At 48.4% G+C, this 57003-nt stretch carries 62 protein-coding genes (2 of these 62 cut by a window edge); 59 read left to right on the forward strand and 3 right to left on the reverse strand.

The genetic code is table 11. The annotated features are described in order from the left end of the window. From ACIFQM_RS15505 to coaD, 6 genes are all read left to right on the forward strand, one after another. On the forward strand, positions 1–214 hold the 3' portion of the coding sequence (locus ACIFQM_RS15505) for an acyltransferase family protein (protein ID WP_430040332.1). It extends 905 nt beyond the left edge of the window; the window shows 214 of its 1119 coding nt (coding positions 906–1119); its start codon lies beyond the left edge, outside the window; the stop codon is at positions 212–214. Positions 215–312: 98 nt separating this feature from the next. Next, positions 313–945, forward strand: a complete 633-nt coding sequence (locus ACIFQM_RS15510) for a hypothetical protein (protein ID WP_430040330.1) — start codon at positions 313–315, stop codon at positions 943–945. Further along, positions 938–1453: an accessory gene regulator ArgB-like protein gene (locus ACIFQM_RS15515; protein WP_430040328.1), complete on the forward strand. Its 516-nt coding sequence runs from the start codon at positions 938–940 to the stop codon at positions 1451–1453. The genes ACIFQM_RS15510 and ACIFQM_RS15515 overlap by 8 nt, the downstream gene beginning before the upstream one ends. Positions 1454–1458: 5 nt before the next feature. Beyond that, positions 1459–1581 carry a cyclic lactone autoinducer peptide gene (locus ACIFQM_RS15520; RefSeq protein ID WP_014281032.1) on the forward strand — a complete coding sequence of 41 codons (123 nt, stop codon included), beginning with the start codon at positions 1459–1461 and terminating at the stop codon, positions 1579–1581. A 310-nt stretch (positions 1582–1891) separates the two neighbouring features. Continuing rightward, positions 1892–2503, forward strand: coding sequence for a 16S rRNA (guanine(966)-N(2))-methyltransferase RsmD (gene rsmD / locus ACIFQM_RS15525; RefSeq protein ID WP_430040326.1), 612 nt, complete (start codon positions 1892–1894; stop codon positions 2501–2503). Positions 2504–2522: 19 nt separating this feature from the next. Beyond that, the gene (coaD, locus tag ACIFQM_RS15530; protein ID WP_430040324.1) at positions 2523–3044 is read left to right on the forward strand and encodes a pantetheine-phosphate adenylyltransferase; all 522 of its coding nucleotides are present in this window, start codon (positions 2523–2525) and stop codon (positions 3042–3044) included. Here coaD and ACIFQM_RS15535 read toward each other — a convergent pair. Further along, positions 3007–4302, reverse strand: coding sequence for a nucleoside recognition protein (locus tag ACIFQM_RS15535; protein ID WP_430040615.1), 1296 nt, complete (start codon positions 4300–4302; stop codon positions 3007–3009). The genes coaD and ACIFQM_RS15535 overlap by 38 nt on opposite strands. Before the next feature lie 211 nt (positions 4303–4513). On the opposite strand from ACIFQM_RS15535, the gene ACIFQM_RS15540 reads away from it, so the two are divergent. Beyond that, the gene (locus ACIFQM_RS15540) at positions 4514–5545 is read left to right on the forward strand and encodes a SepM family pheromone-processing serine protease (protein ID WP_430040322.1); all 1032 of its coding nucleotides are present in this window, start codon (positions 4514–4516) and stop codon (positions 5543–5545) included. Here the strand turns inward: ACIFQM_RS15540 and ACIFQM_RS15545 are convergent. Then, a complete protein-coding gene (locus tag ACIFQM_RS15545) occupies positions 5535–6770 on the reverse strand; it encodes a nucleotidyltransferase (protein WP_430040613.1) in 1236 nt (411 codons plus the stop codon). The genes ACIFQM_RS15540 and ACIFQM_RS15545 overlap by 11 nt on opposite strands. Positions 6771–7126: 356 nt before the next feature. Between ACIFQM_RS15545 and ACIFQM_RS15550 the strand changes: the two genes are divergently transcribed. From ACIFQM_RS15550 to ACIFQM_RS15685, 28 genes are all read left to right on the forward strand, one after another. Further along, positions 7127–7645, forward strand: coding sequence for a YceD family protein (locus ACIFQM_RS15550; protein WP_430040320.1), 519 nt, complete (start codon positions 7127–7129; stop codon positions 7643–7645). Positions 7646–7827: 182 nt separating this feature from the next. Then, positions 7828–8001, forward strand: a complete 174-nt coding sequence (gene rpmF / locus ACIFQM_RS15555) for a 50S ribosomal protein L32 (RefSeq protein WP_007429979.1) — start codon at positions 7828–7830, stop codon at positions 7999–8001. Positions 8002–8277: 276 nt separating this feature from the next. Next, complete coding sequence (gene fapR / locus ACIFQM_RS15560) at positions 8278–8874, forward strand: transcription factor FapR (RefSeq protein ID WP_025682284.1); 597 nt, start codon at positions 8278–8280, stop codon at positions 8872–8874. Beyond that, positions 8858–9850, forward strand: coding sequence for a phosphate acyltransferase PlsX (gene plsX / locus ACIFQM_RS15565; protein WP_430040318.1), 993 nt, complete (start codon positions 8858–8860; stop codon positions 9848–9850). Before fapR ends, plsX begins: the two co-directional genes overlap by 17 nt. A gap of 8 nt (positions 9851–9858) precedes the next feature. Then, positions 9859–10848 carry a beta-ketoacyl-ACP synthase III gene (locus ACIFQM_RS15570; protein WP_430040316.1) on the forward strand — a complete coding sequence of 330 codons (990 nt, stop codon included), beginning with the start codon at positions 9859–9861 and terminating at the stop codon, positions 10846–10848. Positions 10849–10929: 81 nt separating this feature from the next. After that, positions 10930–11871 (forward strand): ACP S-malonyltransferase, encoded by a 942-nt coding sequence (fabD, locus tag ACIFQM_RS15575; RefSeq protein ID WP_430040314.1) that lies wholly within the window; start codon positions 10930–10932, stop codon positions 11869–11871. 52 nt (positions 11872–11923) lie between these two features. Then, positions 11924–12673, forward strand: coding sequence for a 3-oxoacyl-[acyl-carrier-protein] reductase (gene fabG, locus ACIFQM_RS15580; RefSeq protein ID WP_025682288.1), 750 nt, complete (start codon positions 11924–11926; stop codon positions 12671–12673). 109 nt (positions 12674–12782) lie between these two features. Beyond that, the gene (locus ACIFQM_RS15585; RefSeq protein ID WP_007429985.1) at positions 12783–13016 is read left to right on the forward strand and encodes an acyl carrier protein; all 234 of its coding nucleotides are present in this window, start codon (positions 12783–12785) and stop codon (positions 13014–13016) included. Between the two features lie 225 nt (positions 13017–13241). Then, positions 13242–14480: a beta-ketoacyl-ACP synthase II gene (fabF, locus tag ACIFQM_RS15590; RefSeq protein ID WP_430040312.1), complete on the forward strand. Its 1239-nt coding sequence runs from the start codon at positions 13242–13244 to the stop codon at positions 14478–14480. Between the two features lie 12 nt (positions 14481–14492). Next, positions 14493–15191: a ribonuclease III gene (rnc, locus tag ACIFQM_RS15595; protein WP_430040310.1), complete on the forward strand. Its 699-nt coding sequence runs from the start codon at positions 14493–14495 to the stop codon at positions 15189–15191. 255 nt (positions 15192–15446) lie between these two features. Then, a complete protein-coding gene (gene smc / locus ACIFQM_RS15600; RefSeq protein ID WP_430040308.1) occupies positions 15447–19016 on the forward strand; it encodes a chromosome segregation protein SMC in 3570 nt (1189 codons plus the stop codon). Between the two features lie 38 nt (positions 19017–19054). Then, a complete protein-coding gene (ftsY, locus tag ACIFQM_RS15605; RefSeq protein ID WP_430040306.1) occupies positions 19055–20071 on the forward strand; it encodes a signal recognition particle-docking protein FtsY in 1017 nt (338 codons plus the stop codon). A gap of 129 nt (positions 20072–20200) precedes the next feature. Further along, positions 20201–20851 (forward strand): PAQR family membrane homeostasis protein TrhA, encoded by a 651-nt coding sequence (trhA, locus tag ACIFQM_RS15610; RefSeq protein WP_430040304.1) that lies wholly within the window; start codon positions 20201–20203, stop codon positions 20849–20851. 166 nt (positions 20852–21017) lie between these two features. Continuing rightward, positions 21018–21386 carry a putative DNA-binding protein gene (locus tag ACIFQM_RS15615; RefSeq protein ID WP_430040302.1) on the forward strand — a complete coding sequence of 123 codons (369 nt, stop codon included), beginning with the start codon at positions 21018–21020 and terminating at the stop codon, positions 21384–21386. 52 nt (positions 21387–21438) lie between these two features. Continuing rightward, positions 21439–22815, forward strand: coding sequence for a signal recognition particle protein (gene ffh, locus ACIFQM_RS15620; RefSeq protein ID WP_430040300.1), 1377 nt, complete (start codon positions 21439–21441; stop codon positions 22813–22815). Positions 22816–22882: 67 nt separating this feature from the next. Next, positions 22883–23155, forward strand: coding sequence for a 30S ribosomal protein S16 (gene rpsP, locus ACIFQM_RS15625; protein WP_014281051.1), 273 nt, complete (start codon positions 22883–22885; stop codon positions 23153–23155). A 23-nt stretch (positions 23156–23178) separates the two neighbouring features. Further along, entirely contained in the window at positions 23179–23409 is a 231-nt protein-coding gene (locus ACIFQM_RS15630; RefSeq protein ID WP_430040298.1) for a KH domain-containing protein, read from the forward strand. Positions 23410–23506: 97 nt separating this feature from the next. After that, positions 23507–24022, forward strand: coding sequence for a ribosome maturation factor RimM (rimM, locus tag ACIFQM_RS15635; RefSeq protein WP_430040296.1), 516 nt, complete (start codon positions 23507–23509; stop codon positions 24020–24022). Continuing rightward, the gene (gene trmD, locus ACIFQM_RS15640; RefSeq protein ID WP_430040294.1) at positions 24022–24825 is read left to right on the forward strand and encodes a tRNA (guanosine(37)-N1)-methyltransferase TrmD; all 804 of its coding nucleotides are present in this window, start codon (positions 24022–24024) and stop codon (positions 24823–24825) included. The genes rimM and trmD overlap by 1 nt, the downstream gene beginning before the upstream one ends. Before the next feature lie 246 nt (positions 24826–25071). Beyond that, on the forward strand, positions 25072–25416 hold the full coding sequence (gene rplS, locus ACIFQM_RS15645) for a 50S ribosomal protein L19 (RefSeq protein ID WP_010346403.1): 345 nt from the start codon (positions 25072–25074) through the stop codon (positions 25414–25416). A 101-nt stretch (positions 25417–25517) separates the two neighbouring features. Continuing rightward, entirely contained in the window at positions 25518–26144 is a 627-nt protein-coding gene (gene lepB, locus ACIFQM_RS15650; protein ID WP_044644889.1) for a signal peptidase I, read from the forward strand. 87 nt (positions 26145–26231) lie between these two features. Beyond that, on the forward strand, positions 26232–27092 hold the full coding sequence (ylqF, locus tag ACIFQM_RS15655; protein ID WP_430040292.1) for a ribosome biogenesis GTPase YlqF: 861 nt from the start codon (positions 26232–26234) through the stop codon (positions 27090–27092). A 201-nt stretch (positions 27093–27293) separates the two neighbouring features. After that, a complete protein-coding gene (locus ACIFQM_RS15660) occupies positions 27294–27935 on the forward strand; it encodes a ribonuclease HII (protein ID WP_430040290.1) in 642 nt (213 codons plus the stop codon). A 115-nt stretch (positions 27936–28050) separates the two neighbouring features. Continuing rightward, positions 28051–30117, forward strand: coding sequence for a DNA ligase (locus ACIFQM_RS15665; RefSeq protein WP_430040289.1), 2067 nt, complete (start codon positions 28051–28053; stop codon positions 30115–30117). Continuing rightward, the gene (locus tag ACIFQM_RS15670) at positions 30114–30413 is read left to right on the forward strand and encodes an EscU/YscU/HrcU family type III secretion system export apparatus switch protein (RefSeq protein ID WP_430040287.1); all 300 of its coding nucleotides are present in this window, start codon (positions 30114–30116) and stop codon (positions 30411–30413) included. Before ACIFQM_RS15665 ends, ACIFQM_RS15670 begins: the two co-directional genes overlap by 4 nt. Beyond that, positions 30413–30793: a YraN family protein gene (locus tag ACIFQM_RS15675; RefSeq protein WP_430040285.1), complete on the forward strand. Its 381-nt coding sequence runs from the start codon at positions 30413–30415 to the stop codon at positions 30791–30793. The genes ACIFQM_RS15670 and ACIFQM_RS15675 overlap by 1 nt, the downstream gene beginning before the upstream one ends. Positions 30794–30947: 154 nt before the next feature. Further along, on the forward strand, positions 30948–31499 hold the full coding sequence (locus ACIFQM_RS15680; protein ID WP_430040283.1) for a nitroreductase family protein: 552 nt from the start codon (positions 30948–30950) through the stop codon (positions 31497–31499). Positions 31500–31649: 150 nt separating this feature from the next. Continuing rightward, positions 31650–33413: a YifB family Mg chelatase-like AAA ATPase gene (locus tag ACIFQM_RS15685; protein WP_430048628.1), complete on the forward strand. Its 1764-nt coding sequence runs from the start codon at positions 31650–31652 to the stop codon at positions 33411–33413. Between the two features lie 246 nt (positions 33414–33659). Here ACIFQM_RS15685 and ACIFQM_RS15690 read toward each other — a convergent pair whose 3' ends face one another. Further along, positions 33660–34088, reverse strand: coding sequence for an organic hydroperoxide resistance protein (locus ACIFQM_RS15690; RefSeq protein WP_137062708.1), 429 nt, complete (start codon positions 34086–34088; stop codon positions 33660–33662). A 147-nt stretch (positions 34089–34235) separates the two neighbouring features. Here ACIFQM_RS15690 and ACIFQM_RS15695 point away from each other — a divergent pair, with 147 nt between their 5' ends. The 24 genes from ACIFQM_RS15695 to fliM form a co-directional block, all read left to right on the forward strand. Continuing rightward, complete coding sequence (locus ACIFQM_RS15695; protein WP_430040279.1) at positions 34236–34709, forward strand: MarR family winged helix-turn-helix transcriptional regulator; 474 nt, start codon at positions 34236–34238, stop codon at positions 34707–34709. Between the two features lie 328 nt (positions 34710–35037). After that, complete coding sequence (sucC, locus tag ACIFQM_RS15700; RefSeq protein ID WP_430040277.1) at positions 35038–36198, forward strand: ADP-forming succinate--CoA ligase subunit beta; 1161 nt, start codon at positions 35038–35040, stop codon at positions 36196–36198. Positions 36199–36247: 49 nt separating this feature from the next. After that, on the forward strand, positions 36248–37177 hold the full coding sequence (gene sucD / locus ACIFQM_RS15705; protein ID WP_430048626.1) for a succinate--CoA ligase subunit alpha: 930 nt from the start codon (positions 36248–36250) through the stop codon (positions 37175–37177). A 229-nt stretch (positions 37178–37406) separates the two neighbouring features. Further along, positions 37407–38525, forward strand: a complete 1119-nt coding sequence (dprA, locus tag ACIFQM_RS15710) for a DNA-processing protein DprA (RefSeq protein ID WP_430040273.1) — start codon at positions 37407–37409, stop codon at positions 38523–38525. A 216-nt stretch (positions 38526–38741) separates the two neighbouring features. After that, positions 38742–40844: a type I DNA topoisomerase gene (gene topA, locus ACIFQM_RS15715; protein ID WP_430040271.1), complete on the forward strand. Its 2103-nt coding sequence runs from the start codon at positions 38742–38744 to the stop codon at positions 40842–40844. Between the two features lie 27 nt (positions 40845–40871). Beyond that, complete coding sequence (gene trmFO / locus ACIFQM_RS15720) at positions 40872–42212, forward strand: FADH(2)-oxidizing methylenetetrahydrofolate--tRNA-(uracil(54)-C(5))-methyltransferase TrmFO (RefSeq protein ID WP_430040269.1); 1341 nt, start codon at positions 40872–40874, stop codon at positions 42210–42212. A gap of 26 nt (positions 42213–42238) precedes the next feature. Next, complete coding sequence (gene hslV / locus ACIFQM_RS15725; protein ID WP_014281071.1) at positions 42239–42781, forward strand: ATP-dependent protease subunit HslV; 543 nt, start codon at positions 42239–42241, stop codon at positions 42779–42781. A gap of 36 nt (positions 42782–42817) precedes the next feature. Then, positions 42818–44218: an ATP-dependent protease ATPase subunit HslU gene (gene hslU / locus ACIFQM_RS15730; RefSeq protein WP_430040267.1), complete on the forward strand. Its 1401-nt coding sequence runs from the start codon at positions 42818–42820 to the stop codon at positions 44216–44218. A 407-nt stretch (positions 44219–44625) separates the two neighbouring features. Further along, the gene (gene flgB, locus ACIFQM_RS15735) at positions 44626–45033 is read left to right on the forward strand and encodes a flagellar basal body rod protein FlgB (RefSeq protein ID WP_430040265.1); all 408 of its coding nucleotides are present in this window, start codon (positions 44626–44628) and stop codon (positions 45031–45033) included. Between the two features lie 6 nt (positions 45034–45039). Then, on the forward strand, positions 45040–45492 hold the full coding sequence (gene flgC / locus ACIFQM_RS15740; protein ID WP_430040263.1) for a flagellar basal body rod protein FlgC: 453 nt from the start codon (positions 45040–45042) through the stop codon (positions 45490–45492). A 39-nt stretch (positions 45493–45531) separates the two neighbouring features. Continuing rightward, on the forward strand, positions 45532–45846 hold the full coding sequence (fliE, locus tag ACIFQM_RS15745) for a flagellar hook-basal body complex protein FliE (protein WP_283655624.1): 315 nt from the start codon (positions 45532–45534) through the stop codon (positions 45844–45846). A gap of 35 nt (positions 45847–45881) precedes the next feature. Further along, complete coding sequence (gene fliF, locus ACIFQM_RS15750) at positions 45882–47468, forward strand: flagellar basal-body MS-ring/collar protein FliF (protein ID WP_430065757.1); 1587 nt, start codon at positions 45882–45884, stop codon at positions 47466–47468. A gap of 11 nt (positions 47469–47479) precedes the next feature. Beyond that, entirely contained in the window at positions 47480–48496 is a 1017-nt protein-coding gene (fliG, locus tag ACIFQM_RS15755; protein WP_283655626.1) for a flagellar motor switch protein FliG, read from the forward strand. Beyond that, positions 48489–49325: a FliH/SctL family protein gene (locus tag ACIFQM_RS15760; RefSeq protein ID WP_430040258.1), complete on the forward strand. Its 837-nt coding sequence runs from the start codon at positions 48489–48491 to the stop codon at positions 49323–49325. Before fliG ends, ACIFQM_RS15760 begins: the two co-directional genes overlap by 8 nt. Beyond that, entirely contained in the window at positions 49312–50631 is a 1320-nt protein-coding gene (fliI, locus tag ACIFQM_RS15765) for a flagellar protein export ATPase FliI (protein WP_044644870.1), read from the forward strand. Before ACIFQM_RS15760 ends, fliI begins: the two co-directional genes overlap by 14 nt. A gap of 10 nt (positions 50632–50641) precedes the next feature. Continuing rightward, positions 50642–51085, forward strand: coding sequence for a flagellar export protein FliJ (fliJ, locus tag ACIFQM_RS15770; RefSeq protein WP_044644869.1), 444 nt, complete (start codon positions 50642–50644; stop codon positions 51083–51085). Positions 51086–51132: 47 nt separating this feature from the next. After that, complete coding sequence (locus tag ACIFQM_RS15775; RefSeq protein ID WP_430040255.1) at positions 51133–52116, forward strand: magnesium transporter MgtE N-terminal domain-containing protein; 984 nt, start codon at positions 51133–51135, stop codon at positions 52114–52116. A gap of 27 nt (positions 52117–52143) precedes the next feature. Then, a complete protein-coding gene (locus ACIFQM_RS15780; RefSeq protein WP_430040253.1) occupies positions 52144–53607 on the forward strand; it encodes a flagellar hook-length control protein FliK in 1464 nt (487 codons plus the stop codon). Positions 53608–53625: 18 nt separating this feature from the next. Then, the gene (locus ACIFQM_RS15785; protein WP_430040251.1) at positions 53626–54162 is read left to right on the forward strand and encodes a flagellar hook capping FlgD N-terminal domain-containing protein; all 537 of its coding nucleotides are present in this window, start codon (positions 53626–53628) and stop codon (positions 54160–54162) included. Then, on the forward strand, positions 54155–54535 hold the full coding sequence (locus ACIFQM_RS15790; RefSeq protein ID WP_134910133.1) for a TIGR02530 family flagellar biosynthesis protein: 381 nt from the start codon (positions 54155–54157) through the stop codon (positions 54533–54535). The genes ACIFQM_RS15785 and ACIFQM_RS15790 overlap by 8 nt, the downstream gene beginning before the upstream one ends. Before the next feature lie 105 nt (positions 54536–54640). Next, positions 54641–55450 carry a flagellar basal-body rod protein FlgF gene (gene flgF / locus ACIFQM_RS15795; protein WP_430040248.1) on the forward strand — a complete coding sequence of 270 codons (810 nt, stop codon included), beginning with the start codon at positions 54641–54643 and terminating at the stop codon, positions 55448–55450. Positions 55451–55510: 60 nt separating this feature from the next. After that, positions 55511–55735, forward strand: coding sequence for a flagellar FlbD family protein (locus ACIFQM_RS15800; RefSeq protein WP_014281086.1), 225 nt, complete (start codon positions 55511–55513; stop codon positions 55733–55735). Then, a complete protein-coding gene (locus ACIFQM_RS15805) occupies positions 55732–56205 on the forward strand; it encodes a flagellar basal body-associated FliL family protein (protein ID WP_430040246.1) in 474 nt (157 codons plus the stop codon). Before ACIFQM_RS15800 ends, ACIFQM_RS15805 begins: the two co-directional genes overlap by 4 nt. Positions 56206–56247: 42 nt before the next feature. Next, positions 56248–57003, forward strand: the 5' portion of a protein-coding gene (fliM, locus tag ACIFQM_RS15810; protein ID WP_192510529.1) for a flagellar motor switch protein FliM. The gene runs 243 nt beyond the window's last position; the window shows 756 of its 999 coding nt (coding positions 1–756); it begins with the start codon at positions 56248–56250; its stop codon lies beyond the right edge, outside the window.

Raw genomic sequence — 57003 nt, forward strand, 5'->3', positions numbered from 1 at the left:
TGCTCTGGAGATTGTAAGCCAGATTGAGCTTGCATTTTCCCCCGTTGTTAATTTGATTCTTATGTTTGTTATGACACTGCTGTTGACCACAGGTTTATCCTGGATCACCTATTCATGGATCGAGCAACCCGGCATTCGTTGGGGGAAAAAGATCATATCACGTATGAAGTCTGTGCGCTCACAGGAAGATTCGGTCAAGGAAAGTGTTGCTTGAGCTATAGCTTCCTAAGCCACAGCCCTTTATATTCGATATACATCCAAGCTTTTTAATACACCGATGAGATTTGTTGGAATTGAAAAGGAGATGCACGTATGCTTGAGAAGCCTATCGGCTTTTTACTTTTTTCCACGCTTGAAGGAGTGGCGGTGTTTACCCTCATTCTTAGTATTTTTAAAGTTAAAATGACTCCTTATGTATGGCAAGCGATTTTTGGGAGCCTGATTATGAATCTGCAAAGTTATTTGCTGCGAGAGGAATTTTCCCTCGCTTATCTGGTGCCTGTTATTAACATGCTGCTTTTTATTTTTTTGCTCGCTACGGTGGTGAAAATTCCGATGGTGTGGTCAGGCATTATGACAGTTACCGGTTATTTTGCTTATGCGGTTATTCAGTCGGTGCTATTAAAAGCGATGTTCGGGAGCCTGCCAGTCTCTGAGCTACAGGGTGGTTCCTTGAAGGGCTATCTGCTGCAAACGATAAGTGCAGGGGTAGGACTGCTCATTTCATTTATTTTGTATCGAAAAGGCATCGGGTTTGCCGCTAATTTCAAAAAGCTTAAATTTAAAGCTGAATACGGCATTGTGATTACGCTCATTATTTTATCTCTCATATCCACCTCTATCGTGCTGTGCTACAACGAGGTATGGTTAAATATGATGTTTTTTGCACTGGTATCGGGATTCTTCATCTATTATGCGATTGGAAAGGAGTATCGGGATGATTGAAACGATGGCTTTCAAGCTTGCTAACCAGATCAAACGGACTGTGCCGGATCATCCGGCCTCCATCCCGGTGCTTAAATATGCGCTGGCTCTCATTATTAATGCTTCCATGATTATTGTGCTGACATTAGTCGCCTCGTTCGTTACCGGGCGGACGGCAGAAGCTGTGACGATTCTGGTGGCTTTTGCCTTGTTGCGTCAAATATCAGGAGGGATCCATCTAAAAACAGGGATGGCATGTGTTGTGGCGACTTCTGTAGCTTTTACAGCCATATCCTGTATCACTTTACATGCTTGGTGGACAAACCTTTTCACCGGATTATCTCTGCTTCTTGTCCTATGGTTTGCCCCGTCCAGAATTGAAAAGCAGTCTCGCATTCCATCCCGGTTTTATCCCCTCCTGCGACTGTTATCTTCCCTGCTTGTATGTACTAATTTTGTAATTGGTTCCTCTGTAGTGGCTGTTGCTTTCTTGGTCCAAAGCCTAACGTTGATTCGAGGAAGGAGGTGAAGAAAATGGTGAAAAAAATCGTATATGGTCTGGCGACCTCGTTGTCTATGTTTGCTGCATTTGCTGTATCGGTAGCGAGTTATGTGTATGTCTATCAGGGAGATACGCCCGAGGAGCTGCTTAAATAGTATAACTTTATTTCCTTATATACATAGGCTGCCAGTGAGCAGCTTCTTTTTTTGCAAAAAAAATCAGGCGCTCCAATAAGAGCGCCCGAATGGGAGAGGAGAAACCGGACGAAGAGCTTATGGGGAAACGTAAGTCTTCTCCGTGGTTGTCTACGACATTGGTTGAATGCCGATATCCTAAGGATGCCCACGATATGGTTTTTTATACCTCATCAAATCCTGCGTTTTTCAAACGGCGATCCATGTGGTACGATAACGTCATAATCTTTATATGGTTATGAACACATATAGAAAATAGGTGAGTTTCAGCGTGAGAGTGGTATCGGGTAGTGCCAAAGGAAGGCCGTTAAAGGCAGTTCCCGGCACAGGGACGCGGCCGACCACGGATAAGGTCAAGGAAGCGCTATTTAGCATGATAGGTCCTTATTTTGATGGGGGAGTCGCGCTTGATCTGTTTGCAGGCAGCGGCGGCCTGGGTATAGAGGCGCTTAGCCGGGGAATGGACAAGGCAGTCTTTATTGATATGGAATCGAAAAGTATTGATGTCATTAAAGAAAATTTGCGAAAAACCGGATTGGAAGGACAGGCTGAAGTGTTCCGCAATGATGCCGGACGAGCGCTCAAAGCGCTGGCAAAACGTGGAGCTCTTTTTGATGCTGTTTTTCTGGACCCGCCCTATCGTCTCAAGCATGGTGATGAATTGATGAGTCGTATGGCTGAACTGGACTTGCTTCGTTCTGAGGCAGTCATTGTGCTGGAGTATGAGTCGGGACATGAGTACTCGGAAAGCTTTGGACCGTTCGAACAGGTCAGAAAAGCGGTCTATGGCGAAACAACGTTATCTATCTACCGCTTTGCAGCAAAGCAACAGGACGATACAGAATATACTGAGGCCGGAACGAAAAAATCCGGCATAACCTAATCAGGCGGGGAGGACCATCATGACTGAGCACAAACCACGTATTGCGGTATATCCGGGGACCTTTGATCCCGTGACGATGGGGCATCAGGATATTATTCAAAGAGCGGCGAGGCAGTTTGATCTGCTGATTGTCGCGGTACTTAACAATATTAGTAAAAATCCACTGTTTTCTCTGGAGGAGCGAATGGAGCTGCTGCGGACGGTAACCCGCGATATTCCGAACATTGAGGTGGACAGCTTCCGTGACCTGACAGCCAATTATGTACGTGACAAAGGGGCTCAGGTTATCGTCAGAGGAATCCGGTCGGTGACAGATTTTGAATACGAACTGCAATTGGCTTCCACAAACCATAAGCTGAACCCGGATGCCGAAACGATCTTTATGATGACGAACCCGACTTATTCATATCTGAGTTCCAGTATGGTGAAGGAAATCGCCCATTTTGACGGCAAGGTCGTAGATCTGGTGGCTCCTGAGGTCGAGGATGCGCTGCGTGCCAAGGTCAACGCCAAACGCGGCGGCTCCACCATGAAGCTATAAAGGAAATGACAAGCAGTGTGAGTATAATCGCCCCCAGAAGCACAATAGACAACACGATCAGCTGCCAGGGATACCGCGACGGACTTTCCAACTGTGTCCACAGGTTGCTACTCTCTGCCATGACGAAATGCGCGGCGGGATCATAACCGCCTTCCGCGAAGGAAGAAACAGAGCTGCGGCTAACATAAGCGGGAAGTGTATTGCTTGTCATACGGCTAAGAGGCGTCCATGCGACGAGTGTAAGCACAAAGGCGATGATGGCATGAAGCACCCTGGATATGGTGAACGTGATGCCTTTGTCCGATGGTTTGGTGACGGCTGTGATTTGGAGCCAGCCGCATAGCCCTCCCCAGCCTAGTATGGCGCTGATCAGAGCCGCTTGTGTGCGGAGATCATACGGCAGGCGGCTGATTTCATAGGAGCCGAGATGGATTTCCATCCACGCGGGCCATATGAAAGAAAATGCTCCTTGGCCTGAGTACATGGATAGCAACCGAATCAGCACGGAAAAGAAAATAATGAATCCACCTGTCACCATAAGCGTCTGTACAGCATGGGATACGGTTTCGCCCAGCAGCTTTCCGAAGCTGCGGCCGTCCCGTTCTCTGGCAGAGCGTGTGGCGTCCCATGCGGACCGAATGAGAGTGGTAGAAGTACGGGAAACAGAGGTTCGCCGGAGGGCAACTGGCGTTTCCCGTTTTTGCGATTCTTTTGACGATGCAGTCAGTCTGACTGTAATCCATCCCGCCAATAGGCCGGAGATCCAGTGAACGGCGAGCAGCATGGCCCCTACAGCAGCATTATGCAGCAATCCTGTCCCGATAACGAGCAGAATGGTAATCGGATTGCAGAAATGAGCGATAGCGGTCAGTCGTCTAAGCTGGCGCTTGGTCATATCCTCCTGCTGTGCCCATTGGCGCACAGCTTCCGCAGTAGCCGGAAATCCGGCGGTCAGACCTAGGGCCAGCACCCAGCCGCTTCGCCCCGGAAGACGGAACCAGGAGCGCATGAACGGCTCCAGAAGGACGCCAAGCCCATGCACCAGACCGAAGGCTACAAGCATTTCGGACAGCATCAAAAAAGGGAGCATGGCCGGAAAAATAATGCTCCACCATAGCTTAAGCCCTTGGGCAGAGGCTTGGAACACCTCTTCCGGTGAGGCGACAACAGCCAGCACAAGCAGAATGGCCCCAAGGCCAAGCAACAGGGTTGTCCAATAGGGAGCGGAATGGGCTTCCTTTTGTAGCAAAGGTTTCACCTCTCTGGAAGTGATATGATCTAACATTTTAAAAAACGAACCTCATCGTGCATAAATATAGTAGAGTGCATCGTATGTTGTTTCTAGCGCTTGTTTGCGTTTGTAATCGCTGTCGGTAAACCATATGCTTTTTTGTGGGAATTGAGAACAGGCGGCGCAGAGCTGGTTTAGATGAGATAGGAGAAGTTAAGGCTGTGAGGGGGGAGAATCGATGAAGCGAATAAACCGGAATAGAGCTTTTTTTACAACCGGATATGTTCTGATCCTGGCCGCTATGGTCTATGTGCTCGTATATATGCCAACCCCATATCTGGTCTATGGACCAGGTGGGGCAAATGAAATCAAGCCCATGGTAACCATTCAGGAAGGCGACCGAAGCGAACGGGGGACCTTTATGATGACGACGGTATCGGCGCGTTACGCTAATGTCATTATGCTGGGTATATCGAAGCTGGATGCCAATTCGGAGATTCAGCGCAAGGAGGATCGACTGCACGGCAGGAGCGAAGACGAATATGCAGCAGAGCAGGTGTGGTATATGGGGGATTCCCAGTCTTCTGCGATGGAGGCGGCTTATACCCGGGCCGATATTCCTTATCGCATTGTGCCGGATTATGTGTACGTATTTAAGGTGCCCAGCTCAAACGGTGTGTTTCATCCCGGAGATGAAATTCTGGAGTTGAACGGGGTGAGGGTGACGGATAATCGATCCATCCGAAACGCCTTGGAAGATGAAAAGGCAGGAAGCATGGCCAAGGTGAAGCTACAACGTGATGGCAAGCTGCTGACGGTGCAAATTCCATTAATGACCATCACAGACAGCGAGACAGGCAAACCACGACCCGGTTTTGGAGTCAGCATTGCCACAGTTCAGAAAGTAGAGCCGGAGGATGAACGTAAAACGATTCATTTTACATCAACGGATGTAGGCGGACCCTCGGCTGGTTTGATGTTTACGATGGAAATCTATAATCAACTGACACCGGGTGATCTGAGCAAGGGATATCGTGTTGCCGGTACGGGTACGATTGATAAGAGCGGTAAGGTTGGAGCGATCGGCGGTGCAAAGTATAAAATTGTCGCCGCTGACCGCCAGGGTGCTGAATTGTTTTTCGTCCCAGCGGACAATTATAAGGAAGCCAAGGCCAAAGCCGAGCAAATCGGAACCAAGATGAAGCTCGTTCCGGTTCGCAAGCTAGACGATGCGTTAACTTATATGGAAAAGCTCCCGATCAAACCATGACGGGCGGCCGCAAGTAATCGGCATACATGTCACGGATGGCGGGACGTGGCATTCCGGCCGCGTGTATGGCAGCTGCGGCTGTATCCCAGTCCAGATGGGGATGCGATCCGGCTGACGGCTTGACCCATACCGGAAGGGTCGCTGTCTGCTTCATCCGGGCCAGCAGCTCGCGTCCAGCACTGTTAAAGCCGAGCACGCGGATATAGCCGGGGGCTTTCGCCAACTCGGAGGGAGTCATATCCGCCTTGGTATGATTCAGTAAAATATGAGTGAGCATACGTTGAAGCTTCGTACGCGTGTAGCGCTTTGTCTTGACGGCGGCTAGTAATGCCTCTACGGAGGGCTGGGGCAGCGTGTACAGCGATTGCCGCAGGCGATGCTCCAGCCCTTCGGTCACCTCGTGCAGCTCCGCCAGCTGCTGCGGGCTGCGCGTGATGAGGGCGTTCAGCAATGGCTGGCTGAACGCTTCCCATTGCAGCGGCGCGCGCCCGGCTTGCCATTCGCGCCGCAAAATCTCCAGCGTCGCCGCAGGCACGTACGGCGACGCGGCCTCCGGCCCGCCGTCCAGCAGCAGACGGCGGATGGCCGTGGCGCTGGCGATGACTCCGTCCGCGGGCGCCACGGCTTCGTGGTAGCCCGATCCCGTGCGGGCTACGGTGAAGGGCTTGATTGCGCTGTCCAGCCGCTCCAGCGCAATCAAGTAATGCAGCCCCAACGTATTGTTGGGCTGCTGCATGAGGGCGGCTAGCGCAGCGCCGTCCGTCCCTTCAGCCGCGAGCGCCGCTGCGGCCCCCGCGTAGGCGGCGGGATAGCTTGCGCCGCTGCTCAGGCGCTGCGCAATGCCGGCCTTGAGCTCGGCAGGCTCCGCCGCCAGCACGCGGGCCAGCGCTCGCAGCGGGGCGATGTCGCCGCTCTCGCTGCCGAAGCAGAGCGCGTCGACGACGCCAGTGGCGCGGAGCAGGGCGACCGCCCCGTGGGCGAACCATTCTGCGGGCTGGACGGCATAGGCCACAGGCAGCTCCAAAACCAGGTCCACACCCATGGCGAGTGCCATTTCGGTGCGGGACCATTTGTCCACAATCGCGGGTTCCCCCCGCTGAAGGAAGGGACCGCTCATCACAGCCACCGTACGCTGTGCGCCAGTGATGCGAAGAGACTCCTTCCAGTGATGAGTGTGACCGTTATGCAGCGGGTTGTATTCTACAATAATACCGAGGGTTTCCAAGGCTGTACGTCGGCTCCTTTCTTTTGTTACTAGTCTGGTGACTGTCCTGAAAATGATGGTTTCCATCAGCAAATGATTGTTCTTAGGGGCAGCGATGCTGCTTTTTCGCGATCGGAAATGAACAAGGCCATTGAGACCTGAAGAAAAAAGCTTTATACTCGCATTATTGTACACGAAGAGTAGCGGGGGTACGAATACGCTCAGGTACATGATCCATGCAACGTATTTTCGCTTTCGCATAAAACTTGCGGAACCATTGGAAAACCGATGGATTTGTGAGAGGTGTAAAGTGAAAGGTGTTGACAAACGACTCGATCAGTCGGTATAATAATTTTTGTTTGTTTGGAGTGATAGTGATGCAACTATTTTTTCGAAAAGTAGCAACAAGTGATGGTCCTTTTCCGATCCGTGAAGCTCTTAATGTGAGTGAATTGGTGGATGATCGTCCTGATGTTACGGCCGTTTCCCCGCTGGAGACCGATTTGGTCGCCGTTAGTCTGGGCCAAGGCTTGATGAGCGTGGAAGGCACGTTGACCGCAGGTCTGGACATGCTGTGCTCACGCTGTTTGAGTCCGATGCACGAGGATTTGAAGATTGAATTCCGTGAACGGTTTAAGCAAATCTCTTCGGTTGGCGAAGAGGAGGATGAAGTTGGCGAATTTATCGCAGTGACGGGGGATTCCTTCGACATTGCACCGTATTGTGAAGAGCTGTTTGTACTGCACGTGCCGTTTGTGCCTGTGTGCAGTGAGGATTGTCAGGGGATCGCTCCTGCGGTCGGACAAAATTGGAGCGTTGGCTCTGATGACAGTACCGATGATGATACGCAAAAGATTGATCCGCGTCTGGCAGGGCTTAAGGATTTTTTTAAATGAGAATTGAGTTCAATTCTGACAAATCATCATCCACTTGTGCGCAGGAGTTAATCGACGCATGGATGTTGCAGGCTTGATTCACCGGCTGTAAGTTAGCTGCTTCCGGCAGTTTCCTTCAGTCTTGAATGAGATAAGAAGTCACACCCGTTATACGGGGTGATCTGGTTAAGGAGGTGGGAATAATGGCAGTACCTCAACGGAGAACATCCAAAACTCGTCGCGACAAACGTCGTACTCACTTTAAACTGGCAGTACCAGGTATGGTGAAATGCTCCGAATGCGGCGAATTGAAACTTGCTCACCATGTGTGCAAAGTTTGCGGAACGTACAAAGCTAGAGAGATTATCTCTCAATAATGTCCGATAAGCGGATTCTTTGGAATTTTCGCAGGAAAAGTAGCGCTTCACTCTAGTGAGGCGCTACTTTTTTTGTCTTCGTACTTTCTTTTTGCGGCGGCATGCTATATACTGTTTTAGTACCAGGTTCTAAGAAAGAAGGGCCGAAGGGGTTCTTTATACATACAAGATGACAAATCGGCATAAAGCAATCGCCGCTAGCACGTGAAGTAACCCGAACCGTCGGTTGAGCGGTATTTTATTGCAGGGAAAGGAGGCGCCACAGATATCGAACGTTTGCCAAAGAGACAGAGACAGCAACGGCTGACTCAATTAATTGATGAGAATCCGTTCGTAACGGATCAGGAACTGACGAGACAACTTAAGGTGAGCATTCAGACGATTCGGCTGGATCGGATGGAATTGGGTATCCCGGAGCTGCGGGAGCGACTGAAGCTGATGGCTGAGCGTTCCTACGATCAGGTTCGCTCCCTGCCTTTACATGAAGTGATCGGGGATATCGTTGATCTCCAGTTGGACAGAAGCGGTATTTCCATTTTTGAAATTAAAGAAGAGCATATCTTTTCACGTACTGGCATTGCGCGGGGGCATTATGTGTTTGCCCAGGCCAATTCCTTGGCTGTTGCCGTGATTAATGATGAGATAGCGTTGACCGCTTCGGCGGATATCCGCTTTGTCCGCCCCGTTCATTTGGGAGAAAAGTGCATTGCCAAAGCATATGTACGTTCAAATCCCGAGCAAAAAGGGAAAGCCAAAGTGGAAGTGTTTGCTTACGTGGGAGAAGAAATGGTGTTCCAGGGGAACTTTGTCATTTATCGCTCCACAGAGGAAGAGTATAGCGAAGGAGGAAGTCAGCATGCGGATCGCCATTGATGCCATGGGGGGAGACAATGCCCCCATGGCGACAGTAGAGGGCGCGCTATCTGCGGCGGCGGAATGGAAGGATACAGACATTACGCTGGTTGGTGACCGGGAACGAATTGAATCGGTGCTGAACGGCAGAGTGCTGCCCGCGAATCTCAGCATTCGCCATACATCTGAAACGATAGATGCGCAGGACGAGCCTGTGAAGGCAGTACGACGTAAAAAGGATGCCTCGATGGTCGTAGCTGGCCGAATGGTCAAAGAAGGCGAAGCGGATGCCATGATATCGGCAGGTAATACAGGTGCGCTGATGACGACAGGGCTGCTGGTGGTCGGGAGAATGGAAGGCATCGAGCGTCCTGCTCTCGCACCGATGATTCCGACGATTGACGATCAGGGTGTGCTGGCGTTGGACTTGGGAGCTAATATGGACGCCAAGCCTGAACATCTTGCCCAATATGCCCTGATGGGTAGCTTGTACCGCCAAAAGGTTCATGGTGTGGCTTCCCCCAGAGTGGGTTTGCTGAATGTTGGGACGGAAGCAGGGAAGGGCAATGAATTGACGAAACTGGCTTTCCCTCTGATTGAGCAGTTGCCTGTTAATTTTGTAGGTAATGTAGAGTCCAGAGACGTACTGACCGGAAATTGCGATGTGCTGGTGTGTGACGGATTCGCCGGAAACATCATGCTGAAATCGCTGGAAGGTACGGCGGGTGCGATATTTTCTCTCTTAAAGGAGCAGTTTAGTAAATCTTTAAAGACCAAGCTGGCAGCGGCCCTGATTATGCGTGAGCTTCGCGGTTTGAAAGATAAGCTGGACTACAAAGAGCATGGCGGCGCTCCATTACTGGGGCTGAGCGGACTCGTCTTGAAGGGTCACGGTTCATCTGACGGCATTGCCGTCAAAAACGCGGTAAGACAGGCCCGTACGGCCTTGCAAAACCAGTTGGTGGAAAGTATATCCAAGGAAATCAGCAGGAAGTGAGTGACGATATGAATAATTTGCGGCCGGTTGGTGTTATCGGAACAGGGAAATACGTACCTGAGAAAATATTAACGAACAAAGATTTGGAAGCAATTGTGGAAACAAGTGACGAATGGATTGTCAGTCGTACAGGAATTCAGGAGCGCCACATTGCGGCTCCAGAGCAGGCCACATCCGATCTGGCTTATGAAGCAGCGATTAAGGCATTGGCATCCGCAGGTATGACCGCACAGGATTTGGATCTGATCATTGTGGCTACGGTTACGCCGGACATGGCGTTTCCTTCGACTGCCTGCATTCTTCAGGACAAGCTCGGAGCCAAAGGCGCAGCGGCTTTTGATTTGTCTGCGGCATGCTCAGGGTTTGTATATGGGCTGGCAACTGCGACGAGCTTTATTAAGACGGGCATTTATAATAATGCGTTAATCATTGGGGCAGACTGTCTTTCCCGGATCACGGATTATACAGACCGCAATACTTGTGTTCTTTTCGGAGACGGTGCAGGGGCGGTAGTAATTGGTGAAGTACCTGAGGGTAGAGGATTCCAATCCTTTGATCTCGGTGCCGAAGGAGCAGGAGGCGGATTGCTTAAGCTGGAAGCTGGCGGTTCACGTTTGCCTGCGAGTGCGGATACCGTAGAAAACAAGCAACACTATATTTACATGAACGGACGCGAAGTGTTCAAGTTCGCGGTACGTGTTATGGGGACAGCAACCGTCGATGTGCTGGCAAAAGCAGGGCTTTCCAAGGATGATATTGATGTGTTTGTTCCGCATCAAGCCAATATTCGTATTATTCAATCGGCGATGCAGCGTTTGGATCTACCGGAAGAAAAGGTTGTCATAAATGTTCATAAATATGCGAATACATCAGCTGCATCCATTCCTCTTGCGCTTGTAGAAGCAGCCGAGGAAGGCCGTATGAAGGAAGGCGACCGAGTATTAATGGTGGGCTTCGGTGGTGGTTTGACTTGGGGCGCGTCGGTTCTTGTCTGGTAAGAAAGCGGCGGGTTTGATACAATATTGAATTTGTCTGGTACTTTACAGGACAAGCATTGGATACAGAGAGGTGCATACACGATGGGCAAAACGGCATTTATATTTCCCGGTCAGGGTTCACAAGCTGTAGGTATGGCTAAAGATGCTTATGAAGCGGTTCCAGCAGCTAGAGAAGTGTTCCGCCAAGCGGACGAACGGTTGGGTTTCGCGCTAAGCTCACTGATTTTTGAAGGTCCAGATACAGCCTTGAAGCAAACATCCAATACGCAGCCTGCGCTGTTGACGGCGAGCATTGCATTGTATGAAGCGTTCAAGGAAAAGGGCATTCGCCCTGATTACGTGGCTGGACACAGTCTTGGAGAATACAGCGCGCTCGTTGCTTCCGGCGTACTTGCATTTGAAGATGCAGTTGAGATCGTTCGTACTCGTGGCGAGTTCATGGAGCAAGCCATTCCTTCTGGACAAGGCGGGATGGCTGCTGTACTGGGAGCCGACCGTGAAGCGTTGGCTACACTATGCCGTGATATTACGGAATCCGGTCAACTGGTCGAATTGGCGAACATCAACTGCCCGGGGCAGATTGTCGTATCCGGTGCGAAGGAGGGCGTAGCCGCTGTCGCTGAACGCGTGAAGGAAGCGGGTGGCAAGCGTGCTATTACTTTGGAGGTCAGTGGTCCTTTTCATTCTTCGCTAATGAAGGAAGCAGCGATTAAGTTGTCCGGCAAGCTGGAAGACGTAGCTTTTTCCAAAGCTCAGGTTCCGGTTGTAGCCAATGTCACAGCGAAACCTGTGTGTGAGGGTGGAGAAATTCGCCAGCTACTGGTCGAGCAGGTCTATTCCCCAGTATTGTGGGAAGACAGTGTAGCATGGCTGTTGGAGCAGGGAGTTGACACTTTTGTCGAGTTTGGACCGGGCAGTGTTTTGACAGGACTGGTTAAAAAGATCGACAAAACGGTTAAGCTGTATAATATAAGCAGCCTGGAATCGCTTGTTTCGGTAACGGAAGCCTTGGAGGCCCGTTAAAAGTAGCAATTATCGCCTTAACGGTTATATACTTGCAAGGGGAGGCTGGATGATGTCTAAGCCATTAAGTGGAAAAACGGCGCTCGTTACAGGGGCGTCACGGGGGATCGGCCGCAGTATCGCATTGGCGTTGGCTGAAGCAGGCGCTAATGTAGCGGTAAACTACGCTGGTAGTGAAGCGGCTGCGGCAGAGGTTGCGGAGCAAATTCGTGCCAAAGGCGTGGAAGCTATTACGGTTCAGGCTAATGTCGGTCGCGCCGATGAGGCAGATCGGTTAATCAAGGATGTGATCGGCGCTTGGGGCCAGATCGATATTCTGGTGAATAATGCCGGAATAACAAGAGATAATTTAATCATGCGTATGAAGGAAGAGGAGTTCGATCAGGTGATCGAGACGAATCTGAAAGGTGTGTTTAATTGTCTCAAGGCTGCGACGCGTCCGATGATGAAGCAGCGGTCCGGTCGGATTATCAATATTTCTTCCGTTGTCGGCGTACTCGGCAACGCAGGACAAGCCAACTATGTGGCTGCCAAAGCAGGAGTGATTGGTCTTACCAAATCGTCCGCGAGGGAGCTTGCTTCGAGAGGTATTACAGTCAACTGCGTAGCCCCGGGATTCATTGATACCGAAATGACACAGGTGCTTGCTGATGATTTGCGTGATAATATGCTCAGCGGTATTCCGCTGGCCCGTCTCGGACGGCCTGAGGAAATTGCGGATGTGGTGCTATTTTTGGCCTCTGATGCTTCCTCATACATGACGGGCCAGACTTTGCATGTGGATGGCGGCATGTACATGTAGCTACATGTTGCTAATCCGCATGCCCCGAAGAAGAGTAGTGATTGAAAACTCTCTTCTATGGCATTTTAATTGTAATTTTCGTATAATACCTAAGGAGGAGGTGAGCCGGATGTCCGACGTATTGGAGCGTGTAAAACGCATTGTCGTTGACCGTTTGGGAGCCGACGAAGCCGAAGTTACACTTGAAGCATCTTTCAAAGATGATTTAGGCGCTGATTCTCTCGATGTAGTTGAATTGGTTATGGAATTGGAAGATGAGTTTGATATGGAAATCTCTGATGAAGATGCAGAGAAAATTACAACCGTAGGTGAAGTTGTAAAGTACATACAATCTCATACCTAATTCAAGTCAACAAGAGTCCCGTTCTGTTACAGGCGGGACTTTCTCCTAATTATACAGATTGAACTAAAGACGGAATTGCCGCGTGTTCTTGAGCTTGGCTCGGCATGACTTAGTCAAGGCTGGAGTATGTGGCATTACTAACTTTAGTTGATTCTATATTATTTTTGCACACAAGAGCGTACGGTCTTGAAATACAATATGCAGTAGACATAGAGGTGATTATCTTTGAAACAACGTGTTGTCATAACAGGAATGGGTGTAATCACTTCGCTGGGACAGGATTTGAACACACTGTGGGATAATCTGATGGCTGGAAAATCTGGCGTCAGTGAAATCGAAGCTTTCGATACCAGTGAATATACAACGAAAATTGCCGCTTCTATTAAGGATTTTAATCCTGAGGATTATATGGAGCGCAAGGATGCCCGAAAAATGGATCGTTTTGTACAATTCGCCGTTGCCGCCAGTAAATTGGCACTCAAGGATAGCGGACTCGTAATCGGAGAGAACGCCGATGCCGAGCGTGTTGGTGTATCCGTTGGCTCCGGTATTGGCGGATTGGGTACCTGGGAGGATCAGCACAATGCGCTGATTGAAAAAGGACCTAAACGCGTAAGTCCTTTCTTTATCCCGATGATGATTGCTAATATGGGTTCGGGTCAAGTATCGATTTCGCTCGGCGCTAAAGGACCTAATACATCACCGGTTACGGCTTGTGCAACGGGTAGTCATGCGATCGGCGATTCGTTCCGCATGATTCAGCGTGGTGATGCTGACGCTATGATTTGCGGCGGAGCCGAGGCAACGATTCGTCCGATTGGAATGGCTGGCTTTTGTTCGATGCGGGCGATGTCCACTCGTAATGATGAGCCTGAGAAGGCAAGTCGTCCTTTTGATACAGAGAGAGACGGATTTGTTATGGGTGAAGGCTCCGGTGTTCTGATTTTGGAATCGTTGGAGCACGCATTGAAGCGTGGCGCACGTATTTACGGCGAAGTGATCGGCTACGGTCTGTCCGGCGATGCACATCATATGACAGAGCCAGATCCGGATGGTGCAGCACGCTGTATTAAAATGGCGATCCGCGACGCAGGGTTGAATCCTGAAGATATTGATTATATCAATGCGCATGGTACATCCACGCCAGTCGGTGACAAATCGGAAACAGAAGCGGTTAAGAAAACGCTCGGAGACCACGCCTATAAAGTCGCAATTAGCTCAACCAAGTCAATGACTGGACACTTGTTGGGTGCAGCTGGCGGTGTTGAAGCCGTGATTTGCGGATTGGCTCTCCAGCATCAGACCATTCCGCCGACGATTAATCTGGATAATCAGGACCCGGCTTGCGATCTGGATTATGTACCTAACGAGCCGAGAAAAGCGAAACTGAATGTAGTGATGTCCAATTCCTTCGGTTTTGGTGGTCACAATGCTACGGTTATTCTAAAAAAATATGAAGCGTAAGGGGTCAGTTCGTTGAGTGGAGACTTGAAGCAATTACAGCATAAACTTCATATTCAATTCAACAACCGGCAGCTTCTGAAGCAGGCCTTTACGCACGCTTCCTACGTAAATGAACATCGGTTCAGTCAGCATGCAGACAATGAGCGGCTTGAGTTTTTAGGCGACGCAGTTCTGGAGCTGACCGTATCCGAGCAATTGTACAATCAGTACCCTAACCGGCCAGAAGGTGAGCTGACCAAGCTGCGTGCAGCCATTGTCTGTGAGCCTTCTCTGGTGAAATTTGCTGTCGGACTTGAGTTCGGGCAATATGTACTGCTTGGCAAAGGTGAAGAGCTGACAGGCGGACGTACTCGTCCGGCTTTGTTGGCCGATGTATTCGAAGCGTTCGTAGGCGCGCTTTATTTGGATCAGGGTCTGGATGCCGTCCGGTCGTTTCTGGAACGTTATATTTTTCCTCAAATTGTATTAAACGGTAAGCTACAGATGAGTGATTTCAAAACAGAGCTTCAGGAACTGACGCAGCATCATAACATGGGGATGCTTGAATACAAGATCGTGGAGGAGCGCGGACCTGCCCATGAGCGCGAGTTTGTAGCTGAGGTATATATGGACAGCGAACGGCTGGGTACAGGTACAGGACGCTCCAAAAAGGAAGCTGAGCAGCAGGCGGCGGCAGTAGCCTTAAACCGTTTGAAGCTGGCAGAATCGTAATCGGTACCTGAGCGGCCCGGACGGGTTACACGAGCAGGGGACACAAAGTAAGAGCAAAGGGCAGTCCGCGGGGAGTCCCGGCCCGCAAAGGCGAATGGACTGCGTTTTGCTCTTTTTTCGTGGCTTTGCTGCTGTAGCATTGTATGTCTTGCCACGCTTTATCCGCGGTAGTCTTGTGCTACAATAGGGATAATTCTTGTTAACCAAGTATACGTGTTGTACAAGCATATTTAAATGTTAGAGGTGAGATTGAGTATGTTTTTAAAGCGCATTGAGCTGGCGGGCTTCAAATCGTTTGCAGATAAAACGGAGATGGAATTTGTCCGCGGCATTACAGCGGTCGTCGGACCTAACGGAAGCGGAAAGAGTAATATATCCGACGGTATTCGCTGGGTGCTGGGTGAACAGAGCGCCAAATCACTGCGCGGCGGTAAAATGGAGGACATTATTTTTGCGGGTAGTGATGCTCGTAAGGCTGTTAATTACGGCGAAGTGTCGCTTACGCTGGATAATGAGGATCAGGCGTTGCCTCTTGATTTTGGAGAAGTCACGGTCACGCGGCGTGTGCATCGCAGTGGGGATAGTGAATATTTCATTAACCGACAATCATGCAGACTCCGTGATATTACCGAGCTGTTTATGGATACAGGAATTGGTAAAGAAGCTTATTCCATTATCGGACAGGGGCGCATTGAAGAGATTTTGAGTACCCGTTCCGAGGACCGCCGGGGGATTTTTGAGGAAGCGTCCGGTATCGTGAAATATAAATCACGTAAAAAAGATGCAGTTCGTAAGTTGGATGACACGGAGCAAAATTTGCTTCGAATTCATGATTTGGTCAGTGAGCTGGAGGATCAGATCGGACCGCTCAAGGAGCAGTCGGAAAAGGCGATCCACTTTAAGGAGCTGCGGGGTGAACTGAAATCGAAAGAAATTTCGATGTATGTCCATCAGATTGAGCAGATTCATACCTCGTGGAGCGATGCGACTTCCAAGCTGGCTTTGTTGCAGCAGGAGCAGCTACAGCTGTCTACGGTGGTGTCCCGTCATGATGCGATGCTGGAGAGCGATCGTAACGAGCTGCGTCAGCTGGAGGAGCAAGTGGAACGGCTGCAAAGGGATCTGTTGCAATACAGTGAAGCTACGGAAAAGAGCGAAGGCTACGGCGAACTGTTAAAAGAGCGCACACGCAATCTGGAGGCAAACCGGGAGCAACTCATATTATCGCTCAGCACGAGCGAATCACGTCATTCCGAGCGCAAAAGTGAGCTGGATCTACTGAACGAAAAACTGTCTGCATTGACTGTCGAGCTTGACGAGCTACGTGAACGGCTATCCGACGAAGAGGCGAAGCTGATTGGTGTCACAGGTGGAATCAGCCAGGAGCAGGAGGAAAACCTAAAGGGCGGACTGCTGGAGCTGATGAATCAGATGGCACAGGCCCGTAACGAAATCCGTTATACCGACCAGCAGAAGGAAGCGTTGGAACGGCGGGTGACTCGTGTAAGTGATGAATCCGGCAAATGGGAAGCTCAGAAAGCTGAACTGGAACAGCGTAAAAAGGGTTTGGAAACGGCTGTTCAGAAGCTTGGTCAGGAAATCAGCAGTCTACGCAGCGGATATATTCAGGGAAGCGAAAAATACCAAGCGCTACAAAAGCTGCTGGAAGAAAGCCAGGGTACTGTCCGCAAATGGGAACAAAAACGCGAGGCCCAAATTTCACGCCGAGATACGATGAAGGAAATGCAGGATGACTTCGACGGCTTTATGCTGGGCGTTAAAGAAGTGCTGAAGGCGGCACGCAAAGAAACCCTGCATGGCGTGCATGGAGCTGTAGCAGAGCTGATCCGGGTACCTGAGCATTTAGAGCAGGCGATGGAAACGGCTTTGGGCGCTTCGATGCAGCATATCGTGATGGAAAATGAATCGGTGTCCAGACAGGCGATCAGTTTTTTGAAGCAGCGTCAGTTGGGCAGAGCGACGTTTTTGCCTATGGATGTAATCCGTCCGCGTCAAATTGGGGCGGGTGAACGCCAAATCGTGGAAGGCGCCGAGGGTTTTGTCGGAATCGGTGCGGATCTTGTTCAGTATGATGAACGGTATGCTGGCATTGTAGGCAGCCTTCTGGGAAATGTGGTTATTGCCCGTACGCTGGAAGATGCGAACCGTATTGCGGCTCGTTGTCAATATAGATATCGCGTCGTGACGCTGGAAGGTGATGTCGTCAATGCAGGTGGTTCCATGACAGGTGGTAGCCAATTCAAGAAAAATGCCAATTTGCTTGGACGTAAACGTCAGCTGGATCAGCTTGATCAGGATATTATCGATACAGAGCAACAAATTGCAAGGCTGCGTCAGAGCGCAGTAGATGCAAAACGTCAGTTGGAAGAGACACAGACCCGTTTGGACGAGCTGCGTCAGGGCGGCGATGTGAAGCGCGGCGAAGAGCAGCAGGCAGCAATGGAACTCAAACAACTGGAGCATGAGCTTCGTCATGTTCTGGAGCAGGTGGCTGCATCTGGTCAGGAGAAGAAGGGTTTTGATCAGGAGATCAAGGAACTGGAAGCTTCCCGTGAAGAGGCGTTGCTGAAATTAGCTGCGCTGGAGGAAGAAGAGAAGAAAACCCACCAGGCTATCCATGCCGCTGAATTTGCCCGTAAGGCCAACGAATCTGCGAAAGAACAGCTACAGGGAGAACTTACGAATCTCAAGGTAAGAGAAGGAAAGCTGGATCAGGAGCGTTTTTCACTGGAAGAACAGCTGCGTAGATTACGGGGGGATTATGATACCCTTGGCAAGGATTCGCGACAGAACAAGACCTTGCTTGCTTCCATCGAAGCTGATCTGCTGACCAATGAGCAGGAAAGCGTGAAGCAGATTGAAAATCTCAATCAGTATCGGCTTAAAAAGGAAGAGGCTTCGCAGCAATTGGAATTTAAGCGTGCTGCACGCAGCAGCTTGTCCAAAAAGCTGGAAGTGGCCGAAAACGAGACGAAAGAGCAGCGCGTTCAGCTCAAGTCGGTCGAAGAACAGCTTCGCCAGACAGAAATTGGAGTGAATCGGCTTGATGTAGAGCTGGAGAACGTGCTGAAAAAATTAAGTGATGACTATGAACTCAGCTATGAGCTGGCCAAGCAGCGTTATCCGATACCAGAAGATATAGAAGGTACGCAGGCCGAGGTGCAAAGGCTCAAACGAGGTATTTCTGCATTGGGCGAAGTAAACCTGGGTGCCATTGAGGAATACCAGCGTGTGCATGAGCGTTATACGTTTCTCGATGAGCAGAAGTCTGATCTGGTCGAGGCCAAGACAACGCTCTATCAGGTTATTCGAGAAATGGATGATGAAATGTCCAAACGCTTCAAAGCCACTTTCGATGCCATCCGGCGCGAATTTGGTACGGTGTTCTCCAAGCTGTTCGGAGGCGGACGTGCCGATCTGGTGCTCATTGACCCAGAACGCATGTTAGAGACGGGAATTGACATCGTAGCCCAGCCGCCAGGCAAAAAACTGCAAAACTTGCAGCTACTGTCAGGAGGCGAGCGGGCGTTAACGGCGATGGCGCTATTGTTTGCCATTTTACATGTCAAGCCTGTCCCATTCTGTGTGCTGGATGAAGTAGAGGCCGCACTGGACGAAGCCAACGTGGTGCGTTTTGCCCAATATTTGCGGGAATTCTCCGCGCAGACACAATTCATTGTAGTTACACATCGCAAGGGAACGATGGAAGAAGCCGATGTGTTGTATGGGGTTACGATGGAAGAAGGCGGGGTTTCCAAGCTCGTATCCGTCAAGCTGGACAATGATGAAGCTGAGATTGCCTGACATAAAATAACATATTTTCAGATCAACGGAGGGAACCTATGAGTTTCTTTAGGAAATTAAAGGAAAGCATTGCAAGCAAAACCGAATCCGTCACCAAACAGTTCAAGGACGGTTTAGAAAAAACACGCAAAGGTTTTGTTGAAAAAGTATCGGATCTGATGATTCGCCGCAAGAAGATTGATGAGGAGTTTTATGAGGAGCTTGAAGAAATTCTGATCGGTGCCGATGTTGGTGTCAACACCGTTATGAACCTCATTGAAGACCTGCGAGGAGAAGTGAAGAAACGCAAAATCGAGGACGCATCCGAGCTACAGCCTGTATTATCGGAAAAGCTGTCTGAGTTGCTGCGGGGCAATGACAACAGTCAGCTTCAAATGAGCCCTGACGGGATTACAGTCATTCTGTTCGTCGGTGTCAATGGTGTTGGCAAAACAACAACCATTGGCAAGCTGGCGCACCGTTTTAAACAAGAGGGTAAAAAAGTATTGCTGGCCGCCGGGGATACGTTCCGTGCGGGTGCGATTGAACAACTGGAGGTATGGGGCGAAAGGGCTGGTGTAGAGGTCATCAAACAGCAATCCGGTTCCGATCCAGCCGCGGTTATGTTTGATGCGGTACAGGCTGCCAAGCAGCGTCAGGTAGATGTGCTACTGTGTGATACCGCAGGACGTCTCCAGAATAAAAGCAATCTGATGGAGGAGCTGAATAAAATTTTCCGTGTGATCCAGCGCGAAATTCCAGACGCCCCTCATGAAGTATTGCTGGTACTTGATGCCACAACCGGACAAAACGCACTTAATCAAGCCAAAATGTTTGGGGAGAAAAGTGGCGTAACCGGGCTGGTGCTGACGAAGCTGGATGGTACAGCGAAGGGTGGTATTGTCGTGGCGATCCGCCAAGAGCTGAATTTGCCGGTGAAACTGGTAGGCTTGGGTGAAAAGGTGAATGATCTCCAGCCATTTGACTCCGAGCAATTCGTTCACGCGTTGTTCGCTGGTTTGATTCAGGAAGAAGGCGTTGATGAAAACGCTCCGGGTGAGGAAGAACAGGCTTAATCAGGTTTGTTGTAGGGTCCGGTTGCTGCGTGAGATCACAGGGATGTATAATGAAAGAAAGGGTCTGTCGGCGCCGGATATGATTTTTAGAATATAAAAATATTTCACAGGAAGCCGGGTGAAGAACCAATGGCGAATACCTATACTTATTCCCGCCGGGAAGAAATAGCCAATGCCATCACACACGGAATTGGAGCCGTTTTAAGTGTCGCGGCACTTGTGCTGCTCATTGTTTTTGCAAGCTTGAAAGGGACCACTTGGCATGTCGTCAGTTTCACGATTTACGGAATCACGATGTTGCTGTTGTACACCAATTCCACGTTGCTTCATAGTCTGCGCGAAGGAAAATTGAAGGATTTGTTCGAGATATTCGATCATTCTTGCATTTACCTGTTCATTGCAGGCAGCTACACTCCGTTTATGCTCGTTGCACTGCGCGGGACTTTAGGCTGGACGCTGTTTGGCGTTATTTGGGGAATCGCCCTGTTTGGTGTGCTGTTCAAGGCATTCTTCACCAAGCGCTTCCTGTTCATGTCTACCGTGTTCTACATTGTCATGGGCTGGCTTATCATCATTGCCTGGAACCCGCTGGTGGCAGCTGTTCCCGCCGGGGGCATGACGCTATTGTTCGTGGGCGGTCTAATGTACACATTGGGCACAATCTTCTATGTGTGGCGGGCGTTTCCGTATCATCATGCGATCTGGCATATGTTTGTTCTGGCAGGCAGCATACTTCATTTTCTGGCTGTTCTGTTGTACCTTACTCCGGTAAGAGTTTAAATCCTAGTAGACAAAAAGCCGATTCGTACTTCCGTTTAAGGGCAGTGGATTGGCTTTTTTTTGGTTGACAAGGGATAACGCTTGACATCTTCTTTTCTTTTATGTATGATAAGGATCGTTGAAAAGAACTGTAAAGTGTTTTTCCTTGACGATGGAGGTATACGCGATGAGTCAGGAGAATCGGCTGGAAAAGACAAACCGGATTAACCGACTGTTTGACTTCTATGAACCTTTACTTACGGAGAAGCAACAGATGTTTTTGAAATATTACTTCCATGACGATTTTTCTCTGGGAGAGATTGCCTCGGAATTTCAAATTAGCCGTCAGGCCGTGTATGAGCATATTAAACGTGCCGAGCAGGTGCTGGAAATGTATGAGGAAAAGCTCGGATTGCTTAGTAAACACGAGCGCAGAAGCCGAGATCTGGAAGAACTAAATACGGCGTTGTATGAAGCTTTCGGTAAAATCGGTGAACCCGATGAGGGCACTCTGCAACATGTTAATCAAATTGTAAATCGCCTGCAGGAATTGTAGGTCATATAGATTAGTAAACAAACAACCCTGGTAGACAAGGAGGTGCGAAAATATGGCATTTGAAGGATTATCGACCCGCTTGCAAAATGTATTCAGTAAACTGCGCGGCAAAGGAAAAGTGTCTGAGGATGATGTAGCTCAGGCGATGCGCGAAGTACGATTAGCTTTGCTGGAGGCGGACGTTAACTTCAAGGTTGTAAAGGACTTTATTGCCAAGGTGAAGGAGAAATCCATCGGCAAGGAAGTGATGGACAGCTTTACACCAGGTATGGTAATCATCGACATCGTGAACAAGGAACTGACCGAGTTGATGGGTGGCAGTCAAGCCAAGCTTGCCAAGGCAAACAAACCGCCTACGGTCATTATGATGGTGGGTCTCCAGGGCGCAGGTAAGACGACGACATCCGGTAAGCTGGCGAAGCTGCTGCAAAAGCAAAATCATCGCCCATTGCTTGTAGCTGGTGATATATATAGACCGGCTGCGATCAAGCAGCTACAGGTACTTGGTGAGCAGATTAATGCTCCTGTATTTACGCTTGGTGATCAGACAAGCCCGGTGGAGATTGCAAAACAGGGCTTACAGCATGCCAAGGATAACGGTAATGACTACGTTATTATAGATACTGCTGGTCGTCTTCATGTGGATGAAGAGCTTATGGAAGAGTTGCGTCAGATTCATGCGGACGTTAAGCCGGACGAAGTTCTGCTGGTTGTTGATAGCATGACTGGTCAGGATGCAGTAAACGTGGCAGAGCACTTTAACACCAGCTTGGAGTTAACAGGGGTTGTACTAACGAAGCTGGACGGTGATACCCGCGGTGGTGCGGCCTTGTCGGTTAAGGCTGTGACCGGATGCCCGATCAAGTTTGCTACATTGGGTGAAAAGCTGGATGCGATGGAGCCGTTTCATCCGGAACGGATGGCTTCACGGATTTTGGGTATGGGCGACATGTTGTCCCTGATTGAAAAAGCGCAATCCAATATCGACGCCGATAAGGCGAAGGAAATGGAACGGAAAATGCGCAATGCTGAATTTACCTTCGAAGATTTTCTGGAGCAGATGGATCAAGTTAAAAAGCTTGGCCCAATCGACCAGATTCTCGATATGATTCCCGGCATGGGCAATATGAAGCAAATGAAAGATGTCAAAGTGGATGATAAGCAGATGGGCCGGATTGAGGCTATCGTTCATTCCATGACCACACAAGAAAAGCAAAACCCGGACATGATTAATCATAGCCGCCGCAAGCGGATTGCTGTAGGCAGTGGAACATCACTGGCTGAGGTAAATCGCCTGATCAAGCAATTTGATGAAATGCGGCGCATGATGAAGCAGTTCTCAGATATGATGGGACCCAAGGGTGGCAAAAACAAAGCTCTGAAGCAGTTGAAGGGTATGGGTAAAGGTATGAAGTTTCCTTTCCGTTAAGGCTAATAGGCCGTTGGAATTATAGGATAACAATATACAGTCTACTTTTTGAAGGAGGTGAATTTTCGTGGCAGTTCGTATTCGTCTGAAACGTATGGGTGCACATAAAGCTCCTTTCTATCGCGTCGTGGTATCGGATTCCCGTTCCCCGCGTGACGGTCGTTTTATCGAAGAAATCGGTTATTACAACCCTATTACAGTACCAGCAGTTGTAAAAATTGATGAAGATAAAGCGTTGAAATGGTTGCAAGATGGCGCACAAGCATCCGATACAGTCCGCAACTTGCTTAGCAAAGCGGGCGTAATGAAAAAGTTTCATGAGCTTAAACAACAGAAATAAGGTGCTGATGCGGAGGGTCAACCATGGAAGAATTAGTGATAATCATTGCTAAGGCTTTAGTCGATCATCCGGAAGATGTAACCGTGAAGACCTTGGAGAAGGATCGGCTTGTCGTATATGAGCTTAGCGTGCATCCTGAGGATGTAGGCAAAATCATTGGCAAGCAGGGTCGTATCGCCAAGGCGCTTCGCACTGTGGTTACATCAGCAGCCGTTAAGATGGATAAACGGGTTACCGTAGACATCATATCTTAAAGATATACGAAAGTGGGTTAGGATGTATGTCCTAACCCTTTTTCGTACATGATGAAGATGATATGGAGCGGGACCGATTATATGCAGGAGGAACACGATGCAGCAATTCTTTAATGTCGGGAAAATTGTGAATACACACGGAATCCGCGGCGAGCTTAAAATATTAGCGACGACTGATTTCCCGGAGGATCGTTTTGACAAAGGCAGTGAGCTGTTGATCATTCCTGTGGATGGTAAAGCGCCGATCCCTGTAACTGTTGAAACAGCACGTTTTCAAAAAAATATGGTTGTAGCCAAATTCAAGGAATATCACAACATCAATGATGTTGAAAAGTATAAAGGCAGCTTATTGAAGGTATCCGCTGAACGGCTAGGCGAACTAGAGGAAAATGAGTTCTATTTTCATGAAGTTGTTGGCCTGGAAGTAGTGACAGAAGACGGAGAAAAGCTTGGTGTAGTGAAAGAGATTTTGACACCAGGAGCTAACGATGTATGGGTAGTCACAATGCCTGATGGTAAGGAACTGCTGTTGCCGTATATAGAAGATGTCATTTTGGATGTAAACGTGCCTGAAAAACGGGTTACGGTACGGTTGATGGAAGGACTACTGTAATGCGGGTGGATGTGCTGACCCTGTTTCCCGAAATGTTTGACGGTGTATTTAATGCAAGCATTCTGGGAAAAGCAAGGGATAAGGGAATCATATCACTGCAAGCGGTTAATTTTCGCCAATATGCCGGGAACAAGCATGGTCAAGTGGATGATACACCCTATGGCGGTGGGGGCGGGATGGTATTGAAGCCTGACCCGATTTTCACTGCGGTGGAGACGTTATTGGATGAAGCAGAGCATCCAACCATATTAGGGAACACAGACGAAGTTGTTCAAGGTGAAGAGGCCGGATTGAGTGCAGGTTTGAAAGCTCCGCGTATTATTTTGATGTGTCCGCAAGGTGAGACTTTTACGCAAAAGAAAGCGGAGGAGCTTGCTAAAGAGGACCATCTTATTTTTATATGCGGGCATTATGAGGGCTATGATGAGCGTATTCGCGAGTATTTGGTGACGGATGAGCTTTCTATCGGAGATTATGTGTTGACTGGTGGGGAACTGCCCGCCATGGTCGCTATAGATAGTGTGGCACGGTTGCTGCCTGGAGTGCTGGGCAATGAAACGAGTGCAGTAACGGACTCTTTCAGTACGGGTCTGCTGGAGTACCCGCATTATACGAGACCTGCTGAGTTTCGGGGCTGGAAGGTACCAGAGGTGCTGTTGTCAGGACATCACGTTAATATTGATGCCTGGAGACGACAGGAGGCGCTGTGTCGTACGATGGAACGTCGACCGGATCTGCTGGAGCAGGCTGAATTGACAAGCAAGGAACGGGTATGGATAGAGGAACAGCGCAAGATGGATTGATCATGGGAAGAGTGTATTGAAGAGCTTTAGCAATGAGTGGATTTGAAAGCAGGTGCTAACCTGTTTTATAATGTAATTAATTAAATATAATGTTTGGTCAAATCCCTTTTTCTTGTTGCAATGCGGTATCCTCCATGATACAATACATCTGTTGTGTGTAATACGGTGGTCCTCTGTGGATGATGAAGGAAACGGATGTGTTTCCAGAAGATGCATGAACACCTGTACGGAAGGAGGGAGTCATAGATGAATATCGTCCAAGCGATCACTGAAGAACAACTGCGTAAAGATTTGCCTAACTTTCGTCCCGGTGACACTTTGAAAGTGCACGTGAAAGTTATTGAGGGAACTCGTGAGCGTATCCAGTTGTTTGAAGGTGTTGTAATTAAACGCCGTGGTGGTGGAATCAGTGAGACTTTTACAGTTCGTAAAATTTCTTACGGTGTAGGTGTGGAAAGAACTTTCCCGCTTCATTCCCCGAAAATCGATAAAATCGACGTGGCTCGCCGTGGTAAAGTGCGTCGTGCGAAGCTTTATTATCTTCGTGAACTGCGCGGTAAAGCAGCGAGAATTAAAGAAATTCGTCGTTAATACAACGAATAACGAAAGGGGCTTGATTACAAGCTCCTTTCGTTTTTTCTACGTACATAGGGAACTGTGGATTATTGACCGTAAAGAGAGGACAGTGAGCTATGGAGCAAGAAGTAGGACAAGGAGCTATACAGCATCCGACTGAACAGGATGGCACACCCAAGCGTAAACCGAAAAATGAGATTTTCGAGTGGATCAAGGCCATCGTTATCGCGTTAGTGTTGGTCTTTTTAATCCGTTGGTTTCTTTTTAAGCCGTTTATTGTGGATGGTCCGTCGATGCAGCCAAACTTTCATACCGGAGAACGTGTCATTGTAAATGAAATTTTGTATGATTTCCGTTCCCCAAAACCGGGAGAGGTAATCGTGTTTCATGTGCCGGATGAAGGAAGAGACTTCATAAAGCGCGTCATTGCCGTTGAGGGCGACACGGTTAAGGTAGAAGGTGACACGATTACGGTGAATGGTAAACCTATTCAGGAGCCTTACTTGAAAGCTCCAGTGGAGGAAGCGCATCAAAATGGTGAGCTTTACAACAAGTTTACAAATTTCCCAAATGAAAATTTTAAGGATGGTAAAGTTCCGGCAGGACATATTTTTGTTATGGGAGATAACCGTTCCAACAGTACAGATAGTCGGATGATTGGATATATTGATTTGAAGGAAGTCGTCGGTCGTGCTGATGTTATTTTCTGGCCGGTGAAGGATATGAAGTGGATTAACCACTAGAACAACTAATATGCAGCATAGCTGCCGTAATCCTGACGCATAACCCTATGGGAAACGTTAGGAGTTACGATCAATGAGGTGATGACGGTGACGATACAATGGTTTCCTGGTCATATGACCAAAGCGCGCCGCCAAATTGAAGCAAAATTAAAGCTGATTGATTTGGTAATTGAGTTGATTGATGCTCGATTGCCGCTTTCCAGCCGAAATCCAATGATTGATGATATTTTGCAGGGCAAGCCGCGAATGATTATTTTAAATAAGGCAGATTTGGCGGACCCGGTTGTATCACAGCAGTGGATTGCCTATTTTAAGGAGCAAGGGCATATCGCCTTTCAGGTGGATGCTACAACAGGCACAGGGATGAAAGAAATTCCGGTTCAGGCCAAGTTGCTGCTTAAGGAAAAGATAGATCGACAGATATCAAAAGGTATGAATCCGCGCCCTATGCGTGCTTTGATTGTTGGTATTCCGAATGTTGGTAAATCGACTCTGATCAACCGTATGGCAGGACGTAGCATTGCGGCTACAGGCGATCGTCCTGGGGTGACGAAGGCACAGCAATGGATCAAGATTGGTGAAATTGAGCTGCTGGATACACCGGGTATTTTGTGGCCCAAATTCGAGGATCAGAATGTTGGTTATCGTCTGGCAGTTACAGGCGCGATCAAGGAAGAGATTTTGAATGTTGAGGATATCGCTTTTTTCGCGACAAAATATTTGGTTCAATATTACTGGGATGAGCTGGAAGCGCGCTTTGAGCTGACTGAACGTCCCGAGGATACGGAAAATGCCGATGAAATTGTCAGTGTCATGGAAGCGATTGGACGTAAACGCGGCTGTATTGTCAGCGGTGGACGTGTAGATCTCGAAAAGTCGTCAAAAATCATTTTACGTGAGCTGCGTGCAGGTAAGCTGGGACGTTTCAGTTTGGAAGCTCCTTACTGATTCGATTCTGCCTGATGTATCGGATACACCGCATAGCATAGTGTGGCAAGGAAGAACCTTCCCCATCTCTCCGGAGAGAGGAAGGTTTTTTGGTATGTGAAGGTAGGTTAACCAAAGGGGTTTTGGGATGGACAGGTCTGTGTTAAGCTGAATTAAATTGATGCAGAGCTTAAAATACATATAGATAGGCGGGTAGGGAGTATGGAAGAAAAAGCGGTAACGGACATGCTGCGCTATGAAAAAGAGTGCTGGGAGCAATCCTATGAGCGCATCGCTGGCATTGATGAGGTAGGCCGAGGATGTTTATTCGGGGATGTTGTGGCTGCGGCGGTCATTTTGCCGAACGGTGAGCTGCTGGAGGGCGTGGATGATTCCAAAAAGCTGACGGACAAAAAGAGGGAAACCTACTATGAGCTGATTATGGAGAAGGCCATCGCCGTAGGAGTCGGGTATGTGGACGCACGAACGATTGATGCCATCAATATTAAACAGGCAGCTCGTTTGGCTATGAAGCAGGCTGTTGAGGCTCTGCATGTATCTCCTGATTATTTACTTGTAGATGCAGAAAAGGTGGATTTGCCTATATCCCAGCTTTCTATTATTAAAGGAGATGCGAACAGCCAGTCTATTGCTGCGGCTTCTATTATTGCCAAGGTAACCCGTGATCGATTGTGCAAAGGTGAATGGGATGCAAAGTACCCGGAATATGGGATTGGCATACATAAAGGTTACGCTACGAAGCTGCATAGGGAACAAATTTTGACGCTGGGACCTACAGCAATGCATAGACGCAGCTTTCTTGGTAATTTGTTGATCGAGCAACCGACGTTGTTTGACCTGTAAATACTTATTATGAGTCGGGACTGTGCCGATATAATGTATACCTAAGGATTTTGCAAAATCCTGACCTAATAAAATAGGCCCCTTGAATATGGGGCATGAAGAGAGGAGGGACCCTATGAATATCGGATCTGTATTTCGAGGATTACTTGGTGATGTGAAGGCGGGAGAGGCTAAAAAGCTCGATATGCAGCCAGGTCAGGTCGTGCGAGGCGTCGTATTAAAGGTGTCTGAGGACGGCGGTGAGGCTGTGTTGCAAATTCAAGGTTCCCAGGTCAGAGCCAAGCTGGAAACCCCTCTTCAACCTGGGCAGTCCACATTACTCCAGGTCCAGCCAGCTTCTCCCAGCGGAATGACTGTACTTAAGCCTTTGAACGATGCAGCCAACACAGGGCAGCAGACTGTAGCGCTGGCAGATGTACTGGATTCGGTGGGACTACCGGATACAGCGCAGAACAGGGAGCTGATACAGGCGATGCAAAAGAATGGCGTACCGTTGACATCGGAAAATGCGGCTTCTTTACGAGACGCTTTGGCGAAGCAGCCGGGAAAAGTACAAATAGAGACTTTTGTGCAGGCAGCAGCGGTTGCCTTTCAACGTGGATTGCCGTTGACGGCGGAAAGTATAAACGGCCTGCGACAGGCGATGTTTGGCCCTCCTTTAAATGATCTTTTGTCTTCGCTGGAGCAGGAGCTTGAAGCAGTATTCAAGCAGCAAGGACAAGGAGCATCTGCTGACCGTACGGCGGGAGAAGCAACAGCGGTAAAGGGGGCTGACCGAATGTCCCCTGCTCCATCAGGCGCTTCTTCAGCTGTGATTGCAGATGCACCAGAAGGCCAAGCTCCTGTATTGTCCAAAGATGCCGCTGCTGTTGCTACAAAGCAGGCAGAAGTGGCACAGGCAGCAGGAGGCAAGGAGACGCTGAAAGGGACTCAGGCGGCAAATCTTGCTGCTATGGTGGGTGAAGCGGGCGCTTCGGCGACAGACACGGATGCTCCGACTGGAACTGCTGCATCTGTAGCTAAAGGTGCTGCCTCCGGGGAACCAGCACTAGCTAATGGGCGTGGAACCATAGCCACGGACGTGGTAGCGGACTCTGGTGTAAATGCACCTGAATCGGGCCCTGATGCATTGAGGGCTCCACGTGCCGGAGCGGAGCAGCCGCAAGCTGCTACAGCGGGTACACAGCAGCCTAAGAACGCCGACGCCGCTACAGCTGACCGTGCCGCCGCACCGCAGCCCGCTGCGGGCAACGCGGCCACGCCGGAGGCGCCTCTTCAGCGGCTGCGTACGCTGCTGCAAGAGCTGCGCGCGGCGGTGCCGCCCGCGCTGGGCACGGCTGCGCCGGAGCAGCCCGCAACAGAAGCACCGCAGCCTGCGGCTGGCGCTCTGCGGGCTACGGACGCTGCTGCTGTGCAGCCAGCGGCGTCCGTGCCGTCCAGCACGCAGCTCACCCCCACGGAGGACCCGTGGGTGGGCCGTGTGCTGAAGCTGCTCGGTGCAGAGCACGAGCAGCAGGTACACCGCGCGGCTGCACAGACCGCGCAGGGAACGGCGGCGGCCCGTATGGAGCCGCCGGAAGGAGCGCAGCCGCTGCCGGGATTAGCGGCTGCGGCGGGCGGTGCGGTGTCAGCGGACGCCGACACCGTGAAAGGGGCGCTGCTCCAGTTAATGAGCAGCGCTGACCTGCCGCCCGCTCTGAAAGAGACGGCGCAGCAGGTCGTGCAGCACCTGACGGGTCAGCAGCTGCTGCTGAATACGGATCGGACGGCCCCTTTTGCACAGGTACACATGTTTATTCCATTTGTCGGTCCGGATGGTCGTGAAACAGCTACGATCCAGATTCAGTCTCGACGTGGTAAACGCGGGGAGCTGGATGCATCCAACTGCCGGCTTTGGTTTGATTTGGACATGAAGGCGCTAGGGCCGACATTGGTGGATGTGCAAGTCGTGGACCGGATTGTGAGCCTCAAGCTCCATAACGATCAGGATTGGGCCGCTTCGCTGTTGACCAGTGGGCGTGAATCCATTCATACGGCGCTGGAATCACTAGGATATCAGCTTTTATCGTTGCGTACCGAACCGATGCCGATAAGGACTGGACAGGAGAGCAAAGGTCTGGTCTCTTCGGAGGTACAAAGCTATGTGCCTCAGCCGTATAAAGGAGTCGATCTTAAAATATGAAAGAGCCGTTGGAGGCTCCTTCTCCTTCCAGGAAGAAGGCTGTCGCCCTTAAATATACGCCCGGTGAGAGCGAAGCCCCAATCGTCGTTGCCAAAGGAAGCGGTCGTATTGCGGATAGCATTTTGGAAAAAGCCAAAGAGCACGGCGTTCCCGTTCAAGAGGATGCCGCACTGGTTGAGGTATTGTCCAAGCTTGATTTGGATGAGCAAATTCCTGCTGAGCTATATCAGTTAGTGGCAGAGGTGCTCACCTATATATATCAAATAGATAAGCTTGCTCCAAGGGATGACAGCTGATGAGGGACATGAGGACCGGAGGCAAGGATCACCGAAAAGCCAAAGGAGCTTTGGGTGAACAGGCAGCGGCTTCGTTTTTGGAAAATCGGGGTTATCGTATCATAGAGCGTAACTGGCGATGTCGTAGCGGTGAAATGGATCTGATTGCCGCGCAGGATGATATTCTCGTGTTTATTGAAGTACGTAGCCGAAGTAGCTCCAATTATGGAACGCCTGCAGAATCAATCACGGCACGTAAAATAACCCAGGTTCGCCAGACAGCCGCTGTTTATCTGCATATGAACGGGATAGAGGATGTTCCAATCCGTTTTGATATGATCTCTGTACGATTGATTGACGAAACCGCAGTCGTCACGGAGCACATAATTGAGGCATTTTAAAAGAGCGATAAATTTTTTGAAGGTTCATTTCGAATTTTATATGTACAGGTTGACAGGAAGGAATGCTAAAGGTATATTTTATTGAGAATGGTTATCATTTTGAAAATATAGTTATAGTGATATCCACGAGCTATACCTGTGAAGGAGGATATACGTGACAGAGCAACCCTTTAGTGAACATGTCATAGATGTAATTCAGGAACGACGGACCATTAAACGGTTCAAATCCGACCCCATTTCGGTAGATACCATTAAAGAACTGCTGGACGTTGCTGTATGGGCCCCCAATCATAAAATGCGTGAGCCATGGCGTTTTCTCTTGTTTGCCGGTGACGGCCGGAAAAAGCTTGCTGAAGCTATTGAAGCCGATATTGGCAAGGATAATAAATTCGAAAGCGGCATTTTACACAATCCGATTCAGCTTTTAGTTGTGTTGGAGGAAGACCCTCGTCAGGCAGTTTGGGATGAGGATTTTGCAGCGGTTAGTGCCCTTGTACAAAACTTTATGCTTGCCGCATGGAGTAAAGGAATCGGAACGTTCTGGGTCACCAAGCCTTTTCTTTATTCGCCGAAATTCCGCAAGCATTTGGGAATCCAGCCTGGTGAGAAGGTCATAGGCATGGTGTATGCAGGTTATCCTGAAGTCATCCCAGAACCAAGACCACGTATTCCAGCAGCAGATAAGCTAACCCTGTTTGACAAATAATCTTTTGTCGAATAACCTTGATTAGACAGCTTGAAAATTAAAGATGTAACATTACATTTGCAACAGATGAAAATTTGGAAGCACCTTTTTTCATATATGCAATGCTCCCTAGGGGAGACATTTCAATATGAGGAGAGGTGTTTTTTTGTTATGTATGGAAAACTACATGGAGCTTGTCTTTATGGAATAGACGGTGTCCTGATTGAAGTTGAGACTGATTTGTCTAATGGGTTACCTCAAACTGCGATCATCGGATTGCCGGATTCAGCCATTCGAGAGGCTGTAGAGCGCGTAAGAGCAGCGATCAAAAACTGCGGTTTCAAATATCCGTCCCAGCGTGTAACCATAAATTTGGCTCCTGCTGATTTACGTAAGGAAGGCTCATCCTTTGACTTTGCAATCGCTTTGGGACTGCTGACAACTAGCGGACAAGTCGTTTTACCTGTGGGGGAACGAACGTTATTTATCGGTGAACTAGCGTTAGACGGAAGTATTCGCCCCGTGAATGGGGTATTGTCTATGGTTGATTTGGCCAAGCGAGAAGGATTTCATTCGGTGCTGCTTCCTGAGGAAAATGCAGGTGAGGCATGTCTGATCACGGGTATACGTATTTACGCGGTTCGTCATCTGATGGATCTCATTCCAGCAAAAGATCACGGACAATACGCTATTGAAGATCAATCAAAAGATCGGAATTCTAACTACTTACCTGATCCAATGGATGATGAGGCAACTAATCAAACAGCTAATCAAATAATTAGTCAAGACATTAAGCAAGCTATGGATCCAGCTCCTACGCCAATCCCGAATGAAGCCGAACACTATGCCCAAGATAAGCGTATTACTGCTAGACAGCAGATCATTATCCACACTTATGACCATTTGCCTCAGGCAGATCAGATACCTATGGGTGAGGTCAAAGAGATAATTGACGCTATGGAGGATTACAGCGATGTATTGGGCCAGCTACACGCCAAACGAGCGCTGGTTATCGCTGCTGCTGGAATGCACAATATCCTCCTTATCGGGCCGCCAGGTGCCGGAAAAACGATGCTTATCCGCAGGCTGCCATCCATTCTGCCGCCCTTGACCGAAAAAGAGGCATTGGAGGTTACCAAAATTTACAGCGCCGCCGGCAAGTGGAAGGAGTCGTCGCCTCATTTGATGAACATTCGCCCCTTCCGTTCACCTCATCATACGATTTCCGCTGCTGGACTGGTGGGTGGCGGTGGCATTCCCAAGCCGGGAGAAATTAGCCTTGCCCATCGGGGGATTTTATTTCTGGATGAGTTACCTGAGTTTAGTCGTCATGTGCTAGAGGTACTGAGGCAGCCGTTGGAAGATCGCAATGTAACAATTAGCCGTTCACGTGCAGTTTTTAAGTACCCGGCACACTTTTTACTTGCAGCTTCTATGAACCCGTGTCACTGCGGCTTTTTCGGAAGTGATACGCAACATCAGCGCTGTACCTGTTCACCTGCTGCGGTAGCCCGCTATCGTTCGCGTATTTCTGGTCCATTACTGGACCGGATCGATCTTCAGCTTGAGGTATCGCAACCGAAGGATTGGCGTGAGGAAAAGGAGTCACTGTCATCCGCTGAAATGCGAAGACAGGTACTAGCTGCTCAAGCGATACAAATCGATAGGTACAGCAAGCTTCCTTTTTCATGGAATAGCGAACTATCCGGTCAAATGCTCCGGAAATATGCGGTATTAGAACTCAATGCGGCAGAGCTGCTTGATCAGACGATGGATGCGCTCGGTTTAAGCATGCGTGCGTATGATCGAATTCTCAAGCTGTCACGCACGATTGCAGACTTGAGTCAATCAGAGAAGATCACTGTGTCGCATGTAGCTGAAGCCATTCAATATCGGAATATGGACAGGGCACATGCCAATATTTCAGAAGAATAACGCGGCATAGAAGTAATTCCATAGACAAAAAAAGCTCCAGACGCTAAGTTCTGGAGAAGAAAAAAGATTATGACAACGTGATTATACAATAAGTATATCAATTCCGTATATACGATTATGCATCATCTCCCATGTTACTTGATGGAAGAAAAACCAGCTATCCATCCTTTGTTGAGAAGGTGTAGCTGAAAGTATACAAAGCCTCCGAACCAGAAACAGCTCGGAGGCTTTTTTGTAAAAATCGGATTAGAGCACGTTCAGCTTGACTTCAATGTTGCCGCGGGTAGCGCGGGAGTAAGGACACTGTTCATGTGCGCCTTCTACCAGCTTTACCGCTGTTTCATGGTCAACGCCTTTCACCAGTACATCGAGGTTTACTCCGATTCCAAAGCCGCCGTCTTCAACTTTACCGAAATTGACCGTTGCTGTTACTTCGGTACCTTCATGTTTAATACGCTGCATGCGGGCAACCATATTCAAAGCACTGTCAAAACACGCTGAATAGCCTGCTGCGAACAATTGCTCAGGATTCGTACCCGCGCCACCAGCACCGCCCATTTCTTTGGGTGTATCAATATTTAAACGAAGTTCAGGGGAAGAAGACTCGACATAACCATTACGTCCACCAACTGCTTTCACTGTGGTTTCATACATTTTTTGTTGAATGGTCATCATAATTCGATCACTGCCTCTCGTTCAATTTATATTTTACACAATTTAATTTATCAAAATAATTATTATTTGTAAAGTGTTTTGTGCAATTAGCATGCTTTTTGATATATAATGTGATAAAATTATGACGAAAGTAGGTGATCTGACAGCATGGACAATAACAAACTGAATGAAGGTACAGCATTAAAACTTGATAATCAGTTATGCTTTGCCATATATGCGTGCTCCAGAGAGATTACGAAGCTATACCAGCCTTATCTGGAAAATATTGGTGTGACATACTCACAGTATTTGGTGCTCATTGTGTTGTGGGAGCGCGAGGAATGTACAGTGAAGGAATTAGGCGAGGCGTTGTATCTGGACTCAGGCACACTGACCCCGTTATTGAAAAGATTGCAGAATGCCGGACTCATTGACCGGAAGCGTTCGACTCAGGATGAACGTAAGGTGCTGATTTCTTTGACTCCTGAAGGAAGTGCATTGCGGGAAAAAGCGCAATCTGTACCGGGATGTATTCAGGAAAAAACAAGCATGACCCATGATCATTTCGGTTCGCTTCTGCATCAATTCAATGATCTACTGGATCGAGTTCATGAAGCGAATGTGCAGGTTGAAAAATCATAATCGGTATTTCCGGCTACATTACGAATTTCTTGTTATGTAGCAGCCCGTAGCTGGATGAAGGAATGCCCCAATGAACTAAAGTACCTCTCATACGGATTTAATAAATTCCGCACTTGAAGAGGTTCTTTTTTTTGTATTCTATTAAGATAAATATCCATTAATATCCAAGCATTCGATTTTGGGAATGATAATGATATCAAAATACTGTAATTCATAAGGTTAAATTATAAGGAAAGCGTTTTAAAAACATGTTACAATGATGTAGGTTTAGTATAGATTTCCTTGTGAACCGCCCTTGTTGCAGTCATGTTGATAGGAGGATTCCAGAATGAATATCCATGAATATCAGGGTAAAGAAGTATTGAAGCAGTACGGAGTGGCTGTACCGAACGGTAAGGTTGCCTATACGGTGGAGGAAGCCGTTGCTGCAGCAGAATCGCTTGGAAGCGCTGTTACGGTGGTAAAGGCGCAAATTCATGCCGGTGGACGTGGTAAAGCGGGCGGTGTGAAGGTGGCCAAAAGCTTGGATGAAGTGCGTACCTATGCTTCTGAAATTTTGGGTAAGGTACTGGTGACACATCAGACCGGGCCTGAAGGCAAAGAGGTTAAACGCCTTTTGGTAGAGGAAGGCTGCGATATTCGTAAAGAGTATTACGTCGGTGTTGTCGTGGATCGTGCGACCGGACGTGTCGTGATCATGGCCTCAGAAGAAGGCGGTACGGAAATCGAAGAGGTAGCTGCGGCTACTCCGGAGAAAATTTTTAAAGCGGTTGTTGATCCGGCGATTGGGCTTCAGGTATATCAGGCGCGCAAACTGGCGTATGACATTAACATCCCGAATGAGCTGGTGAACAAGGTGGTTAAGTTCATGCAGGCGCTCTATGAAGCTTTTGTGGACAAGGATTGTTCGATTGCAGAGATCAATCCGTTGGTCGTCACAGGTGACGGGAATGTGCTGGCGTTGGATGCCAAACTGAATTTTGACTCTAATGCGCTGTTCCGCCACAAGGATATTTTGGAGCTGCGTGATTTGGACGAAGAGGACGAGAAAGAAATCGAAGCTTCCAAATACGATCTGAGCTACATCGCATTGGACGGAAATATTGGGTGTATGGTCAACGGGGCAGGTCTTGCAATGGCGACGATGGACATTATCAAATATTACGGTGGCGATCCGGCCAACTTCCTGGACGTAGGGGGCGGTGCGACGACAGAAAAGGTAACCGAAGCGTTCAAAATCATTTTGTCCGATCCGAAGGTAAAGGGCATTTTTGTGAACATTTTCGGCGGAATTATGCAGTGTGACATTATTGCGAACGGTGTGGTGGAGGCTGCCAAGCAATTGGGGCTGACACGTCCGCTTGTTGTCCGTCTCGAAGGTACGAATGTCGAGTTGGGTAAACAGATTTTGGCGGAATCCGGTTTGAATATCGTGGCGGCTGATTCCATGGCGGACGGTGCCCAGAAAATCGTCGAACTTGTTCAATAGCCTGTTTGCATTCCGATATGCCGAATAAACGATAGGGGATGTGAAGATCGTGAGTATTTTGGTTGATAAGCATACAAAGGTGATTACACAGGGGATTACGGGAAAAACGGCGTTATTCCACGCCAAGGGTGCGCTTGATTATGGCACACAGATGGTAGGAGGCACCTCTCCAGGCAAGGGCGGCACCGAGGTGGAAATTACGCTGGAGAACGGACAGCAGGTCAAGTTGCCCGTGTTTAACACAGTCAGCGAAGCGAAGACTGCTACAGGCGCGACAGCGAGTGTTATTTATGTGCCGCCTGCTTTTGCTGCGGATTCCATTTTGGAGGCTGTGGATGCAGAGTTGGACCTCGTGATTTGTATAACCGAGGGCATTCCGGTGCTTGATATGATCAGGGTAAAACGTTTTATGGAAGGTAAAAAGACCGTTCTGATCGGTCCTAACTGTCCAGGCGTAATTACACCGGGAGAGTGCAAAATTGGCATCATGCCGGGCTACATTCATCTGCCGGGCCATGTAGGCGTTGTGTCACGTAGTGGCACGCTGACCTATGAAGCGGTGCATCAGCTGACTACCCGGTGCATCGGACAATCCTCTGCGGTAGGTATCGGCGGGGACCCGGTTAAAGGATCGGAATTTATTGATATTTTGCAACGCTTCAATGAAGATCCTAACACGCATGCTGTCATTCTGATCGGAGAAATCGGCGGTACAGCCGAGGAGGAAGCTGCCGAGTGGATTCGAGACAATATGAAGAAACCGGTGGTCGGTTTTATCGGCGGTGTGACTGCGCCTCCAGGCAAACGAATGGGGCATGCGGGCGCCATCATTTCCGGTGGAAAAGGAACTGCCAAGGAGAAAATCGCTACGCTTGAAGCCTGTGGTATTAAGGTGGCACCGACTCCTTCCGAGATGGGCTCGACGCTGGTCAGTGTGCTGGAAGCACGTGGTATTTTGAATTTATGTACTACACATTAAATCGTGTTTCTTCATTAATATACAAGCTGTAAAATGGCATCGAAATTTGCCGCTTGCTAGTGTATAATGAAAGAAAGGTAAGCAACCTTTTTGTCTTCTTAAACAGGGGATGAAAAGGTTGCTTTTTTTTGCGTTAGGACAGGGTCATATGGGAAACGCTTGCAAAATGATACGTTGTGCCACAAAATAAGGGAGGGTTCACTCTTCCCGTGAATGGGGGAACCGCAGTTTGGAAGAAAGATGGCTTTTGCTGGGTTTGCATGAATTAGAGGGTATCGGTAGAAAAACAATTCAGCGTATTTGGTCGAGTGACTACCGACTGCATGAACTGCTGCATTTTAGCGAGCAGAAATGGATTGAGGTAGGTTTAAATCCCGCTCAGGCCCGTATAGCGGCGCAGCGTTACGATGAAGATTGGGTACATGAAATATATCAGCGCGTTCGATCCGGCCATATCGGAGTGATTACTTATCTGGATGAGGATTATCCCTTATTAATGAAGGAAACGGTTGACGCGCCTTGGGTATTGTATACGAAAGGGGACATTTCACTTTTGCATACATGCTCTGTAGCTATGGTGGGGACCCGCATTCCTACGGCTTATGGACGCAGAGCGGCCGAAATGCTGACAGAGGGATTGTGTGATGCAGGCATGACAGTAGTCAGTGGCTTGGCGAGAGGGATCGACAGTATTTGCCACGAAGCTGCCCTGCGCCGGGGAGGCCATACGATTGGGGTGCTTGGAACAGCGATTGATCAAATTTATCCACCCCAAAATGCATCTTTATTTGCAGAGATGGCGAGCAGAGGCTTGATTGTATCGGAATATCCACCAGGCACCAGATCGCATCCGGGAATGTTTCCCCAGCGTAACCGGATCATTGCCGGTCTGACACGGGGAACCGTTGTCGTGGAAGCAGATGTAAGAAGCGGTTCTCTAATTACAGCTGATGCTGCGTTGGAGGCAAATCGAGATGTGTTCGCCGTTCCGGGACCGATTACATCACCGAAGAGCAGAGGTACGTTAAGTTTGATTAAGCAAGGGGCGAAAACGGTCACCGAAGCTTCGGATATTGTAGAGGAGTACGTAGCCGATTTGCGTACAAGGGATGTTTCTTCATACAATAGAGAGCAGAGTCTGGTTGTGAATGGGGTCTCCAAAGTAGCAGTGAGTGAGACTTCCGAGGAAAAGCGTGTCGTGCTGTTACTGGAGCAGGGAACCCTGACACTGGATGAACTGCTTGAAGCAACTGCTTGGGATTTTGGACTTTTACACTCAGTTCTGTTATCGTTAATCATAAAAAAAAGGATCGCCCAGCTTGCGGGTACAAAATACAAACTTATTTAATAGTTGATTTTGCAAATCCTTAATGTAGTAATTGCACAAATTCAGTATTAAACATCCGGGGATGGGAGTTTAGATATTTATCCGCATAGCGGACTCCTGGTCCCTACCTTCTTCCTGAAATGTGTTGACTTTATAGCTCGGAGCGTCTCTGCGCTATAACTCACCACATTTCAGGAAGTCTATCCTATTGTACGTAATTGAGAGGAGGAAGAGCCTATGGCGGATTCACTCGTCATCGTGGAATCGCCTTCCAAGGCGAAGACGATCGGCAAATACTTGGGCAGCAAATATATCGTCAAGGCTTCCATGGGTCATATCAGGGATTTGCCAAAGAGTCAGATCGGCGTAGAGGTTGAAAATGATTTTAATCCCAAATACATTACCATTCGAGGAAAAGGCTCAATTTTGAAAGAATTAAAGGATGCCAGAAAAAAAGTAAAAAAAGTATATTTGGCGGCTGACCCGGATCGCGAAGGCGAAGCTATTGCTTGGCATTTGGCGCATGCGCTGGATCTGGACGATACAGCAGACTGCCGCGTTGTATTTAATGAGATCACAAAGCAGGCCGTCAAGGATGCTTTTAAAACACCACGCAAAATCAATATGGATTTGGTCAATGCCCAACAAGCACGGCGGATTCTTGATCGGCTTGTTGGCTACAAAATCAGTCCATTGCTTTGGAAAAAGGTAAAGAAGGGCTTGTCCGCAGGGCGTGTGCAGTCGGTTGCCGTGAAAATTATCCTGGACCGGGAAAACGAGATTAATGAGTTTGTGCCGGAAGAGTATTGGACGATCACAGCCAAACTGGCGATTAAGGAAAGTACCTTTGAGGCGAAATTCCATCAGCTTCGTGGCCAAAAGAAAGAGCTCTCCAGCGAAGCGGATGTACAAGAAGTGCTGGAGGCTATCGGCAAGTCGTCTTACAAGGTCCGTGATGTGAAAGAGAAAGAGCGTTTGCGCAATCCTTCTCCACCATTCACGACTAGCTCCTTGCAGCAAGAGGCGGCTCGGAAACTCAACTTCCGTGCATCCAAAACAATGTCCGTGGCCCAGCAGCTGTATGAGGGTGTGGACTTGGGCAAGGAAGGAACCGTGGGTCTGATTACGTATATGCGTACGGATTCCACACGAATCGCCGTCTCGGCCCAAGAGGAAGCGAAGGAATTCATTATTCAGAAATATGGTGAAGCTTTTGTACCTGAAAGTCCTCGTCAATATTCCAAAAAAGCGGCCAACGCCCAGGATGCACATGAAGCGATTCGTCCAACCTCCGCGCTGCGTGATCCGGAAACGGTTAAGCCGTTTATGAGCCGTGATCAGTTCCGTTTGTACAAACTGGTATGGGAGCGTTTTATGGCCAGTCAGATGGCTTCGGCAATTATGGATACCTTGTCCGTTGATATTGAAGCGGGTGAGACTATATTCCGTGCAGCCGGTTCGAAGGTTCGTTTTCCAGGCTTCATGAAAGTGTATGTGGAGGGGAATGACGACGGCAAAACCGAAGAAGATAAGCTGCTGCCGCCGCTTAAACCGGGCGACAAGCTGAAAAAGGAATCGGTTGAGCCGAAGCAGCATTTCACGCAACCGCCTCCCCGTTATACAGAAGCACGGCTGGTGAAAACGCTGGAGGAACTGGGTATCGGGCGTCCGAGTACGTATGCACCGACACTGGAAACTATTCAGAAGCGTGGCTATGTCGCCATTGAAGAGAAGAAGTTCTTCCCTACAGAGCTGGGAGAACTGGTCATCGAGCAGATGGAGGAATTCTTTCCTGAAATTCTGAACGTGGAGTTCACGGCCAATATGGAGGGTGATCTTGATCACGTAGAAGAAGGCGAAGGAGACTGGGTCAAGGTCTTGAGTGACTTTTACGAGTCGTTTGAGAAGCGTCTGGAAGTGGCAGAGGAAGAAATGAAGGAAATTGAGATAAAGGATGAAGAATCCGATGTCATTTGTGACAAATGTGGCAGCCCGATGGTGTATAAGCTCGGCCGCTTTGGTAAATTTCTAGCTTGCTCTGCGTTCCCGGATTGTCGTAATACGAAGCCGATTGTCAAGGATATCGGAATTAATTGTCCTACATGTGGTGAGGGCCATGTGGTGGAACGGCGGAGTAAAAAAGGACGTATCTTTTATGGATGTGATCGTTATCCTGAATGCGATTTTGTATCCTGGGATAAACCGTCTATTAAGCCTTGTCCAAGTTGTGCTAGCCTAATGGTTGAAAAACGTACCAAAAAGGGAACGAAGCTCAACTGTACCGTCTGCGATCACAGTGAAATGCTGGAAGATAGCGACGAGGGTGTAGAGACTTCATAAGAACAACAATAGCAGGGGGATTTAAACGTGAGTGAACTACAAAAGGTAACGGTCATCGGAGCAGGTTTGGCGGGCAGCGAAGCTGCCTGGCAGATTGCAAGCCGTGGTGTGCCTGTTAAGTTATATGAAATGAGACCGGTTGTCAAAACACCGGCACATCATACAGATAAATTTGCCGAGCTGGTGTGCAGCAATTCTTTACGGGCAAATGGTTTGACTAACGCGGTAGGTGTGCTGAAGGAAGAAATGAGAATATTGAACTCCTTGATTTTGAATGCCGCAGATCGTCATGCTGTTCCGGCTGGTGGTGCGCTGGCGGTGGATCGAGATGGATTTTCCGGCCATATTACAGATACCCTTCATCAACATCCGCTTATTGAGGTTGTCAATGAGGAGCTTCAGGAAATTCCACAGGATGGGATCGTGGTCATTGCTACCGGTCCTTTAACTTCTCCGGCTTTGTCGGAACAGATTAAATCGCTGATGGGAGAAGAGTATTTTTACTTTTACGATGCGGCGGCCCCGATTGTGGAGAAGGACTCTATCGACATGAGCAAGGTTTATCTGGCTTCCCGCTATGATAAGGGAGAAGCAGCCTACTTGAACTGTCCGATGAATGAAGCGGAATTTGACGCTTTTTATGAGGCGCTGATTACGGCTGAGGTGGCACAAGTTAAGGAATTCGAAAAAGAAATTTATTTCGAAGGCTGTATGCCTATTGAAGTGATGATGCAGCGAGGTAAGCAGACGGCATTGTTTGGACCGATGAAACCAGTGGGTCTCGTGAACCCACATACGGGAGAGCTGCCACATGCCGTTGTACAGCTTCGTCAGGATAATGCGGCGGGTACACTGTACAACCTGGTTGGGTTCCAGACTCATCTGAAATGGGGAGAGCAAAAGCGCGTATTTTCCATGATACCGGGCCTGGAGAATGCAGAGTTTGTACGTTATGGTGTAATGCATCGCAACACCTTTATTAATTCCCCACAGCAGCTTCATCCGACCTATCAGTTCAAAGGCAGAAGTAATCTGTTCTTTGCCGGACAAATGACTGGAGTAGAAGGGTACGTGGAATCTGCGGCCTCGGGTTTGCTGGCGGGAATGAATGCAGCACGTGCGGCGAGTGGACAAGAAATGTTTGTATTCCCAGCGGAAACGACACTGGGAAGTATGGCCCGTTACATCACAACCGCTGATTTCAAGCATTTTCAGCCGATGAATGCGAACTTCGGTCTGCTGCCAAAGCTGGAAATGCGTATTCGCAACAAGAAGGAAAAGAACGAAGCGCTTGCTAACCGTGCGCTGGAAAGCTTGCGTGGTTACATCAACGAAGCGGAAGTTATGTCAGCCGAAGTACAGGCATAAGGATGAAGGAAAAGGAGGAGCGCGTTATGGATATGTCCTTTCATGCTACCACCATCTGTGCTGTACGCCACAATGGCAAGGGAGCTATTGCTGGTGATGGTCAGGTAACGTTCGGTAACAGTGTCGTCATGAAGCAGACGGCAAAAAAAGTACGCAGATTATACCGTGGTCAGGTGGTAGCAGGTTTTGCCGGCTCGGTGGCGGATGCCATCACATTGTTTGAAAAGTTTGAAAACAAGCTGGAGGAACATCACGGCAACCTTCAGCGGGCTGCGGTGGAACTGGCTAAGGACTGGCGGCAGGACCGTATCCTGCGTAAGCTGGAGGCTTTGATGATTGTTATGGATCAATCCGGAATGCTACTCATTTCCGGGGGTGGTGAAATTATCGAGCCGGACGATGATGTGCTTGCCATCGGCTCAGGTGGAAATTTTGCATTGGCGGCGGCGCGCGCATTCAAGCGTCATGGCTCCGGTATGGAGGCAAAGGATATGGCCAGGGAAGCGCTGGAGGTTGCCTCGGAAATATGTGTATATACGAACAATCAGATTATCGTGGAAGAACTGTAAATCGGCTCTGAGTATTCAAGGGTGGAGGAGTGCAAAATGAATAATCAATCGTTGACGCCCAGACAAGTTGTATCCGAGCTGGATAAATATATTGTCGGACAGAAGCAGGCTAAAAAATCCGTTGCCGTTGCCTTGCGCAACCGTTATCGGCGCAGCAAGCTGCCGGATGATATCCGGGATGAAATTGTGCCCAAAAATATTTTGATGATCGGTCCGACGGGCGTGGGTAAAACCGAAATTGCACGCAGACTGGCCCGACTCGTGGGAGCTCCTTTTATTAAGGTAGAGGCGACTAAGTTCACAGAAGTGGGTTATGTCGGCCGGGACGTGGAATCCATGGTGCGTGACTTGATGGAAACCTCGATTCGTATCGTTAAAGCGGAGCGGACGGAGAATGTGAAGGACAAAGCCGAGGACATGGCGAATGAACGGATTGTCAGTATTCTTGTACCTACGGAGAAATCAAATAAATCCCAACGCAACCCTTTTGAAATGCTGTTTGGCAATAACACCGGGAATTCGGTAGAGGAAGAACCCCCGCAACAGGACACATCCTTGGCAGAGAAACGGCGTAAGGCTAAATTCGATCTATTGTCTGGCAAGCTTGAAGATGAAGTTATTGAGATTGATGTGGAGGATACCGCACCCAATATGCTGGATATGTTTGCTGGGCAGGGAAATGAGCAAATGGGTATGAATATGCAGGAAATGTTTGGAAGCTTTTTGCCAAAGCGGACTAAAAAGCGCAAGTTGCCAGTGAAGGAAGCCCGCAAGGTGCTCATTCAGGATGAGGCTGCCAAGCTGATCGACATGGATGATGTCATTCAGGAGTCCGTGAAACGTGCTGAACAATCCGGTATCATTTTTATTGATGAAATCGACAAGATTGCCAGCCAGGGCAAGGGCAGTGGTCCTGATGTATCTAGAGAAGGTGTCCAGCGCGATATTTTGCCTATTGTCGAGGGTTCTACCATTATGACTAAATACGGCCCAGTAAGGACAGATTATATTCTTTTTATCGCCGCTGGAGCTTTTCATGTTGCTAAGCCTTCTGATCTGATCCCTGAGCTGCAGGGACGTTTTCCAATCCGTGTTGAACTGAGCAGTCTCACATTGGATGAATTTGTATCCATTTTAACAGAGCCTAAAAATGCGTTGACTAAGCAATACACGGATTTGCTTCGTACCGAAGAGATTGAAGTAGAATTTTCGGCGGAAGCCATCCGTGAAATTGCCAGCATTGCCGAGTCTGTAAACCGGAACACGGAAAACATCGGTGCGCGCCGCTTGCATACGATTTTGGAGAAGTTGTTGGAGGATTTGTCCTTCGAGGCTCCAGAGCTTACTTTAGACCGCATGATCATTACCCCGGAATATGTTCGGGAGAAGCTGGGTGATATTGCCCAAAACAGGGACCTTAGTCAGTATATTTTATGAGCGGGAGCTTTTAAAATAGGATGCGTTGTCTAGAATAACACTATCTTGCACCGTCACATAGACCTAGATGAGCGCCCCTTAGATGATTTTTCTGTCTATTCCAAAAGTAGGACGTATAATCTTTTACAGGTGCAAAGTGCTAAGAAAACATTCATTTCATTGAAAAAAACCTGAAAAATTTAACATTTTATGCATCGAAAGCCCTCTTTTTTAAAAAAGATAGGGCTTTTTTCTTATTGTAATTAGGTCCCAACTCTACGAAACTTAGAATATATGACACAAAGCAATTATTTTCTACTTAAGACCTAAGAGAAATGTATAATTATGAAATTTTATTGTCGAAAAAAAGTGAAAAATCTTGTTTTATTGAATCTTACTTTGGAGTAGACGCTGGAAGGAGGAGCTAAATGAATCTGCTGGGTGATATGAGCTTTCAAAAACTTCAGGCAGGTGTTCAGGCGGCAAATACGAGACAACGTGTGATAGCCAACAACATTTCCAATGAGGATACCCCGTATTTTAAGCGTTCAGAGGTTTCATTTGAAGAATTGCTTCAGCAGCAAATGGGTGGCGACGTGACACCATTACGTGGAAAAGTAACCAATGCGAAACATTTTCAGATAGGACCTGTGAACTCCATTCCAGATGCTGTCGTCACCAAAGATGGGTATTCTGTCATGAACAACAATATGAATAACGTGGATATCGACAGAGAAATGAGCCTTATGGCTGAGAATCAACTGAGATATAATACCTACATCCAAGAAATTAGTGAACGCATCAAAATGATGAGAACAGCGGTAGAAGGGAGATAGGACCAGGTGAAGATTAACAACGGCTTTGATATCAGCGCCTCTGCTCTTACGGCCCAAAGGTTGCGGATGGATGTCATATCAAGCAACATTGCGAATGCAGAGACAACCCGGGCAAAAGTGGAGAATGGGCAAGCGGTTCCATACCGGAGAAAAACGGTTGTTTTGGAGCCTAACCAATCTCGGTTTGCCGATGTTTTGCAGGCTCAAATGGAAGGAAAAGGAATAGGCGCCGCTGGCGTTAAGGTTTCGCAAATACAGGAAGATCAGTCACCTTTGAAGCCTGTGTATAATCCGGGTCACCCGGATGCTGATAAAGATGGCTATGTATATATGCCTAACGTAGACATTATGAAAGAAATGGTAGACATGATTTCCGCAACACGCTCTTACGAAGCCAATGTAACAGCTCTGAATGCATCCAAGGCAATGGTTTCCAAGGCACTTGAAATCGGTCGCTAAGTTCCAGGACTACTAACTACAGAATAGGGAGAGTAAAACATGATCCAGAACGCCATGTTTAATGTACAGACACCGGCAATACAGCAAATTCAATCGCCTAACAATGAGTTGACGAAAGCGACACCTTCCGAATCCTTGAAGGATTTTGGTTCGTTCCTAAAGGATGCGCTCAATGAAGTGGGGCAGCAGGAAGCCGCTACACACACGATGTCCGACCAGTTCATGGCAGGAAAAGTTGATGTTGATCAGGTCTTGATCACTTCCCAACAAGCGCTGCTTTCTCTGCAGCTTACTACTCAAGTCCGAAACAAAGCGATTGAAGCCTATCAGGAGATCATGCGTACACAGATGTAAAGAGGATCTAGCAAAGTTTCGGATGGGGTGACGGAGTGAACGAGAGAATCGCCCAATATCGGGATAAGATTTCCGGGTATTGGAATAATTTCAGCAAAAAACAGAAGATATTACTTGTTTCGACAATGGCATTCATCATCATTGCCATTGTAGTGCTAACGATGCAGTTTACTAAAACCGAGTATGAAGTGGCTTTCCGGGATTTAAACGCAAACGATGCTGCCGGGGTCATTAAATATCTCGATTCAGCGGGTATTCCATATCAGCTCAATGCTGGCGGGACGCAAATCTCAGTCCCAACCGCAAACGCCGATAAGGCAAAGGTAGATGTCGGGTCTCAGGGCCTAATTCAAAAGGGTTCAATCGGCATGAGTGCCTTTGACCAGTCCTCCTCGGCAATTGGTATGACGGAGAACGAGTTCAATGTGAAATACAATAACGCATTGAACGGCGAAGTGCAGCAATTGTTGGAACGGATGGATGGTGTCCAAAGCTCTAAAGCTGTCATTAATATGCCGAAGGAAAACATTTTTGCCGGGCTTGAAGAAAAAGACAAAGCTTCTGCTTCGGTTCAAATGGAATTCGAACCTGGCTTTACGCCAAATCAGCAAGCCATCGACGGATACTTTAATCTGGTAAAGACGGCTGTGCCGAATTTGCCTGTAGAAAACATTACGATCACCAATAAGGAGTATGAACTGTTTCCAACGGCCAAGGGCGGTCAAGGAGGTCTCTCCAGTGGTGTTGAGGAAAACATGGCTCTGCAGAAGAAGTTTGAGAGCGATGTAAGGAATAATGTCCAACAATTTTTGTCGAAAATTGTTGGCGAAGACAAAGTGAATGTGCTGGTTATGTCACAGCTGAATTTCGACAAAGTAACGTCAAAAGAGCAGATGGTCACACCAGTTGATCAAACGAAAATGAAGGGCATTGAAATCAGTGCCCAGCAAATTCAGGAAAGCTACACTGGCAGTAGTGGACAAACCGGAGGAGTCGCAGGCACAGGAACGCAGGATGTACCTGGTTACCCTGGAGGAAGCAATTCGGGCAACACAAGCTCAGATAAGAGCTCAAGCACAATTAACTACGAAGTTAACCGAATTGCAAAGGATATTATCCAAAGTCCGTACACTGTAAAAGATTTAACCATTAATGTAGCAGTTGAACCACCAACAGGGCAGCAAACTTTGGATACAGCAACTCAGGCCGCAATCCAAAACATCTTGGTTAATATCGTAAGAGCTTCATTAGCGAATTCCGGCGTTACTATTACAGACGCTAATTTAGCCAAAAAAGTTTCAGTGTTCTCTCAATCCGTACCGGCGCCAGCGAACACCAATACGTTTTTCTCAGCTTCCAACCCTTGGGTATGGGGCATCGGGGCTGCTGTACTGGCCCTGTTGGCAGGCGTAATCTTCCTGATTGTACGCGGTCGTCGTAAGCAGCAGGAAGAAGAATTAGATGAAGATCTGCAACTTATGCCAACACCGACGGAGTTCCCGTCTATTACCATGGAAAGTGTGACAAATGAAAGTCAAGTGCGTAAACAGCTTGAGAGTCTGGCGAAAAAGAAACCCGACGAATTCGTCAATCTGCTTCGTACATGGCTGGCTGACGAATAGAGGTGAGTTCATTGGCAAAAGCAAGCAGTCAAGGTTTAACGGGAAGACAAAAAGCGGCAATTCTGCTAATCACGATGGGGCCGGAAGTATCCGCTCAAATATTCAAGCATTTGCGTGACGAAGAGATTGAGCAACTTACACTGGAAATTGCCAATGTGCGGAAGGTCGATGCAACGGAAAAAGATTCGATTATGGCTGAGTTTCATCAAATTTGTTTAGCTCAGGAGTACATTTCCCAAGGCGGCATCAATTATGCCAAAGAGATATTGGAAAAGGCACTCGGGTCGCAAAAAGCAGTTGAGGTCATTAACCGTCTGACGGCAACGTTGCAGGTAAGACCGTTCGATTTTGCCCGCAAGGCTGATCCAAACCAGATTTTGAATTTTATACAGAACGAAAATCCACAGACGATTGCTCTCGTGCTATCGTACTTGCAATTCGAGCAGGCGGCGGCGATTCTGTCGTCCCTGCCACAGGAAAAGCAGGCTGAGGTAGCTCGGCGTGTCGCTGTAATGGACAGCACTTCGCCGGAAGTCATTTCACAAGTGGAACGTGTGCTGGAGCAAAAGCTGTCAGCAACCGCGACGCAGGATTACACGAATGCAGGTGGTATCGAGTCCATTGTTCAGATTTTGAATGGGGTAGACCGTGGGACCGAACGCACGATCCTCGATTCGCTTGAAATTCAGGACCCTGAACTGGCCGAGGAAATCAAGAAAAGAATGTTCGTATTTGAGGACATCGTCAATGTGGATAACCGTTCCATTCAACGTATTATCCGCGATATCGACAATGCCGATTTGCAGTTGGCGCTTAAAGTGTCCAGCGAAGAAGTACGCGATGTGATTTTCCGAAATATGTCGAAACGGATGGCAGAAACCTTCAAAGAGGAAATGGAGTATATGGGACCGGTACGGCTGCGTGATGTGGAAGAAGCGCAGACTCGCATCGTATCGACGATCCGCAGATTGGAAGAGGCCGGTGAGATTATAATCGCACGCGGCGGAGGAGATGACATCATTGTCTAACTTGATCAAATCTTTCCAATATGTGCCTGTTGAAGCTTTGAAAACCATTGATGTGGCACATACGTATGCGCCAGAAACGTCGAACGAGGAAGTCACAACTGAACATATGGAGCCGGAACCACAGAGAGATTACGAGACTGAACGGCTCCGGGATGAAATGCTGAATGATGCCAAGGATTTTGCCGAACGGCAGGTTCGTGAGGCGGCTGAAGAAGCGGAACGGATGCTTCAGGAGGCGCAGCAGCAGATTGAAGCCTGGTGGCAGGAACGCCGTGAGCAGGACGAGCAGTTAACAGAGTCCTTAAAGGCTGGCGGGTTTCAGCAAGGCTATGAGGAAGGCCAAAAGTTGGCTGAAGCCGAGCTTCAGGTGAAATCGGAACAGATGATGGCAGAAGCGCAGGATATTTTGCGTCAGGCCTATGAGACCAAGGAGCAATTGATTCAGGAGGCTGAGCCTTTTCTGGTCGAGCTAAGTAGTGCTATTGCTGAGAAAGTTATTGAAAAACAGCTTAGTATTGAGCCTGAATATACAATTGAGCTTATTCGTAAAAACTTGGCTCGTAAACGGGAAAAAGGAACAATTACGCTGTGTGTGTCGCCTCAGCATTTTGCATTTGTGCAAGGTGCACGCGAAGAATTGTCATTAACTGTCGATTCGCAGGCAGAACTGCAAATTATTCCTGATGGAACTGTGAAGGATCGCGGCTGTGTTATTCGTTCTTCCTTTGGAAGTGTGGATGCACGGATAGATACACAACTGGCTGAGATCAAAAAGGAACTGCTGCGTCTGGCACATGAGAACGAGGAGCGAAGACATGAAGGGGCTTAATGCGCAGCGCTACATGGATCATTTGCGACAAATAGACCCGGTTCGGGTAAACGGCAAAGTGACACAGGTTATCGGTTTGATGGTGGAATCGGAAGGTCCAGACGCTAGCATCGGGGATGTTTGTTACATTTATCCGGGTAAAACGGCTAAGCCACTGCAAGCGGAAGTTGTAGGCTTTAGAGACAACAAGGTACTTTTGATGCCGCTCGGAGAACTGCAATCCATTGGTCCCGGCTGTGATGTCGTAGGAACAGGGAAGCCATTGAACGTGCAGGTGGGATCAGAGCTGTTAGGCAAAGTGCTGGACGGTTTGGGCCAACCTTTGGATGGTTCGTTGATTCCCTCACGGATGGCGAGATACTCGACCTTCAACATTCCATCGAATCCGCTGAGTCGCCCGCGTGTGCAGGAGCCGATCAGTATCGGTGTACGAGCCATTGACGGATTGCTTACCATCGGTAAAGGACAGCGGGTCGGTATTTTCGCAGGCTCTGGTGTAGGTAAGAGTACCCTAATGGGAATGATTGCACGTAATACAGAAGCAGATGTGAACGTAATTGCTCTGATCGGGGAACGTGGACGCGAAGTGCTGGACTTTATTGAACGGGATTTGGGTCCGGAAGGGCTTGAACGTTCAGTAGTCATCGTGGCAACTTCCGACCAACCCGCGTTGATCCGTATTAAGGGAGCGCTCATTGCAACGACAATCGCTGAATACTTTCGTGATCGCGGATTGAACGTCATGCTGATGATGGACTCGGTTACCCGGTATGCGATGGCGCAACGTGAAGTAGGATTGGCAGTCGGGGAGCCACCAGCGATGAGGGGTTATACCCCTTCCGTATTCGCCAGTTTGCCTAAGTTGCTGGAGCGTGCGGGAACCGGGCCTACAGGCTCCATAACCGCTTTTTATACGGTGCTGGTCGATGGTGACGACATGAATGAACCCATCGCGGATGCGGTGCGCGGGATCTTGGATGGGCATATCGTGCTCAACCGGGGGATAGCGAATAAAGGACATTTTCCCGCAATTGATGTGTTAGCCAGCATTAGCCGGGTCATGAAGGATATTGCACCACGTGACCAGATTGACGCTGCCGAGAATATTAAGCGCCTGATGGCGGTTTATAAAGACTCAGAGGACCTGATTAACATCGGGGCTTATCAGCAGGGTTCGAATGCAGAAATTGACGAATCTATGGATCGCATACGGGATATATGGGATTTTACAAGGCAAAGAACGGATGAAAAGGTTGAGCTGGACGAGGTTCGTGAGCGTTTGATTTCTGAATTTACGAGGAGATGAAGGTTGAACGATGAGATTTCAGTATTCCTTTCAAAAAGTTGTAGACTTGAAAACCAACGAAAAGTCACAGGCCGAATGGTTGCTCTCCAGTGCTGTTGGACAATTGCAGGCTGAGGAGCAGACATTAATACAGCTATTAGGCGAAAGGAATCGGGTCATATCAGCCATTCAAAAGGCTGCCGAGGATTGCGCGCCGCTCTCTACCATTCAGGAATTACAGGCTTACGTCAATCATCTGGATCAATGTATCACACGCAAGCATAGGGACGTTCAATATGCGCAGCAAAATGTGCAAAGCAAACAAACCGTTTTGACCGATAAAATGCTGGATGAACAAGTTTGGCTGAAAGCGAGAGAGAAGGCCAACGTGAAATTCCAACAGGAAATGCTCCTGCGCGAGCAGAACGAGCTGGATGAAATGGCTTCCGTGAGATTTGCCATGAAAGCCCGGTAAGCGGAAAGTCGCAGGATACGCATATCAGCTGCCTGAGGAGGAAGACGATGGCACGGAATTTAGCAGAAAATGAACTGGATATGGATTTGGAAAAAGAGTCAGGCGGGGGATTTGAACGGTTTATGTTTTTCCTGATTCCGATTGTTTTTACAATCGTTCTGGTCGGGGTCCTGCTGACACTGTTCAACATGGATTTCAGAAGTGAAATGATTTCATTGGGAAACAAGATTCCGATTGTGAAGAATTGGATTCCTGAACCAAAAGACAAGGTTGCCAAGAGCAAAGAGGCTGATCAGAAAGCCCAGTCCCAAAGCTCCGAAGCCACTATCCAGCAGCTTAAGGCAGATTTGGCCAAGCAGACGGAGGAACTCCAAAAGGCTGCCACTGCTAAAACAACTCAGGATAAAAAAGTTACAGAACTGCAAAATCAGGTTAGTACGTTGCAAACGCAACAGGAACAACAGCCGCAGGCGAGTCAGCAGGGACAGACAGGTACGCAAGCGGCAGACGGAACAGCGAATGAAGACCCATATGTAAAACAGGCCAGAGATCTTGCTTCCATGTATGAAGGAATGACGGCAAGTAAAGCAGCGCCGATTATGGAAAACTTGACAACCGAAGAAACGGTGCAGTTGTTAAGCTACATGGACCCAGCGAACAGTGCGAAGATATTGCAAAAGATGGATGCTAAAAAAGCAGCCGATATCACGATGGCTCTGAAAAACGTAACGCCATCTACCGATTTGTCGTTGGCTGCGTTGCAGTCCCGCTTGAAAAAGGACCAAAGCACAACAGCGGGAACAACGAGTAAAAATCTGCAAAACACTCAAATTAGCAGTACATTCGCTTCCATGGACAAGAAAAGTGGTGCCGAGCTTATTTTACAAACTTACAAAATCAGTCCGGACAAGGCATTAAACATATTGAATACAGTAGATGATTCGACACGTGCTTCTTTACTGCAAAATATGTCTGCGAAGGATGCTGCACAGACGGCGAAAATTTTGAACAAGCTGATGGGTAGCAAGTGATTTAAATGAAGGGAGGTGAAAAAATAAATGACACTTATTTCTCAAAGTGTATCTCTCAGCAGTTCCAGTCAGACGGCTGGTAGCACAGCTAGTACAGCGACAACTTCAACAGCAGGGACGGCAGCTGCAGGAGCCACAGGCGGTGGTTTTAATCAGACGCTTACGCAAATGATGACTGGCGGACAAACGGGTTCTACAGGTACAGATGCTGGGAAATCTCCATTAGTTATGGTGCTGCCGTTGATTACTGCCGGAGAATCGACAGAAGCTTCAGCAGCACCGCTTGTCGAGACATTGGCTCCATTACTGCAAAATCTTGAAAAGCTGGATGATCAGGTAACAGCTGATCCAGCCTTGCTTGCAGCTCTGCAGTCGTGGGTTCAGCAAGTACAACAGTTTTTAGGCGGTGGAGCGGAGCAGCAAACAGACGGGGCAGGAACGAATGGGGCGGCAGGCTTAACGGCTTTGGCAGCTCATCCAGCTACCATTCGGTTTGCATTACAGGATGCTTTGTCACAGCTTGCAAATGTAGCGAATCAGGCTACAGGAGACCAAAAGTCCCAGATTACACAGCTGTTACAATCGCTTCAAAATACGACGGCTGGTACGGGAGCTATTTCCGATGAGCAGTGGACCGGCGTACTGAAAGCTGTAGAGGTTGTTGATGGCACAGATTCACAAGCAGTTCAGCCTTCCGCGAATCGGGCGAATGGCGCTCAGTCATTAACGGCTGTTTCTACAGACAAACAGGTTGTTGCTACTGAGCAGCAGACGAGTCAAGGTGGGACAAGCCAGCAAGGTACAGAAGGACAACGTTCAGCAGCTAATATTCATGTTCAAGCCGCTGTTAAAGCGACTTCAACGGATGAAACTGGTGTAGTAGACGTAGCCGAGCAGGCTGATCCGACAGCGAACAATGGTCAAACTTCTGTGGTTACGACCGCAGGCCAGCTTTCAGTGCAGACGCAAGGTACAACTCCTTCCGCTCCGGCGCAGCCTGTTGTACATGTACGACAATTTGCTAAGGAAATGACGGAATTTGTAGTGCAAAAGCTTGATATCGTGAAACATTCTGGGTTAACGGAAGCGACTATCATGCTTCGCCCGGATCATTTGGGACAGCTGGAAGTTAAACTGACGATGCAGAATGGGCACTTGGTCGCCCAGTTCATGACTGAGCACAGTGGAGCTAAGGATTTGCTTGAACAGCAAATGTCACAGCTGCGTGCAAGTCTTCAAAGCCAGGGTATTCAGGTAGATAAAGTGGAAGTCACGCAAAATGAATCACTTTCTTCCCACATGTATCAGGATGGCCGTGGATCAGGTGCAAATCAGCAGCAACAATCCGAGCAACGTTCCAAGTCGCGGAGTAGAGAAGAAGCCGAGGATGCTCTAAAGGTAGCTGAAATGGCGGAGGAACTCCGCAATTGGACAGCAGAACAACGCACAGATGATGTAAATCGGACTGGCTCCTTTACAGCACAAGCGTAGCATGGAGGTGAGAACACAATGACGACTGCGGACAATAATGTATCCACCAGTAACGTCTGGCCGAATTACAACGTGAATAACGTCAAAACGGCAAGCGCCAAGGATACCAAAACGATGGGTAAGGATCAATTTTTGAAAATTTTGATTACCCAGCTCCAAAACCAGGACCCAATGCAGCCTCTGGAGGATAAGGAATTTATCGCGCAAATGGCGCAATTTTCTTCGGTGGAGCAGTTGATGAACATTTCTACCCAGTTGAATACGTTGGGACAGTCTTTAGGCATATCCTCCGGTTTGATTGGAAAGGAAGTCAGCTGGATTGAGGCAGGTAAAAAGGATTCAATTACGGGTGAAACGGGCGCAGGTGCGGTGAAAAGTGGAATCGTGGATTCCATCGTTATTCGTGACGGTGTACAGTATGCCAAAATCGGAAAGTCAGAGGTAGCCCTGAAAGATGTGACATCAGTAAGCCAAGCTCAAACAATGGCTTCCTCGGCAGGAACAGCGGATACTGCAACTTCTTCCTCTACTGGAAGTGGTGAGACACATGAATGACCGGATAACGGTCGGGCGTCTTTTTCCCGCCAATGTCCCTCCAGCAGCGATCTCGCAGAACCGGGTAAATCCGGTACCGAAGGATGGTAGGCCATTCGGACAGGTGTTGCAGGATCAAGTACTCAAGCTGAGCAACCATGCAGCCAAGCGTTTGGAGCAGCGGGGGATAGAGCTGAGAAGTGACCAGATGGCGAAGATTAACTCTGCAGTGGATAAAGCAGCTGCCAAAGGTGCCAAAGAATCATTGATTTTAATGCAGGATATGGCGTTGATCGTAAGTGTGCCCAACCGGACAGTAGTTACTGCAATGGATAAGCAATCCATGCAGGATAACGTATTTACGCAAATTGATAGCGCCGTTATTATTTCATAGAAAATTTAGCGATAAATGGCTGGCCCGAGCAGGAAAGCCATGAAGAAGCCGCGGATCGACTGATGCGGTTAATCAAGCAAGCATTCAGAGGAGGATTTATACTCAATGTTGAGATCAATGTATTCGGGTGTATCGGGTATGAAGGGCTTTCAAACAAAGCTGGACGTTATCGGTAACAACATTGCAAACGTAAATACAACAGGCTTCAAGTCCAGCCGTGTCATGTTCAAGGATATTTTGAGCCAGACGAGCTCGGGCGCAAGTGCACCGGACGGAACGACTACTGCGGGGCAAAACGCTAAGCAGGTCGGTTTAGGGGTATCGGTCAGCTCGATAGATACACTTCATCTTCCAGGGAGTGCCATGACTACGAACAATCCGACAGATTTGCGGATTAACGGTGACGGATTTTTCCTGATCAAAATGAATGATGCACAGGATGTTCCTTATCTGACTCGCGCGGGTGATTTTCACGTGGATGCGAGCCGAAATTTGGTTACCTCAGATGGGTTTTTCGTAGGAAACGAGGGTGGAGATCCAATCATACTGAATGACAATGTGACTTCGTTCTCTATCTCACAGGACGGTACGATTGTACAGCAATTGGAAGATGGCACCGTGGACACTGGCACGAAAATTGGTATTGCCACAGTCACAAACCCGGAAGGATTGGAGAAAATCGGCGGTAGCTTGTACCGTACCACCGTTAACTCCAATATTGATGTAATTGAGCCTGGAGTAGCCAATTCGGAGGGCCGGGGTGCTATCATTGCGGGCCAGCTGGAAATGTCCAACGTCGATTTGACAGGTGAATTTACCGAAATGATCGTAGCGCAGCGCGGCTTCCAGGCGAATTCGCGTATCATTACGACCTCGGATGAAGTGCTTCAGGAAGTTGTAAACTTGAAACGATAATCGCATCTAAAGGCGGGGAAGTAAAGGCTTCCCCGCTCCTATCAGGAGGTTGGTGTTACGATGATTCCGTTAACGCGGCTGAACGGCTCGCCTATGTGGCTTAATGCTCTGCTCATTGAGACTGTGGAGGAAACGCCGGATACATACGTCACTTTAGTGACGGGAAAACGGTTGATTGTACTGGAAAAAGCGGCAGATGTCGTCTCCTTGATCAAGGGTTACAGCCGTGAAATCGGCATACATGCCGCCACGATAAAAGTGCAACAAATGGAGGAAGACGAATGAAAAAGATGCTGCCATGGCTCATTACAATTTTACTCGCGATTACTTTGATTGCAGGTGCGGCCTTTGTACTTATACCAGCGCTTAGTGGGAAGAAGTCGGAAGCCACTCCAAATGCGCAAGCCGCTCAAACAGAACAGCTTCCCCGACTGTCAGCAGATGAATTAGTGGAAGTGAGTTCTGAAATTACCGGTATCAAAACAAATTTGGCAGACGCTGATTATATTGTCCAAATGAACCTTTCCTTTCAATTAAACGATGTAAAAGCAAAGGAATCTTTTGAAAAAATCAAGGACATCAGTATCAAGCCAATCGTTATTCAATTACTTGCAGACACCAAGCCTGATGAGCTCAGAACAGCTAGAGGCCGGGACCAGTTCAGTGACAAGCTGACGGATCTCATCAACAAGTCGCTCCCTGAAGGTCACCTGGGGAACGCCAAAATTACAGACTTTTTGCTGGCAGCCATTTGATTCCAGGTGAACTTGTCAGAACATGTAAGGGGGTGAATAACATTGGTGGATGTAATGTCGCAAGGGGAAATTGATGCCCTTTTAGCAGCTCTATCGTCCGGTGAAATGGATGCGGAAGAACTTAAAAAAGAAGATACCCAAAAGAAAGTTCGCGCTTATGACTTCAAAAGAGCGCTTCGGTTTTCCAAGGATCATATTCGGAGTTTGACGCGGATACACGAAAATTTTGCGCGGTATCTGACCACTTATTTTTCAGCACAGCTCCGGACGTTTGTCCAAATTAATGTCGTTCAGGTGGAGCAGCTTCCTTATGATGAATTCATTCGCTCCATTCCAAAAATGACCATTTTGAACATTTTTGAAGCTGAGCCGCTGGAAGGACGCATGGTGCTTGAGGTTCACCCGAACGTAGCTTTTGCAATGCTGGATAGGCTTCTCGGAGGAACCGGATCAGCGCCGTCCAAGGTTAACGCGTTGACAGAAATTGAGACGACAATCATGGAGCGGATTTTTAGTCGTACCTTTGACAGCCTGCAAGAGGCTTGGAAAACGGTATTGGACATTGAACCGCGTTTGGAGGCAATGGAAACCAATCCGCAGTTTATGCAGATTGTTTCACCAAATGAAACGATTGCCCTAATCTCACTTAGTACCAAAATTGGTGATACCACAGGGATGATTAACCTTTGTATCCCGCACGTGGTATTGGAGCCTATTATGGCTAGACTGTCCACGCACCAGTGGTTTACATCCGAAAAGAAATCAAGGGCGCCTGAAGAGATTGACGCCTTGAGATTA

This window comes from Paenibacillus sp. NRS-1782 (assembly GCF_050467685.1).
GTDB classification, from domain to species: domain Bacteria; phylum Bacillota; class Bacilli; order Paenibacillales; family Paenibacillaceae; genus Paenibacillus; species Paenibacillus terrae_A.

Excerpts from the sequence above, each read along its gene's own strand:
- ACIFQM_RS15510 (WP_430040330.1), top strand. The coding sequence starts at position 313 with ATGCTTGAGAAGCCTATCGGCTTTTTACTTTTTTCCACGCTTGAAGGA.
- ACIFQM_RS15515 (WP_430040328.1), top strand. The coding sequence starts at position 938 with ATGATTGAAACGATGGCTTTCAAGCTTGCTAACCAGATCAAACGGACT.
- ACIFQM_RS15520 (WP_014281032.1), top strand. The coding sequence starts at position 1,459 with ATGGTGAAAAAAATCGTATATGGTCTGGCGACCTCGTTGTCTATGTTT.
- coaD (WP_430040324.1), top strand. The coding sequence starts at position 2,523 with ATGACTGAGCACAAACCACGTATTGCGGTATATCCGGGGACCTTTGAT.
- ACIFQM_RS15540 (WP_430040322.1), top strand. The coding sequence starts at position 4,514 with ATGAAGCGAATAAACCGGAATAGAGCTTTTTTTACAACCGGATATGTT.
- ACIFQM_RS15550 (WP_430040320.1), top strand. The coding sequence starts at position 7,127 with ATGCAACTATTTTTTCGAAAAGTAGCAACAAGTGATGGTCCTTTTCCG.
- rpmF (WP_007429979.1), top strand. The coding sequence starts at position 7,828 with ATGGCAGTACCTCAACGGAGAACATCCAAAACTCGTCGCGACAAACGT.
- plsX (WP_430040318.1), top strand. The coding sequence starts at position 8,858 with ATGCGGATCGCCATTGATGCCATGGGGGGAGACAATGCCCCCATGGCG.
- ACIFQM_RS15570 (WP_430040316.1), top strand. The coding sequence starts at position 9,859 with ATGAATAATTTGCGGCCGGTTGGTGTTATCGGAACAGGGAAATACGTA.
- fabD (WP_430040314.1), top strand. The coding sequence starts at position 10,930 with ATGGGCAAAACGGCATTTATATTTCCCGGTCAGGGTTCACAAGCTGTA.
- fabG (WP_025682288.1), top strand. The coding sequence starts at position 11,924 with ATGTCTAAGCCATTAAGTGGAAAAACGGCGCTCGTTACAGGGGCGTCA.
- ACIFQM_RS15585 (WP_007429985.1), top strand. The coding sequence starts at position 12,783 with ATGTCCGACGTATTGGAGCGTGTAAAACGCATTGTCGTTGACCGTTTG.
- smc (WP_430040308.1), top strand. The coding sequence starts at position 15,447 with ATGTTTTTAAAGCGCATTGAGCTGGCGGGCTTCAAATCGTTTGCAGAT.
- ftsY (WP_430040306.1), top strand. The coding sequence starts at position 19,055 with ATGAGTTTCTTTAGGAAATTAAAGGAAAGCATTGCAAGCAAAACCGAA.
- trhA (WP_430040304.1), top strand. The coding sequence starts at position 20,201 with ATGGCGAATACCTATACTTATTCCCGCCGGGAAGAAATAGCCAATGCC.
- ACIFQM_RS15615 (WP_430040302.1), top strand. The coding sequence starts at position 21,018 with ATGAGTCAGGAGAATCGGCTGGAAAAGACAAACCGGATTAACCGACTG.
- ffh (WP_430040300.1), top strand. The coding sequence starts at position 21,439 with ATGGCATTTGAAGGATTATCGACCCGCTTGCAAAATGTATTCAGTAAA.
- ACIFQM_RS15630 (WP_430040298.1), top strand. The coding sequence starts at position 23,179 with ATGGAAGAATTAGTGATAATCATTGCTAAGGCTTTAGTCGATCATCCG.
- rimM (WP_430040296.1), top strand. The coding sequence starts at position 23,507 with ATGCAGCAATTCTTTAATGTCGGGAAAATTGTGAATACACACGGAATC.
- trmD (WP_430040294.1), top strand. The coding sequence starts at position 24,022 with ATGCGGGTGGATGTGCTGACCCTGTTTCCCGAAATGTTTGACGGTGTA.
- rplS (WP_010346403.1), top strand. The coding sequence starts at position 25,072 with ATGAATATCGTCCAAGCGATCACTGAAGAACAACTGCGTAAAGATTTG.
- lepB (WP_044644889.1), top strand. The coding sequence starts at position 25,518 with ATGGAGCAAGAAGTAGGACAAGGAGCTATACAGCATCCGACTGAACAG.
- ACIFQM_RS15660 (WP_430040290.1), top strand. The coding sequence starts at position 27,294 with ATGGAAGAAAAAGCGGTAACGGACATGCTGCGCTATGAAAAAGAGTGC.
- ACIFQM_RS15665 (WP_430040289.1), top strand. The coding sequence starts at position 28,051 with ATGAATATCGGATCTGTATTTCGAGGATTACTTGGTGATGTGAAGGCG.
- ACIFQM_RS15670 (WP_430040287.1), top strand. The coding sequence starts at position 30,114 with ATGAAAGAGCCGTTGGAGGCTCCTTCTCCTTCCAGGAAGAAGGCTGTC.
- ACIFQM_RS15675 (WP_430040285.1), top strand. The coding sequence starts at position 30,413 with ATGAGGGACATGAGGACCGGAGGCAAGGATCACCGAAAAGCCAAAGGA.
- ACIFQM_RS15685 (WP_430048628.1), top strand. The coding sequence starts at position 31,650 with ATGTATGGAAAACTACATGGAGCTTGTCTTTATGGAATAGACGGTGTC.
- ACIFQM_RS15690 (WP_137062708.1), bottom strand. The coding sequence starts at position 34,088 with ATGATGACCATTCAACAAAAAATGTATGAAACCACAGTGAAAGCAGTT.
- ACIFQM_RS15695 (WP_430040279.1), top strand. The coding sequence starts at position 34,236 with ATGGACAATAACAAACTGAATGAAGGTACAGCATTAAAACTTGATAAT.
- sucC (WP_430040277.1), top strand. The coding sequence starts at position 35,038 with ATGAATATCCATGAATATCAGGGTAAAGAAGTATTGAAGCAGTACGGA.
- topA (WP_430040271.1), top strand. The coding sequence starts at position 38,742 with ATGGCGGATTCACTCGTCATCGTGGAATCGCCTTCCAAGGCGAAGACG.
- hslV (WP_014281071.1), top strand. The coding sequence starts at position 42,239 with ATGGATATGTCCTTTCATGCTACCACCATCTGTGCTGTACGCCACAAT.
- hslU (WP_430040267.1), top strand. The coding sequence starts at position 42,818 with ATGAATAATCAATCGTTGACGCCCAGACAAGTTGTATCCGAGCTGGAT.
- flgB (WP_430040265.1), top strand. The coding sequence starts at position 44,626 with ATGAATCTGCTGGGTGATATGAGCTTTCAAAAACTTCAGGCAGGTGTT.
- fliE (WP_283655624.1), top strand. The coding sequence starts at position 45,532 with ATGATCCAGAACGCCATGTTTAATGTACAGACACCGGCAATACAGCAA.
- fliI (WP_044644870.1), top strand. The coding sequence starts at position 49,312 with ATGAAGGGGCTTAATGCGCAGCGCTACATGGATCATTTGCGACAAATA.
- fliJ (WP_044644869.1), top strand. The coding sequence starts at position 50,642 with ATGAGATTTCAGTATTCCTTTCAAAAAGTTGTAGACTTGAAAACCAAC.
- ACIFQM_RS15775 (WP_430040255.1), top strand. The coding sequence starts at position 51,133 with ATGGCACGGAATTTAGCAGAAAATGAACTGGATATGGATTTGGAAAAA.
- ACIFQM_RS15780 (WP_430040253.1), top strand. The coding sequence starts at position 52,144 with ATGACACTTATTTCTCAAAGTGTATCTCTCAGCAGTTCCAGTCAGACG.
- ACIFQM_RS15785 (WP_430040251.1), top strand. The coding sequence starts at position 53,626 with ATGACGACTGCGGACAATAATGTATCCACCAGTAACGTCTGGCCGAAT.
- ACIFQM_RS15790 (WP_134910133.1), top strand. The coding sequence starts at position 54,155 with ATGAATGACCGGATAACGGTCGGGCGTCTTTTTCCCGCCAATGTCCCT.
- flgF (WP_430040248.1), top strand. The coding sequence starts at position 54,641 with ATGTTGAGATCAATGTATTCGGGTGTATCGGGTATGAAGGGCTTTCAA.
- ACIFQM_RS15800 (WP_014281086.1), top strand. The coding sequence starts at position 55,511 with ATGATTCCGTTAACGCGGCTGAACGGCTCGCCTATGTGGCTTAATGCT.
- ACIFQM_RS15805 (WP_430040246.1), top strand. The coding sequence starts at position 55,732 with ATGAAAAAGATGCTGCCATGGCTCATTACAATTTTACTCGCGATTACT.